Annotated in this window: 52 protein-coding genes and 3 tRNA genes (2 of these 55 cut by a window edge); 32 read left to right on the forward strand and 23 right to left on the reverse strand. The window is 45.1% G+C overall.

From position 1 onward, the window contains the following. The 3 genes from GVV58_RS06155 to GVV58_RS06165 all read right to left on the reverse strand — a co-directional run. Positions 1-602, reverse strand: partial view of an Hsp33 family molecular chaperone HslO gene (locus GVV58_RS06155; RefSeq protein ID WP_005095347.1) — the 5' portion only. The gene continues 274 nt to the left of window position 1, outside the view; the window shows 602 of its 876 coding nt (coding positions 1-602); the start codon lies at positions 600-602; the stop codon falls past the left edge of the window. 50 nt (positions 603-652) lie between these two features. Next, on the reverse strand, positions 653-2506 hold the full coding sequence (locus GVV58_RS06160) for a cation:proton antiporter (RefSeq protein WP_159516183.1): 1854 nt from the start codon (positions 2504-2506) through the stop codon (positions 653-655). 75 nt (positions 2507-2581) lie between these two features. Continuing rightward, the gene (locus GVV58_RS06165) at positions 2582-4804 is read right to left on the reverse strand and encodes a primosomal protein N' (protein ID WP_159516184.1); all 2223 of its coding nucleotides are present in this window, start codon (positions 4802-4804) and stop codon (positions 2582-2584) included. A gap of 150 nt (positions 4805-4954) precedes the next feature. On the opposite strand from GVV58_RS06165, the gene gspF reads away from it, so the two are divergent. The 3 genes from gspF to GVV58_RS06180 all read left to right on the forward strand — a co-directional run bounded on the left by gspF (position 4955) and on the right by GVV58_RS06180 (position 7294). Continuing rightward, positions 4955-6160 (forward strand): type II secretion system inner membrane protein GspF, encoded by a 1206-nt coding sequence (gene gspF / locus GVV58_RS06170; protein WP_074383949.1) that lies wholly within the window; start codon positions 4955-4957, stop codon positions 6158-6160. A gap of 79 nt (positions 6161-6239) precedes the next feature. Continuing rightward, positions 6240-6674: a type II secretion system major pseudopilin GspG gene (gene gspG / locus GVV58_RS06175; RefSeq protein WP_005095357.1), complete on the forward strand. Its 435-nt coding sequence runs from the start codon at positions 6240-6242 to the stop codon at positions 6672-6674. A 284-nt stretch (positions 6675-6958) separates the two neighbouring features. After that, positions 6959-7294 carry a hypothetical protein gene (locus GVV58_RS06180; RefSeq protein ID WP_100355491.1) on the forward strand — a complete coding sequence of 112 codons (336 nt, stop codon included), beginning with the start codon at positions 6959-6961 and terminating at the stop codon, positions 7292-7294. A gap of 153 nt (positions 7295-7447) precedes the next feature. Here GVV58_RS06180 and lnt read toward each other — a convergent pair whose 3' ends face one another. Both lnt and GVV58_RS06190 read right to left on the reverse strand, forming a co-directional pair. Then, positions 7448-9007: an apolipoprotein N-acyltransferase gene (gene lnt / locus GVV58_RS06185; RefSeq protein ID WP_159516185.1), complete on the reverse strand. Its 1560-nt coding sequence runs from the start codon at positions 9005-9007 to the stop codon at positions 7448-7450. Beyond that, the gene (locus tag GVV58_RS06190; protein WP_159516186.1) at positions 9004-9843 is read right to left on the reverse strand and encodes a CBS domain-containing protein; all 840 of its coding nucleotides are present in this window, start codon (positions 9841-9843) and stop codon (positions 9004-9006) included. Before GVV58_RS06190 ends, lnt begins: the two co-directional genes overlap by 4 nt. A 202-nt stretch (positions 9844-10045) precedes the next feature. Here GVV58_RS06190 and tusA point away from each other — a divergent pair, with 202 nt between their 5' ends. Further along, on the forward strand, positions 10046-10306 hold the full coding sequence (gene tusA, locus GVV58_RS06195; protein ID WP_005172942.1) for a sulfurtransferase TusA: 261 nt from the start codon (positions 10046-10048) through the stop codon (positions 10304-10306). A gap of 229 nt (positions 10307-10535) precedes the next feature. On the opposite strand, the gene GVV58_RS06200 is transcribed toward tusA, so the two are convergent. Next, positions 10536-12248 (reverse strand): electron transfer flavoprotein-ubiquinone oxidoreductase, encoded by a 1713-nt coding sequence (locus tag GVV58_RS06200; RefSeq protein WP_100355489.1) that lies wholly within the window; start codon positions 12246-12248, stop codon positions 10536-10538. A gap of 186 nt (positions 12249-12434) precedes the next feature. Between GVV58_RS06200 and GVV58_RS06205 the strand changes: the two genes are divergently transcribed. The 5 genes from GVV58_RS06205 to GVV58_RS06225 all read left to right on the forward strand — a co-directional run bounded on the left by GVV58_RS06205 (position 12435) and on the right by GVV58_RS06225 (position 16860). Next, a complete protein-coding gene (locus GVV58_RS06205; RefSeq protein ID WP_159516187.1) occupies positions 12435-13046 on the forward strand; it encodes a DUF1285 domain-containing protein in 612 nt (203 codons plus the stop codon). A gap of 48 nt (positions 13047-13094) precedes the next feature. Further along, on the forward strand, positions 13095-13967 hold the full coding sequence (gene murI, locus GVV58_RS06210) for a glutamate racemase (RefSeq protein WP_159516188.1): 873 nt from the start codon (positions 13095-13097) through the stop codon (positions 13965-13967). 118 nt (positions 13968-14085) lie between these two features. Next, positions 14086-15114, forward strand: coding sequence for a DUF4062 domain-containing protein (locus tag GVV58_RS06215; RefSeq protein WP_005095369.1), 1029 nt, complete (start codon positions 14086-14088; stop codon positions 15112-15114). Positions 15115-15179: 65 nt separating this feature from the next. Continuing rightward, positions 15180-16193 (forward strand): ferrochelatase, encoded by a 1014-nt coding sequence (gene hemH, locus GVV58_RS06220; RefSeq protein WP_159516189.1) that lies wholly within the window; start codon positions 15180-15182, stop codon positions 16191-16193. 22 nt (positions 16194-16215) lie between these two features. Further along, complete coding sequence (locus GVV58_RS06225; protein ID WP_159516190.1) at positions 16216-16860, forward strand: MBL fold metallo-hydrolase; 645 nt, start codon at positions 16216-16218, stop codon at positions 16858-16860. Positions 16861-16898: 38 nt separating this feature from the next. Here GVV58_RS06225 and GVV58_RS06230 read toward each other — a convergent pair whose 3' ends face one another. Both GVV58_RS06230 and GVV58_RS06235 read right to left on the reverse strand, forming a co-directional pair. After that, positions 16899-17081 carry a hypothetical protein gene (locus tag GVV58_RS06230; RefSeq protein ID WP_005095373.1) on the reverse strand — a complete coding sequence of 61 codons (183 nt, stop codon included), beginning with the start codon at positions 17079-17081 and terminating at the stop codon, positions 16899-16901. Positions 17082-17254: 173 nt separating this feature from the next. Next, positions 17255-17428 (reverse strand): DNA gyrase inhibitor YacG, encoded by a 174-nt coding sequence (locus tag GVV58_RS06235; protein WP_005095374.1) that lies wholly within the window; start codon positions 17426-17428, stop codon positions 17255-17257. Positions 17429-17513: 85 nt separating this feature from the next. Between GVV58_RS06235 and GVV58_RS06240 the strand changes: the two genes are divergently transcribed. Continuing rightward, on the forward strand, positions 17514-18158 hold the full coding sequence (locus tag GVV58_RS06240) for an SAM-dependent methyltransferase (protein WP_171063366.1): 645 nt from the start codon (positions 17514-17516) through the stop codon (positions 18156-18158). A gap of 4 nt (positions 18159-18162) precedes the next feature. After that, entirely contained in the window at positions 18163-19362 is a 1200-nt protein-coding gene (locus tag GVV58_RS06245) for a TIGR03862 family flavoprotein (RefSeq protein ID WP_159516191.1), read from the forward strand. A 157-nt stretch (positions 19363-19519) separates the two neighbouring features. Here GVV58_RS06245 and GVV58_RS06250 read toward each other — a convergent pair whose 3' ends face one another. Further along, on the reverse strand, positions 19520-20101 hold the full coding sequence (locus GVV58_RS06250) for a hypothetical protein (protein ID WP_005095379.1): 582 nt from the start codon (positions 20099-20101) through the stop codon (positions 19520-19522). A gap of 15 nt (positions 20102-20116) precedes the next feature. Continuing rightward, entirely contained in the window at positions 20117-20893 is a 777-nt protein-coding gene (locus GVV58_RS06255) for a class I SAM-dependent methyltransferase (RefSeq protein ID WP_159516192.1), read from the reverse strand. 113 nt (positions 20894-21006) lie between these two features. Between GVV58_RS06255 and GVV58_RS06260 the strand changes: the two genes are divergently transcribed. From GVV58_RS06260 to GVV58_RS06270, 3 genes are all read left to right on the forward strand, one after another. Next, positions 21007-22278: a hypothetical protein gene (locus GVV58_RS06260; protein ID WP_159516193.1), complete on the forward strand. Its 1272-nt coding sequence runs from the start codon at positions 21007-21009 to the stop codon at positions 22276-22278. A gap of 126 nt (positions 22279-22404) precedes the next feature. After that, complete coding sequence (locus GVV58_RS06265; RefSeq protein WP_005172920.1) at positions 22405-22602, forward strand: hypothetical protein; 198 nt, start codon at positions 22405-22407, stop codon at positions 22600-22602. Between the two features lie 89 nt (positions 22603-22691). After that, on the forward strand, positions 22692-23645 hold the full coding sequence (locus GVV58_RS06270; RefSeq protein WP_159516194.1) for a 2-hydroxyacid dehydrogenase: 954 nt from the start codon (positions 22692-22694) through the stop codon (positions 23643-23645). Between the two features lie 70 nt (positions 23646-23715). Here the strand turns inward: GVV58_RS06270 and GVV58_RS06275 are convergent, their stop codons facing one another. Both GVV58_RS06275 and GVV58_RS06280 read right to left on the reverse strand, forming a co-directional pair. Next, positions 23716-24210 carry a hypothetical protein gene (locus tag GVV58_RS06275; protein ID WP_159516195.1) on the reverse strand — a complete coding sequence of 165 codons (495 nt, stop codon included), beginning with the start codon at positions 24208-24210 and terminating at the stop codon, positions 23716-23718. A gap of 226 nt (positions 24211-24436) precedes the next feature. After that, positions 24437-24826 (reverse strand): hypothetical protein, encoded by a 390-nt coding sequence (locus tag GVV58_RS06280; RefSeq protein ID WP_005095392.1) that lies wholly within the window; start codon positions 24824-24826, stop codon positions 24437-24439. A gap of 11 nt (positions 24827-24837) precedes the next feature. On the opposite strand from GVV58_RS06280, the gene GVV58_RS06285 reads away from it, so the two are divergent. Continuing rightward, on the forward strand, positions 24838-25887 hold the full coding sequence (locus tag GVV58_RS06285) for a hypothetical protein (protein ID WP_159516196.1): 1050 nt from the start codon (positions 24838-24840) through the stop codon (positions 25885-25887). Between the two features lie 25 nt (positions 25888-25912). Here the strand turns inward: GVV58_RS06285 and glyS are convergent, their stop codons facing one another. Then, on the reverse strand, positions 25913-27982 hold the full coding sequence (glyS, locus tag GVV58_RS06290) for a glycine--tRNA ligase subunit beta (RefSeq protein WP_159516197.1): 2070 nt from the start codon (positions 27980-27982) through the stop codon (positions 25913-25915). Beyond that, the gene (glyQ, locus tag GVV58_RS06295) at positions 27982-28965 is read right to left on the reverse strand and encodes a glycine--tRNA ligase subunit alpha (RefSeq protein WP_005095400.1); all 984 of its coding nucleotides are present in this window, start codon (positions 28963-28965) and stop codon (positions 27982-27984) included. Before glyQ ends, glyS begins: the two co-directional genes overlap by 1 nt. A 313-nt stretch (positions 28966-29278) precedes the next feature. On the opposite strand from glyQ, the gene GVV58_RS06300 reads away from it, so the two are divergent. Continuing rightward, complete coding sequence (locus GVV58_RS06300) at positions 29279-30121, forward strand: transglutaminase family protein (RefSeq protein ID WP_005172908.1); 843 nt, start codon at positions 29279-29281, stop codon at positions 30119-30121. A gap of 233 nt (positions 30122-30354) precedes the next feature. After that, positions 30355-31473 carry an HPP family protein gene (locus GVV58_RS06305; RefSeq protein WP_005095404.1) on the forward strand — a complete coding sequence of 373 codons (1119 nt, stop codon included), beginning with the start codon at positions 30355-30357 and terminating at the stop codon, positions 31471-31473. A gap of 122 nt (positions 31474-31595) precedes the next feature. Here the strand turns inward: GVV58_RS06305 and GVV58_RS06310 are convergent, their stop codons facing one another. The 3 genes from GVV58_RS06310 to GVV58_RS06320 all read right to left on the reverse strand — a co-directional run bounded on the left by GVV58_RS06310 (position 31596) and on the right by GVV58_RS06320 (position 34369). Beyond that, positions 31596-33008: a DASS family sodium-coupled anion symporter gene (locus GVV58_RS06310; RefSeq protein WP_159516198.1), complete on the reverse strand. Its 1413-nt coding sequence runs from the start codon at positions 33006-33008 to the stop codon at positions 31596-31598. An 83-nt stretch (positions 33009-33091) separates the two neighbouring features. Continuing rightward, on the reverse strand, positions 33092-33877 hold the full coding sequence (locus GVV58_RS06315) for a sulfite exporter TauE/SafE family protein (RefSeq protein ID WP_005172902.1): 786 nt from the start codon (positions 33875-33877) through the stop codon (positions 33092-33094). A 216-nt stretch (positions 33878-34093) separates the two neighbouring features. Continuing rightward, positions 34094-34369 carry a PspC domain-containing protein gene (locus GVV58_RS06320; protein WP_005095409.1) on the reverse strand — a complete coding sequence of 92 codons (276 nt, stop codon included), beginning with the start codon at positions 34367-34369 and terminating at the stop codon, positions 34094-34096. Between the two features lie 243 nt (positions 34370-34612). Between GVV58_RS06320 and GVV58_RS06325 the strand changes: the two genes are divergently transcribed. Further along, positions 34613-35305 carry a hypothetical protein gene (locus GVV58_RS06325; RefSeq protein ID WP_005172899.1) on the forward strand — a complete coding sequence of 231 codons (693 nt, stop codon included), beginning with the start codon at positions 34613-34615 and terminating at the stop codon, positions 35303-35305. A gap of 191 nt (positions 35306-35496) precedes the next feature. Here the strand turns inward: GVV58_RS06325 and GVV58_RS06330 are convergent. The 5 genes from GVV58_RS06330 to GVV58_RS06350 form a co-directional block, all read right to left on the reverse strand. Continuing rightward, positions 35497-35572: transfer RNA gene (locus GVV58_RS06330), tRNA-Lys, on the reverse strand. 58 nt (positions 35573-35630) lie between these two features. Next, positions 35631-35706: transfer RNA gene (locus GVV58_RS06335), tRNA-Lys, on the reverse strand. Positions 35707-35726: 20 nt separating this feature from the next. Next, positions 35727-35802 (reverse strand) — tRNA-Lys (locus GVV58_RS06340). A 195-nt stretch (positions 35803-35997) separates the two neighbouring features. Beyond that, positions 35998-37839, reverse strand: a complete 1842-nt coding sequence (locus tag GVV58_RS06345) for a long-chain-acyl-CoA synthetase (protein ID WP_100355825.1) — start codon at positions 37837-37839, stop codon at positions 35998-36000. Between the two features lie 173 nt (positions 37840-38012). Beyond that, positions 38013-41495, reverse strand: coding sequence for an Rne/Rng family ribonuclease (locus GVV58_RS06350; protein ID WP_074383965.1), 3483 nt, complete (start codon positions 41493-41495; stop codon positions 38013-38015). A 765-nt stretch (positions 41496-42260) separates the two neighbouring features. Between GVV58_RS06350 and GVV58_RS06355 the strand changes: the two genes are divergently transcribed. The 7 genes from GVV58_RS06355 (at position 42261) to GVV58_RS06385 (ending at position 50040) form a co-directional block, all read left to right on the forward strand. After that, the gene (locus GVV58_RS06355; RefSeq protein WP_159516199.1) at positions 42261-43217 is read left to right on the forward strand and encodes an RluA family pseudouridine synthase; all 957 of its coding nucleotides are present in this window, start codon (positions 42261-42263) and stop codon (positions 43215-43217) included. Positions 43218-43384: 167 nt separating this feature from the next. Next, the gene (locus GVV58_RS06360) at positions 43385-44053 is read left to right on the forward strand and encodes an HAD-IA family hydrolase (protein WP_100534661.1); all 669 of its coding nucleotides are present in this window, start codon (positions 43385-43387) and stop codon (positions 44051-44053) included. A 406-nt stretch (positions 44054-44459) separates the two neighbouring features. Next, positions 44460-45257, forward strand: a complete 798-nt coding sequence (locus tag GVV58_RS06365; RefSeq protein ID WP_005095421.1) for a fumarylacetoacetate hydrolase family protein — start codon at positions 44460-44462, stop codon at positions 45255-45257. A 24-nt stretch (positions 45258-45281) separates the two neighbouring features. After that, positions 45282-46175 carry an acetaldehyde dehydrogenase (acetylating) gene (locus GVV58_RS06370; RefSeq protein ID WP_004278526.1) on the forward strand — a complete coding sequence of 298 codons (894 nt, stop codon included), beginning with the start codon at positions 45282-45284 and terminating at the stop codon, positions 46173-46175. A gap of 11 nt (positions 46176-46186) precedes the next feature. Continuing rightward, on the forward strand, positions 46187-47206 hold the full coding sequence (gene dmpG / locus GVV58_RS06375; protein WP_004278525.1) for a 4-hydroxy-2-oxovalerate aldolase: 1020 nt from the start codon (positions 46187-46189) through the stop codon (positions 47204-47206). Between the two features lie 429 nt (positions 47207-47635). Next, positions 47636-48895: an OprD family outer membrane porin gene (locus GVV58_RS06380; protein WP_159516267.1), complete on the forward strand. Its 1260-nt coding sequence runs from the start codon at positions 47636-47638 to the stop codon at positions 48893-48895. A gap of 284 nt (positions 48896-49179) precedes the next feature. Continuing rightward, positions 49180-50040 (forward strand): alpha/beta hydrolase, encoded by an 861-nt coding sequence (locus GVV58_RS06385; RefSeq protein WP_005095425.1) that lies wholly within the window; start codon positions 49180-49182, stop codon positions 50038-50040. Positions 50041-50419: 379 nt separating this feature from the next. Here GVV58_RS06385 and hcaR read toward each other — a convergent pair whose 3' ends face one another. Beyond that, on the reverse strand, positions 50420-51328 hold the full coding sequence (gene hcaR / locus GVV58_RS06390; RefSeq protein WP_074383970.1) for a DNA-binding transcriptional regulator HcaR: 909 nt from the start codon (positions 51326-51328) through the stop codon (positions 50420-50422). Positions 51329-51608: 280 nt separating this feature from the next. On the opposite strand from hcaR, the gene hcaE reads away from it, so the two are divergent. From hcaE to GVV58_RS06425, 7 genes are all read left to right on the forward strand, one after another. After that, a complete protein-coding gene (gene hcaE / locus GVV58_RS06395; protein ID WP_005095430.1) occupies positions 51609-52976 on the forward strand; it encodes a 3-phenylpropionate/cinnamic acid dioxygenase subunit alpha in 1368 nt (455 codons plus the stop codon). Then, positions 52973-53491 carry a 3-phenylpropionate/cinnamic acid dioxygenase subunit beta gene (hcaF, locus tag GVV58_RS06400; RefSeq protein WP_159516200.1) on the forward strand — a complete coding sequence of 173 codons (519 nt, stop codon included), beginning with the start codon at positions 52973-52975 and terminating at the stop codon, positions 53489-53491. The genes hcaE and hcaF overlap by 4 nt, the downstream gene beginning before the upstream one ends. Then, the gene (hcaC, locus tag GVV58_RS06405; RefSeq protein ID WP_005095433.1) at positions 53491-53817 is read left to right on the forward strand and encodes a 3-phenylpropionate/cinnamic acid dioxygenase ferredoxin subunit; all 327 of its coding nucleotides are present in this window, start codon (positions 53491-53493) and stop codon (positions 53815-53817) included. Before hcaF ends, hcaC begins: the two co-directional genes overlap by 1 nt. Before the next feature lie 2 nt (positions 53818-53819). Continuing rightward, a complete protein-coding gene (hcaB, locus tag GVV58_RS06410; RefSeq protein WP_005095434.1) occupies positions 53820-54635 on the forward strand; it encodes a 3-phenylpropionate-dihydrodiol/cinnamic acid-dihydrodiol dehydrogenase in 816 nt (271 codons plus the stop codon). 114 nt (positions 54636-54749) lie between these two features. After that, a complete protein-coding gene (locus tag GVV58_RS06415) occupies positions 54750-55715 on the forward strand; it encodes a 3-carboxyethylcatechol 2,3-dioxygenase (protein WP_074383973.1) in 966 nt (321 codons plus the stop codon). Between the two features lie 5 nt (positions 55716-55720). Then, positions 55721-56947, forward strand: a complete 1227-nt coding sequence (gene hcaD, locus GVV58_RS06420) for a 3-phenylpropionate/cinnamic acid dioxygenase ferredoxin--NAD(+) reductase subunit (RefSeq protein WP_159516201.1) — start codon at positions 55721-55723, stop codon at positions 56945-56947. A gap of 297 nt (positions 56948-57244) precedes the next feature. Next, positions 57245-57671: the 5' portion of an EamA family transporter gene (locus GVV58_RS06425; protein ID WP_074383974.1), read on the forward strand. The gene runs 482 nt beyond the window's last position; 427 of the gene's 909 nt are visible here — the first part of the coding sequence; it begins with the start codon at positions 57245-57247; its stop codon lies off the right edge, out of view.

The raw sequence follows: 57671 nt of genomic DNA on the forward strand, positions 1-57671 counted from the left end.
TTCAAGGTTTCAGTGAGCATGGTCAGACGCGGCCATAAATCTTCATCAACACGGCGCTGTTCTTCTTCACTATTCCGTGGCAATAGCTGAATCAGTAAACCACCGGCGCGCTGATGGTCGCTTGCCAGTACAATGCGCGTTGGAATCTGTGCAGACAGGTCATAATACTGCATGAGGCAGCCAGCCAGATTTTCTTTGTCCAGCGGCACAATACCTTGATAACGCTCACCAAATTCTGGTTCGATATTGATAAACAGCACTGGAGAAACCAGTGACTTTAAGATGGTGCTGCTGTCTTCCCCCACCAGAAAGTGCGGATCTTCTTCATAGTCCGCCAAAGCGCGAACTTCACCCAGGTGGTTGCATTCAGCCATTGCCCATTTAAATGTGCCCGATGCCTGAATTTGCAGGCTGATACGCCCTTTAATCTTCAAGGTGCTGGCAAGCAGTGCAGTCGCAGTGAGCATTTCACCCAACAGAATCTTGACCGCAGGTGCATAGTCACGTTGCGCTAAAATGGTTTGTAAAGCTTCTTCAAGATGCACCACTTCACCACGAACAGGGCTATCTTCAATAAAAAAGCGTTGGCGTAAATCAGACATAAAATTCTCCATAACCCTGCTTTAATGGTGTCATTATTGTAAAACACAAGTTATGACAGATCATCTCTTAACGCATCAATTCCTGCGCCGTTTGTATCCTGTTGCGGCTGTGTATCTGTTTTTTGAACTTTGTTGCGTTGATCCTGCGCAAACAGATGTTCGAGTTCTGCCAAGCTACTGCGGTGATGTTCATAACTTGCGTGTTGATCCGAATCTAGATGGTATTGACTGTTGAGTAATTTTTCATCATGTGCGCGGAAGTATTCAATCTGTTGCTGACTTTCTTCCGGAGCAGTATTCAACTGGCTTAACAAAGCCTCACTCATTTCCAGTGCTGAAAAGTAGTTTTCACGCCAGATTTTCTCTACACCTAAATCCTGTAACAGATGCACATGATGACGATCACGTGCGCGTACCCATAAACAAGTTTCAGGATAATTCAGCCGGATATGCCGCACGATCAGCATCGAATCTTCAATATCATCAATGGCAATAATCACTTGCTGGGCCATCGCAATTCCTGCATGTGCCAAAGTTTCTGGCTCTGTCGCATCGGCCTGATAGAAAGGAATCTGATACTGCGCAAGCAGTTCAGTGGCTGGCACATTGCTGTCCATGACACTAAATACATGCTGTTGTTGCAGTAAAATCCGGGCAATAATTTGTCCAAAGCGGCCAAATCCAATCAGCAAAATAGGGGGGCTGGCTTGAGGACTGGAATCGGTTTCGAAGGTGGCTGCCAGATGATTGTTTTGATCCAAACGCGGTAAAACCTGACTGTGTAATAACCAGTAAAATGCCGGGCTAAGTAACAATGAGAAACTCACCATCCAGAGCAAGGGAGACAACAGATTGGCTGCAATGATCTGGTCGGATACCGCAATCACCAGCGCCAGCAAGGCAAATTCGCCGCCTTGCGCCAGATTAGCTGCTAACAAAGTACTATTGCGCCAGCTATTTTGATGATAACGCGCCAATACCAAACTGATTGCAAACTTGACCAAGATCAAAGTGAAAGTGCCACCGAGAATGATCCAGAGGAAATTCAACAGATCAGATAGCTGTAATGACATGCCCAGACTGATAAAGGCTAGGCCCATCAATAAGCCCTGAAAAGGCCGAATGGTGCTTTCTACCGCGGGCCGGAAATCTGAATCTGCCAGTAAAATCCCGGCAAATAAAGCGCCAAGAAACAGATTCAGTCCAAGCGTACTCATCAAGAGCAGCAGTGCCAAAGTTACCGCAATCGCCACAATGGCATGCAGTTCGTGACTGCCACTTTTTGCAATCCAGCGATATAGTGGCTGCATCAGATAGCGATTACACAGGAACAAGCCGGTAAAAGTAGTGATCATCGCGGCAAAATAAGCCACTCCGTGTTCGGTCGAGGGAATTCCACTAAATAAAGGAATGGCGGCAATCACAGGAATGGCCAGCAGGGCATGCAGCAGCAGGATTGAATAGGTCTGTTGACCATAGCTGGTGGCAAACTGTTCCTGATTGTGGAGTTGTTGAATCACCAAGGTCATGGCTGACAGACTGCCAGCAAGTCCAATCACAATACTGGCTAGCAGGCTTTGTTGTAGAAAAATCCAGGCCAGCAGGCTAAAAATCAAGGTGCTCATTAGTACCTGCAAAGCAGCCGTCATCCACAGAGATTGACTGATCTGGGCGATGCGTTGTGGTCTGAGTTGCAGCCCGATCCAGAACAGCAGTGCCAACAGGCTGACGTTCATGAAACTGTTCATCAGGTCTGGAGTCTGAATCAGATGCAAAATACCGGGACTTAAGATCAGTCCTGTTAACAGATAGCCCAGTACGCTTGGTAGTCTGAGCCTTTTACTCAGTGGCACTATTAAAAGTGCGACCACCAAAACCAGTGTTATTTGTAACAGTATCGACATTTTCCTGTCCTAAATTTTATGCTTGATCAAGACGTTGATGCGTATGTCCCGGACATGGACTCAGATGCAATTCTCTTAGCTGAGTTCTTGCGGGTCAATGTCCAGCGTCAGCTTCATGCTGGAAGGTTTGTCCTGCAGCATATTCTGCCACCAGCTGCGCACATAGTAATGCAAACGTGGACGATCTGCTGACAAAAGCACCATATGCGACTGATAGCGCCCAGCCTTACGTTCCATCGGCGCAGGAATGGGCCCCCAGATGTCCAGCACCAGATCAGGATATTGCCTGAGGAATGCCGCATGTTTCTGTAAGAATTCGGTATTTTGTGCCTGATCCTTGGATTCGCAGCGAATCAGGATGGCATAACGATAGGGCGGCATCTGGGCAATTTGCCGTTCCTTTAAGGTCTGCTGGGCAAACACACGATAATTTTCATTGACCAAGGTATTCAGCAGGGCATGATCCGGTCTGAGCGTCTGCAAATAGACATCGCCTTTGTGTTCACCACGTCCGGCCCGGCCTGAGACCTGAACGATCAGTTGTGCGGTACGTTCGGTGGCACGGAAATCCACACTGAGCAGACCGGAATCAATATCCAGAATCGCCACCAGCGTCACATAAGGAAAATGATGCCCTTTGGCCAGCATCTGGGTGCCGAGCAGAATCGCGGGTTCACTTTTTTGAATCTTGTCATAGATTTTTTGCCAGCTACCCACCCGGCTGGTGGAATCGCGATCGACCCGAATCACTTCATGATCCGGAAAAAGTTCATTCAGATGTTCTTCGACCTTGCCAGTGCCCATACCCAGTGTGACCAGTTCCTGATGCTGACACTGCGGACAGTGCTCCGGCATTCGGTGAATGGTGCCACAGTGATGGCAATGCAGATGCTGATAAGGCTGGCGATGCACAGTAAAATTGGCATCGCAGTGCGGACATTGTGCCTGCCAGCCACAACTGCCACAAAGCAGGACGGGGGCATAGCCACGGCGGTTTAAAAAGATCAGTACCTGTTCTTTTTTCTCCAGACGCTTTTTGATGTCCTGAATCAGTTGCAGACTGATGCCATGCTTTTTCTGTGCCACCTTTAAATCCAGAATATGGATTTTCGGCATTAAGGCTGTGCCGGCACGTTGATTCAGCTCCAGCACCTGCATTTTGCCATGTTCAACCAGCGCATAACTGTCAATGCTTGGCGTCGCTGATCCCAGCAGCACTGGACATTGCTGTAAATGGCCGCGGTACAGGGCGACATCGCGGGCATGATAGCGGAAGCCTTCCTGCTGCTTAAAAGACAAATCATGTTCTTCATCCAGAATGATCAGACCTAAATTCGGTATGGGGGTATAGATGGCGGAACGTGTGCCGAGGATGATTGAAGCTTTGCCAGTTTCTGCTGCCTGCCAGGCTTGCAGACGTTTTGTATCATTTAGGCCTGAATGCAATAGCGCGATATGACACTGAAAACGCGACTGGAAACGGCTAATCGTTTGCGGGGTCAGACCAATTTCCGGTACCAGCACCAAAACCTGCTTGCCCTGTTTCAGCACCTGTTGCATGATTTGTAGATAGACTTCGGTTTTGCCGCTGCCGGTCAGACCATCCAGTAAAAAAGCCTGATATTGATTGCGATACTTTAATACCTGATCAATGGCATGTTTCTGTTCAGGATTAGCGGTTAGCGGCATTTGCGCCAATTGCATCGGCTGTGGACTGAAATCTTGTGGCTCCAGCACACAGGTACAAATCTCTTTTTTCTCCAGTGCTTTTAAGGTCGCAGTTTCAATTCCGGCCAAATTCAATACATTTTCAGTGGTGCCAACCGGATGCAGTTTTAAAATCCGGTAGGCTTCCTGCTGCTTTTCCGAACGGCGTATTTTAGCTTCAGCATCAGGGTTCAGAAGTTTCCAGGTGCGGGCCAGCAGGTTATAAGGCTTACCTTGGCGTAACAGCGTTGGCAGGGCACTGTGCACCACTTCACCCATCGGAAACTGATAATACTGTGCCGACCATGTCAACAAACTTAAAACTTTAGGGTCTATGATGGCACGTTCATCCAGCAATTCAGTGACGGGCTTGAGTTTAAAACGTGGGTCGACCGGAGTATCTGCGGAGAGCTTTTCGATAATCACCCCAACCAGATTCTGTCGTCCAAAAGATACCAATACGCGTGCGCCGACCTGGGCCTGCTCAAATTGTTCTGCATTCATACTGTAATCAAAACAATCGAATACATGCACAGGTACAGCAACGCGTACGCGACAAAGTGGACTAGAATCGGTATGAGAATTTTGCATGTCTGGTGCTGGATATCCTGAAGAAATTTCGTCGTGCTTAAAGTTCGATTATGGTAGAGTGAGCAGATAATTTATATCAAAGAATATGAATGATTTCGGTGGTCTGACGCAACAGCGTTAAGCAAAATTTTGGAAAATTAGAGCATTACAATGCCTGCATATCAGTTTATTGCGCTTGATGCTTCAGGAAAGCAGCAAAAAGGCGTGCTGGAGGGGGATTCTGCACGTCAGATCCGGCAACAGTTAAGGGATAAAGCACTTATTCCGGTCTCTGTTGATCCTGTCGAGAAAAAAGACAAACATGATCGGCGGAAATGGTTTGAAAAAAGCATTACCGCTTATGATCTGGCCTTAATGACCCGGCAATTATCTGTCCTGGTCGCCGCCGCGATTCCGCTGGAAGAAGCCATCCGCGCCGTCGGCAAGCAAAGCGAAAAAGTACATGTACAAAATCTGCTGATGTCGGTGCGTTCCAAGGTTCTGGAGGGGCATAGTCTGGCGCAGGGTCTGCAACAGTCCGGGCGGTTTCCAGAATTGTATATTGCCACCATTGCGGCCGGTGAACGTTCCGGGCATCTGGATCTGATTCTGGATCAATTGGCTGACTATACCGAAAACCGTTTTGCCATGCAGAAAAAAATTCAAGGCGCGATGGTCTATCCAATTATTCTGATGCTGATGTCTTTTGCCATCGTGATGGGGCTGATGACTTATGTGGTGCCAGATATCGTCAAGACTTTTGATCAAAGCAAAGATGCCTTACCGTGGATTACGGTCGCCTTGATGAAAGCCAGTGATTTTATTCGTATTGCGTGGCCATTTCTCTTGGTTGGCGGTTTCTTGGGCATCTCCCTGCTGATACGATTCTTAAGAACCACAGCCGGGCATTATGCCTTCGACCGTTTAACCCTGAAACTGCCTTTATTTGGAAAATTATCACGCGGGATTAATGCCGCACGTTTTGCCAGTACCTTATCCATTTTGACCCAGTCAGGCGTGCCTCTGGTCGATGCCCTACGGATTGGCGCTGCAGTCAGTAATAACTGGGTGATTCGTGATGCGGTCAATCTGGCAGCGGAAAAAGTCACCGAAGGCGGCAACCTGGCAACCCAGCTGGAGCGCAGTGGTTATTTTCCGCCGATGATGGTACAAATGATCAAAAGTGGCGAAGCCTCGGGCGAACTGGATCGCATGCTGGAGCGTGCATCACAGATGCAGGATCGGGAAGTCACCACGCTGATTTCGACTTTACTGGCCTTATTGGAACCTTTAATGCTGGTGCTAATGGCCAGTATTGTTTTGGTCATTGTGATTGCGGTGATGCTGCCAATCGTCAATATGAATAATATGATTTAAACAGAATCAAGTTAAAATTCCTGTGGTATTAAAATTAAATTGAATGTTGTGAATGATGCAAATGAATGAGAGAGATTGAATGAAAAGGAATCAATTAAATAAACAGACGGGCTTTACCTTAATCGAAGTGATGGTGGTGATTGTGATTCTCGGTGTGCTTGCTGCACTGATTGTACCGAACGTGATGGGACGCGGTGAAAAGGCCAAAGTGGATACCACTGTGATCAAGTTACAGAGTATTGCTGGTTCACTGGACCAATATAAGCTGGACAATGGCAAATATCCAAGCATGCAGGAAGGTGGTCTGGATGCACTGGTGAATCAGCCAGCGACTGCGAAAAACTGGTTGCCGGGCGGCTATGTCAAGGGCGGCTATCCTAAAGACAGTTGGGATAATGATCTGCAATATGTGATGCCGGGCACAAATGGTCGTACTTTTGATCTGTATTCATTCGGTGCAGATGGTCAGTCGGGTGGTGAAGGCACCGATGCTGATATTTATTATCAGCCTTGATTGAGAATCAATATAAACTCTCAATAGATGGAATATATCACTTCACTTAATAGATGTTTTCAATACTAAGTGAAGTGATAATAACTCTTAATTATAAATTATAATCTAAGTTTTTGATATTTATTGTAATTAATTAATAATTTGTATATGCGAGTTATAATAAGAATTATTCCCATATTTATCTATTACAATTATCGTAAAATATGAATAAATATAGACTTTCTATTTACTCAAAAAGGCTCATAATGATCTGAACGGCACTTGACGAGCCAACGGAGAAGAATATGAAAGCATTAATCTTAGGGGATGAAATAAACCAATTTCATTGGTCGATGCTGAAATCTATTCTTTTGGTTTTAAGCATGTTACCGATTAGTCAGGGCATTCTGCATTTATGGCAGACTACCGAGGGTAGCAGCCAGATTATGGTAGGTTTTTTTGCCATCAGTTTGATGAGTTCATTATTTGCATTGTGCTTCTGGTCGGCATTGAAAGCCTCGGTATTGCAATTAAAACAACGGCAGATGTCTGTATTCGAAAATATGATGGTGCAAACTTACCGCTATCTTCCAATGTTATCCCTCGCCAGTATGATTTCTTATCTAGCAGTTCAGTTCTAAAATTTGAAATATAAAAAACCGAGGCATTGACCTCGGTTTTTTATTGCCTTGAGTGTCCGTCCCTTTCGTAAAGGGAGCTTAGGAGAGATTGATAAGATGTTATATCTAGGAATTCACCTAAATCTCCCTTTGTAAAAGAGGGACTTGAAGAAATTATCTTCTCGACTTAAAACTGACATCCACTTTACGGGGACGGAAGCGCCATCCCACCAGCAAAAGTAAAACTGAAAAGATCATCACCGGCCAATCACTGAGTTTCATATACAACGTTTCACCTTGCATGGCTGGAAGTTCACCCCGCAGTACCGCTTCCTGATCCATCGGGGCTTTTTTCACAATATGGCCATTGTGGTCAATAAAGGCGGTCACGCCGGTATTGGTGGCACGGATAAACCAGCGGCCATTTTCCTTGGCGCGCATTTGCACCATTTGTAGATGCTGCAAAGGTCCTGCCGTGCCGGTAAACCAGGCATCGTTCGAGACCGTAACTAAAAAGTCACTTTGACTGGCATTGCGGCGTGTCAGGTTTGGATAAGCAACCTCATAACAAATTGCGGAACCTAAAGGATGGTTTTTCACATTCAAGGGCTTTTGATTGTCCGCCCCACGGGTAAAGCCGCTCATAGAGGGATCATTCTGTAGACCTGGCAATACCCAGCTTAACCAGCCTGACAGCGGAATATATTCACCAAAGGGCACCAGGCGCTGCTTTTTATACAAACCCTCCGACTCATCACCCGTGGCCATAATGCTGTTGTAATATTTCGGATAACCCGCAGCTTGTGATTCTGGTAAGTCCCAATACGGAATGCCGGTGACCCATGCAGTACCGGATTTTTCAGCCTGTACTTTCATCGCTTCGAGAAAAGCTTCAATATCGGTCTGGAACATCGGAATCGAGGACTCTGGCCAGACAATCAGGTCACGGCCCCATTCGGTCTTGCTCAGATTGGCATAAATCAATAAAGTTTTTACCTGATATTCAGTCAGCCATTTCAGATCTTGCGGAATATTGCCCTGAATCAGAGAAACCGTAAGCGGCTTTTCATTCTTTGGTTGCACAAAACTCAATTGAGCCGCGCCCCAGGCACCGAATAGTAAAATTGCAGCAGGAACCGCCCAGAACAGACGTCGGTTCAGAATTTCGACCAGTGCACAGGCCAGAATAATCACGACAAAAGATACTCCAAACACCCCAAACAGAGGTGCATAGGCATCTAGGTAGCGTTCGGTAAAAGCATAGCCGGCAAACAACCACGGGAAACCGGTAAAGACCCAGGTTTTAGACCATTCAAACAGAACCCAAAGCGGGGCAAAGGTCAAAGGGGTTTCCGGGAAAAAGCGGCGATAGACAAAGGTTTGAACGGCGCTAAACAGGCCCATCACCAGTGCCATGATCAAGATCATTACAACACTGAGAAATGCACTGGTATCGCCGTAGACATGAATTGAGGTATACAGCCAGAATGCGCCCACAAACCATAGGCCAATTCCATAGGCCCAGCCAATTCCAAAGGCCTGTTTGGCACTACGTCCACGCAGGCAGGCATAGAGCAGTGCCGGAGACAGGATGGCCAGCCACCAGTAATGATAGGGAGCCAATGCCAAACTGAAGATAGCACCTGCAAATAAGGCAATTAAAACAGGATAGATCAGCGGCAACGGTTTTTGCTGTTGATCAGAACTCAACAGCTTGTCGAAATACGCTCTCATTGGCGCACGGCTCGAATTAGGTGAATAGAGCGTGAATCTGCTTCAAGAATGGTAAATTGCCAGTTTTCCAGTTCAATGGTCTGGCCTTCAAGATCGTTCACCAGACCAATTTCCTGTAATAACAAGCCACCCATGGTTTCCACTTCATCGTCAGAAAAATTCGCATCCAGCATATTATTGAAATGCTCAATCGGGGTCAGAGCTTGTACTATCCAGGTATTGGCGGTGTTTGGATCGTTATCCGGAACAATGAACTGTGCTTCTTCATCGGCATTGTCATGTTCATCTTCAATTTCACCGACAATTTCTTCCAGAATATCTTCTAGCGTCACCACTCCGGATGTGGTGCCGTATTCATCAATCACCACGGCAATATGGGTCTGGGTGTTTTTCAGCATGCGTAGCACCTGATCCGAACGGGCACTTTCTGGTACAAATAAGGGTTGACGCATCAGTGCGCGAATATCGACTTTGGAGGTTGGTTCGGTCAGAAAAGGCAATAAATCCTTGGCCAATAGAATGCCGACCACATTATCGGTTTGATCGGAGGAAAAGACCGGAAAACGCGAATGCGCAGATTCGACCAACACATGCAGGATATCCAGCAGTTGGTCATCTTCCTGTAAGCTGATCATCGACGTGCGAGGCGTCATGACTTCGCGAATTTTGGTTGCCGGAAGGTCAAGTACACCTTCAAGCATGGCAACAGTATCGGGTTCTAAAAATCGACGTGAATCTTGTACTAATTTTAGCAGTTCGTCGCGAGTTTCGGGTGCAGTTCCCAGCCATTTACGTAAGCCGCGCATACCCCACGACGGGCCTGATTCCTCGTGCATGATTTTTCCTGAAGACTCTTAATATCTAAAAAAACGTGGTTTTATCATACCGCAGAAAATACGCTTGTCTATTGTAAATATGATGTGCAGGCATGATCGTATCAGTCAGGGCTGCGTTTAGTCGTGTGTACTTTGGCAAAGCCGCAATGCCCGAGCGGGATTATGCTAAAATATTTTCAGTCTTCCACTCTTGAGTCTATCGATGTCCCCAACTGAAATTATCCCAAGCCTGCAATTAAATACCCGAGGTTTACGTTGTCCTGAGCCAGTCATGATGTTGCATCAGGCCATTCGTAAATCTAAAGCCGGTGATGTGGTTGAGGTGTTTGCTACCGATAATTCAACCTCTTGGGATATTCCAAAATTTTGCATGCACTTGGGACATGAATTGCTGTTGCAGGAAGAGTGTCTGGATGAAAACGGCAATAAAGAATTTCATTATCTGGTGAAAAAGGGCGGCTAAATTGGCCGAATTTTTTTTGAAATTTATGATCTGATAAGAGTTCCTATTCGATCTTAAAAATAATATTATCGCCATTCTCCAGAAAATAAACCCGCTTTCGAGCGGGTTTATTTTGTTCTCATGAGAGCTTAAATATTCGGATATGAGAACTTGCGGAATATATTCCTCATTCGCAAGATTACCCTAACATTACATGTTAGGGTATGAGCTCGCGCAAGGACTATCCGAATTACATGTTAGGGTAATTAGGACCACCGCCACCTTCCGGTGTTACCCAGGTGATGTTCTGAGACGGATCTTTAATGTCACAGGTCTTGCAGTGTACACAGTTGGCTGCATTGATCTGGAAACGTTTTGAACCGTCATTATTTTCCATGATTTCATAGACACCCGCCGGGCAGTAACGCTGCGCCGGTTCATCCCATTTAGGCAGGTTTACTTCAACCGGAATAGAGGCATCAGTCAGCTTTAAATGCGCAGGCTGGTTTTCTTCATGCACGGTATTCGATACAAATACAGAAGATAAACGGTCAAAAGTCAGCTTGCCATCCGGTTTTGGATAGTTTGGCTTGAAGCTTTCAGCGGCTTGGGTTTTTAGTGCAGCATGGTCTTGCACCAGATCATGCAGGGTAAATGGTACTTTGAACACGTTCTGGTCGATAAAGTTAAATGCACCACCCATCCATTGACCGAACTTGTGCATCGCCGGGCCAAAGTTACGTGAATTGTATAACTCTTCTTTGAGCCAGCTGTTGTTGAACTTGTCGGTATAAGCGGTGAGTTCCTTAACAAAGAAATCGTCACCCTCAACCACACGTGCAACCGCCAGATCACCGCCTTTTTCCACACCAGCCGCAATCGCTTCAAATACCGCTTCACCGCAGAGCATGCCGGATTTCATTGCGGTATGTGAGCCTTTGATTTTGGCAAAGTTCAGGAAGCCGGCATCATCACCAATTAAAGAGCCACCTGGGAAAGTGAACTTCGGTAACGAGTTAAAGCCACCTTTGGTCACGGCACGGGCGCCATAAGAAATACGCTTGCCGCCTTCTAAATACTGCTTGATTAAAGGATGGGTTTTCCAGCGCTGCATTTCCATGAATGGATACATATGCGGGTTGGTGTAGGACAGATCCACGATCATGCCCAAAGTCACCTGATTGTTTTCAGCGTGATACAGCCACCAGCCGCCTGAAGAACCGGTTTCATTCAATGGCCAGCCGGCGCCGTGCATCACCAGACCTGGTTTGTGCTTGGCAGGATCAATCTCCCAGAGTTCTTTAATGCCGATCCCGTAATGCTGTGGATCTGCATCTTTGGCCAGATTGAACTGTTCAATCAGACGTTTACCGAGGTGACCACGACAGCCTTCAGCAAAAATCGTATATTTGGCATGCAGTTCATAACCCGGAGTAAAGTTATGCGTCGGTTCGCCATCTTTACCAATGCCCATGTCACCGGTCTGGATGCCTTTTACCGTACCATCTGCATGATACAGAATGTCTGAGGCGGCAAAGCCCGGGAAGATTGAAACTTCCAGTTCTTCTGCTTTTTGGCCTAACCAGCGCACCACATTGCCGAGCGAGATGACGTAGTTGCCATCATTGTGCATGGTTTTTGGCACCATCCAGTGTGGTGCTTCTTGTGATTTTTCATCTGAAAGCAGGAAGAAGGTTTTATCTTCAGTCACCGGCACATTGAGCGGCGCACCTTGTTCTTTCCAGTCCGGGAACAATTCATTGATGGCACGCGGTTCTAGCACAGCACCAGACAGAATATGTGCGCCAACTTCGGAGCCTTTTTCTACGACACAAACGGACAAATCATTTAAGTTGTTTTCAATTGCAAGTTGACGGATTTTGATCGCAGCAGATAGACCCGCAGGGCCTGCGCCGACGATGACGACGTCAAACTCCATCGATTCACGTTCGATGTGTTCCATGTAGGACTCCTCATATTACTATTCGGTGGCAACCATAATCGGATGATTGGGTGCTGCCATAAGTGTTCTTGGTTCCTAGACACAAAAATACTGGTGTCTTTGATAATCTGGGCTAGTATAGTTTTAAACCGAGTTTTAGCCAATTGGCTGAAACATATTATTTTTCCGTCATTAAGGTCTTCTTTTATGGATAAGCCAGTACCCAGCAAACATCTGACGAAAAAAGTAACTTCTCCTGATGATAAAAATTTAATGGATATCGCGCAATACTTAAAAGATGCACAGGGCGGTCACAAAAGGTCAATTCCCCCTTTGGAGCAATGGCAGCCAAAGCATTGTGGCACAATGGATCTGAAGGTTTTGGCCAATGGAGAATGGTGGCACGAAGGTCAATTGATCAAACGCCAAGCCATGATTAACCTGTTTGCAACCGTCCTTTGGAAAGAGCAGGGAAAATTCTACCTAAAAACACCGGTAGAAATGATTGAAATTGAAGTGGAAGATGAACCTTTATTGGTCAATCAGGTCGATCAGGTCGAGATTAATGGACTGAGTTATTTACAACTGGGCACCACAACCCAAGACCTGATTATTGTGGATGCTGAACATCCGATCTTTATGCGTGAATATAAAGATGAGTTGCGACCTTATGTGCATGTACGTTTTGGAATCAATGCCCTGATCCAGCGTGCCGCATTTTTGCATCTGGTCGAGATGGGAAAGCTTGATGAAAATCCGGCAGGTGAAGCCGTTTTAAGTTTGAAAAGTGGCGATTTAGACTTGCATTTGAGCACCTGAGGTTTAAGCTTGGTCGCTAGAGTTTTTGACACCGCAATTCAGACCGTTATGAGCGCCATTCAACCCATTTCTCCGCTATTAGACCCGATGCCCAACGCAACAGCAGATGCGCCGATTGGTATTTTTGACTCGGGCGTAGGCGGCTTGTCGGTGGCTCTGGAAATTGCCCGCCATCTGCCGAATGAACGCTTTGTCTATTATGCCGATACTGCACATGTGCCTTATGGCCCGAGAGATGATCAGGAAATCCGTAGCCTGACTGCTCAGGCGATTGAATGGCTGTATCGTCAGGGCTGTAAAGTGGCAGTCGTGGCTTGTAATACGGCCTCTGCCTTTAGTCTGGATTATTTGCGTGACTATTATGGCGAGAACTTTCCAATTATCGGTTTGGTGCCAGCACTTAAACCTGCAGTCTTGAATACCCAGTCGAAAACAGTTGCGGTCTTGGCAACACCGGCCACTTTTCGCGGGCAACTGATTAAAGATGTGATCTCCCGTTTTGCCGAACCGGCTCAGGTTAAAGTCCTGCCTGTGACCAGTCTGGAACTGGTACCTTTTGTTGAGGCTGGAGAGCAGATGAGTGAAGCCTGTCTGCAAACATTAATAGAGATTTTACAACCAGTTGTGGATCAAGGCGCTGATTATTTAGTACTGGGATGTACGCATTACCCCTTCCTAAAAGCGTCAATTCAGTATATTTTTGGTCAAAAGCTGACATTAATTGACTCAGGATTCGCAGTTGCGAGACAAACGGCCCGAATTTTAATTAAAAATGAGTTATTATTTGAGCATGAGCGTAAAGAAAGCGTGAAAATTGAATTGGTGGTGAGTGGGCAGAATGCTGAACAGCTCCGGCCGGTTTTGCAGCACCTGATTCCTGCCGGTTTAAAATGGCAGATCAGTAATATGAGTGCAGTTTAAAACTCATTTTTATAATTTTAAAAGAACGATATTTTTTCATTTTGGGGTGGTCATATTGTGTCAAAATGCATGAATTCATGCATTTTTTATGCAAATGTACAGGAGAAGAGGATAGCCCATGCTGGATAAACGATACCAAGTGTTCATCTCAACCTCTGGGGCAGAAATGCAGCCGGAACGTATCATTTTGTCTCAAACATTAGTGGGTATGGGGTTCTTCTCTTGGGGACTGGAACAGCGTACGCCGCTGAATACTGCTTTTTCACGCCGCCAGATTGATGATTGTGACTATGTAGTGATTTTGCTAGGCAGTCAGTATGGGGAACAGTCTGTCTCGGGTGTCGGTTATATGCACCTCGAATACATCTATGCAGTGACCAAGCAAAAACCGATTATTGTGTTTATGCATGACGATCCGGCATCACGTGAAAGCTCATTACATGATACCAAGCCGGAATTACGGGAAAAGTTTAAGGAATTTCGTCAATTACTGCAGCAGGAAGTAGACCAGGTCTTTACTTATCGCAGCTTGCGCGATCTGGAAATGGCAGTACGTTTTAATATGCCGCAAATGCTGGAGCGTTATCCGGTGACCGGATGGGTGCGTCCGCAAAATACCCAGGCGCTGCATGACGAGATTGATCAGCTTAAGGCTAAAGTGAGCCAACTGGAGCGTGATGGTGGAACGGCGGAAATAGATCCGTTCCTGAGCCTGCCTAAAGTATCCATGCATGAAGTTTTTTCTTTTGAATACCGGATGCAGGCTTATCAGGATGGAAACTTTAAGGAAATTAAAGTTCAGAAGAAGCTGACTTGGGCGCAATTATTGGCCCTGCTGGGCTCTACCTTTGTCAATCCGACACCGGAAGAGTTTTTCTCCAAGCGGATGAATGAATATTTAAATGAAAACGGTCTGGAAGATGCACGGGCAGAAATGCCACGTGCACATGCCGTGGCTCGTGCCCAGATGAATATTCGTGCCTTGCATAGCTTGAAAATTCAGATGCGCCAGAATGACTGGATTGTGCCATCAGGTCGGGATGACCGCCAGCGCATGCTCTGGCAGATTACGCCGAAAGCTCAAAAATTACTGGACAGCAGTTTGCTGGATTTAGATCGTACTTTTCAATCTAAGTCAGTGTATTAATCCATATAGAGAATCAATCAAAAACTGTTAAAGTACAGGGGTTGATACCATGACGGATAAACTGAATGTCTTCTCCTGCTAAAGCTAAAGTGACGATTATATTGGCCAACTTGGGTACGCCAGATGCGCCCACGATTCCAGCAGTACGCCGTTTCCTGAAGCAGTTTTTGTCTGATCAGCGGGTGATTGAAATTCCGAAACCCATTTGGCAAATTATCCTGCGTTTATTCATTTTGCCATTTCGGCCTAAGCGGGTTTCACAGGCCTATGCACAGGTCTGGGGAGAGGATTCACCGATGCGTGAAATCCTGTTGCAACAGGTCAATACAGTCAAAACTCATTTGACCCCGCTCTATCCGCAGTTTGAGTTGAATGTGGTGCCAGCAATGACTTATGGCAATCCGAATATTCAGCAGGTTTTGGCCAGAGTGTCTGAACAGCCGCAGGACCATGTGATCTTATTTCCACTATTTCCCCAATATTCTGCTACTTCGACTGCACCTCTCTATGATGCCCTGGCAAAATGGGTGGTGAAGCAACGCAATTTGCCTGGTTTGAGCATCATTCGGGATTATTATCAACATCCTTTATTTATTCAGGCTCTGGCGCAAAGCGTGCGTGACTATCAGGCAGTACATGGTCAGCCGGAAAAACTGTTAATGTCTTTTCATGGTATTCCGCAGCCTTATGCCGACAAAGGCGATCCTTATGCCGATCGTTGTCGTATTACCGGACAACTGGTTGCACAGGCGTTAGGGCTGAGTGCAGAGCAATATGCGATTAGCTTTCAGTCACGTTTTGGCAAACAGGAATGGATTAAGCCCTATACCGATGTTGTGCTGGAAGACTGGGCCAAACAGGGGGTGAAATCCGTGCAGGTGATGAGTCCGGCATTCTCGGCTGACTGTCTGGAAACGCTTGAGGAACTGGCCATAGAAAATGCCGAAACTTTTAAATCTCTGGGGGGAGGCAGTTATCGTTATATTCCTGCTTTAAATAGCCGTGAAGATCATTTGCGATTGCTGAACAGTTTGCTACAGGCTAATCTGGAGGCATTGACACAAACGCTTGCTCATTAATTTTTCCGAGGTTTTTTGCCCTATGTTACAAGTCAAAATTGTTCCGGTTACTGCTTTTCAGCAAAACTGTTCGATCATTTGGGATACGGACACGAAAGAAGCCATTTTGATTGATGCAGGGGGCGAAGCTGAAAAACTCAAAGCTGAGGTCGAAGCTCTGGGCTTAACCGTGAAAGCTTTATGGCTGACCCATGGACATCTGGATCATGCAGGTGCAGTAGGCGCCTTGAAAAAGGCCTGGAATGTACCAGTAATTGGGCCACATAAGGAAGATGCTTTCTGGCTGGACATGATTCAAGAGGTTTCAGCGCGTTATGGTTTTCCGATTCCAGAAAAAGTTGAAGTGACACAATGGCTGGAAGGGGGGGAAATACTGAAGCTCGGTGATGAAGAATTTGAGGTGCGTTTCGCGCCAGGGCATACCCCGGGCCATGTGATGTTTTATAATAGCAATCATGCCCTGTTATGGACGGGCGATGTGCTGTTTAAAGGCTCGATTGGCCGTACGGATTTCCCGCGTGGCGATCATCAGCAGCTCTTGGATTCAATTCAGCGTGAATGTTTTAGCCTGCCGGATGAAACCCAGTTTATTTCAGGACATGGACCGATCAGCACCATTGGTTTTGAAAAGCAGCATAATCCCTTTGTTGCAGGCAAAGCGGGTTAAATATCGACGTGAATAAAAGACCAAGTATCCTTGGTCTTTTATTTTGAAAATGGATCACTGCTAAATTGACGAGTTTGCATGTGAATTAGCCAGGCCATAAAAGCAAAAAGTACACCCAGTACAATAAATAAGCTATCTTGTTGGAAAATACCGACTCCCAGAGAGAGAAGTGCCAGTAGACCAACCCCAACTAATATGACTTTTAAAATAATATAGCTCATATTATTGCTCTAAAAATAATGTGAAGATTTAAAGTAGAACAATAATGCTAAGGCACGATGAATGGTGTTAATTCGTGTTGGCTTTTCAGGGTGATTTTATAAACTTTATGTGATTTTTAGCTAATTTTCTACATAGTCTTCAGTTTAGAAATATTTTTTACTGCAAAGAACTTCTAATCCTCAGAAGTGTCCGCCTGCGGTGCATCTTGAGTAGGCAAGCTATATTCTTCATTGGCCCATGCGCCCAAGTCAATCATCTTACAGCGTTCTGAACAGAAAGGACGGAAATCATTCTCTTCCCAAGTCGTCAGTTTGCCACAGCGCGGACAGTTTAAAGTAGTGGGCATGAGATCAACTCCAAAGAAAAATAAAGCTTCGATTAGGCAAATATAGCCGCACTTGGTAGACTTATGCGGTTTTTATTAGTTTGATCTGATTATGCCGATTCGTCAATTTCAAGCACAGCGTATGCATGCACCCCGTGATTTTCAAAGCATCAGTCCTGAAGCGGTCTGCATCGAAGTCGGGGCGGGTAAAGGCAAACATGCTTTGTTATTTACCAAGACCCACCCCGATACTCAACTGATTGCGATTGAACGTACCCGCGAAAAATTCCTGGCCATGCAAAAACAGCACGGGATTGAAGGTCAGGCCAATTTACAGACCGTTCATGCCGATGCTTTGCCGTGGATCGTGCATGCATTGTATCCAGAGCAGGTAGAACAATTCTTTATTTTGTATCCAAATCCGGAACCACATAATCCGGCGCAGCGCTGGGTCAATATGCCATTTTTTGAGTTTTTACTTTCCCGTTTAAAGACGGGTGGAACCATTACATTGGCCAGTAATATTCCTGCCTATATCGAAGAAGCAGAACAGCAGGCAGAACAACTGTGGAAATTACCTTTTATTAAAGAAGTCATTGCCCAGGATTCAGCACGCACCCATTTTGAAATTAAATATCTGGAACGTGGGGAATTGTGTCAGCAACTTATTATTACTAAACCTGAAGCTTATGTGACACGGTTTGATGATTTCCAGCCTTTGCAAGGGCAGAATGCTAGCATCGCGGAATAATCAGATGAGCAAACGTATTGCCATTGTTGGCGCTGGCCCTGCCGGGTTAATGGCCGCAGAAGTCCTTAGTCAGTTTGATTATGAGCTGCACGTCTATGAGCAAAAACCGTCTGCTGCACGTAAATTTTTGATGGCAGGCAAAACCGGCCTGAATATCTCTCATGCGGAACCGGTTGAGCAATTTGTGCAGCGTTATGATCAGGTGGACTGGTTGTCGCCATGGGTCAAACAGTGGGATGCTGTCTGGATTCAAAACTGGATGCAGGAACTAGGCATTGAGCCTTATATTGGTTCATCCGGTCGGGTATTTCCCACAGAGATGAAAGCTGCTCCCTTGCTGCGTGCCTGGCTCAAGCGCTTGGCCAGTCATGGCATCCAGTTTCATTACCGGCATAAAGTCAGCCGACTGCATCAGCAACAGCTTGAGCTGCACGATCTAAAAAATAATGAACTTCGCACTGAAAAATTTGATGCAATTATTTTGGCCTGTGGCGCAATATCCTGGTCAGAACTGGGCAGTGACGGCGCATGGCAAGCCTGGTTAAAACCCGATGAGATTGAGGCTTTTCAGGCCAGTAATGCCGGGGTGGAATATCCATGGTCCAAGTTCATGCAGCCAGTCTTTGGTCAGCCTTTAAAACGTGTAGAAGCCTGGGTCGGGCAAGGTGAAAAAACCACGGGTGACATTGTGATCAGTCATTATGGGCTTGAAAGTGGTTTGATTTATAAGCAGGGAAGAGGTTTACGCGAACAGCTAAAACAAGGTCAGCAAATACAACTGAGTCTGGATTTATTTCCTGACCAAAGTGTGGGGCAATTGGCGAAAAAATTACAGCCGACTAAGAAGCAGTCTTTAAGCAATGTTTGGCGTAAAGCCGGATTGGATGGTGCCAAAGCGGCTTTGGTGCGTGAACTGGTGGCCAAGACTTGGTGGCAAGATGCTGCTGAATTAGCCAAGCAGATAAAACATTTGACCATTCCACTTACAGGCTTTCGTCCGATTGAAGAAGCGATTAGCTGTGCAGGTGGGGTCAAGCGTGAAGTGCTGTCGGAACAGCTCCAACTTAAATCCAATCCGTATGTATTTCTTTGTGGGGAAATGCTGGACTGGGATGCACCGACTGGAGGTTATCTGCTGACAGCCTGTTTTGCTACAGGCCGGGCGGCAGGTCAAGGGGTGCATCAGTTCCTAAAGGCCAGCTAAGTCATTTTATGCTGAGGGAGAAAAAGCCCTTATTCTGAAATGCAGACCAAGCCTGGACAGTATCATGCTTATTCAAGGTGCCTGTATGCACCCGTCGAGCTTAGATGTTCGCTGTGTATTTTAGTCAAGCTGGGTGCAAGCAATGAGCTCCATGGAATTAACTGGCTGGGCGGGCAGGTGCTGTGTTGGCATTCAGATCCGGATATTGCGAACGCCAGCGTTCTAGTTGCTCTTGCGCATGCAGATATTTCCCTAAACCTTTGACACTTTCACTGGCCTCATTCACTGTTTTGGTTTGAGTCTCAGGACTATTTACCAATTTGTCCTGATGTTGCCAATATTGATACATCATGCCCTGAATATAACGGCCCTGTTCGGTTTTCAGTTCTAAATCCTTCAGCATATTCAGGGCTGACTGTACATGATCGCGCTGGCGTTGCTGAATAAACTCCGGACTCAAGCTATCTTCATCACGCATGCTGTTTAATTCTTTTTCCAGCTCCGCACTCATTTCCTGAAAACGTTGCTCATAATCGGTCAGTACTGCAATATCATGTGGATCCTCAGTGGTTTTGGGGAAGTCTTTCAGCGGCTCGGTTTTCAGTTCCTGCATCACCTGATCTGAAGCCGTACTGTCTGCAGCCGGTTCGGTACTTTCTGATGTTTTCTGGTCACATGCCATGAGCAGCATGACTGCTGCAAACAGGGCAGTGCGTGTCATTCCTGATATTTTATGCATGATTGACTCCTGTTTTTAATTAGTTTTTTTAAATACGTATATATGAGTAATATAAGGAAAATCAATCATTTCCTCTATACCTTTGGCTGTATAGTCCCAGATAATCTGTTCAAACTGTTGTTTGAGCTGTGCTTGCCGGGATGCTGGCATGGCTGCAATAAAGCTGGTCGAGAGTAGCCGTTTTGATACCACCTGCTCCACACTGCCCTGTTGTTGCCGAGTCATGCTGATTTCTGCATACGGCTGAAACAGGGTTTGTTGTTCAAATACCTTGCGCCACGCTCCGCTCTGATAACGCGGGGTATCACCTTCTAATGGGGCGATACACTCTGCCAGTGCCTGAACCCAGGCTACCCGGGTATCCCGCTGATTCCAGACCAGAACCAGATAAGCATCGGGTTTGAGGACTCGGTTGAGTTCCTGTAAGGTCTCTGCATTCGCAAACCAGTGAAATGACTGTGCACAAAATACCGCATTCAGGCTATGATCAGGCAAGGGGAGTTGATGGCTCAGGCCTTCAACAGCCTCAATGTCCGGATGGGCCAGTTTTAATTGTGCCAGCATTTCCGCAACCGGATCGACAGCGATGATGTTTTTACTGAGCGGGCGTAAATAAGGAATAAACTTGCCGGTTCCACTGCCCAAATCCAAAAGACGCGCATCGACAGGCAAAGTCAAAGTATCGGCCAGCCACTGACTGATCTCTGCCGGATAATCGGGACGCACTTGCTGATACAGCTCGGCAGATGCACTAAAACCCCGTTTTGCTGCCGGATGTAATGATTGTGTCATATTTTGCGCTTTTTAATCTTTTTGATCGATATAAAATAGCATATTCACTTTTTTGACAGCATTCATTGATTGAATTGTTGTGGAAGGGTTCGATTTACCAGCACGGGAAAGTTATGGACAAGCAGATTGTTTTTGAAGATGAGCATATACGCGCGATTTTTATGCCGGGGTCATCTTCAGAATTGATTTTTTCATTTGGCGATTTGATTACCCGTGCCAAGGGCCTCAACATCAATGCAGAAAAGTCGCTACAGAAATTCGAGTTCAATGTTCTGGGTATTATGCCCAAGCACAAGTCCTGGTTCCCGCAAGGTTCCATGTGGAACATGTTAAAGGCAGTGGCTGAACTGATTGCGCCGTTTCAGCAGCGGGTTGCCTATGGTGGCTCGATGGGTGGCTATGCCGCGATCAAGTATTCCCGCGCCTTAGGCGTGCAGCGCGTGGTGGCGATGGTGCCGCAATATTCGATCAATCCGGATGATGTACACGATGCCCGCTATAATATGTTCTATCAACCAGAGCTGAATGCAGGAATGCGGGTTGAAGCCGAAGATATCGATAGCACGTGCGAATATATTATTGTTTATGATCCGTATTGTGCCGAAGACCGTGCGCATTATCTGAAATTACAGGCCCTGATTCCGCAGCATCATGTGCTGCATTTGCCATTTACCGGACATGATGCCATTGCCGTTCTGGCCAGTTCCGAATTGCTGTATGACTTTTTGGTACATGATTACGAACCGAGTTATTTTTACCAGAAAATGCGTCGGGTCAAGAAAAACAGCAAGTTCTATTATCGCAAAGTCATTGAAAATGTTTTGCCACGCCATCGTATGGCCTTGGGGCGTATCCTGAAAAATAATGATCTGCAACTGGATAATCAGTTTTTTGATGCCAGCCAGAAACAGGTGATCTTAAGAGAATTATTGCAAAATAAACAGGTCGATCAGCATGACCTGCTCAAGCTCGGCATTCATGTCAATTTGCCGCAGGAAAATCGTCAGTTGCTTCTGGATCAATATGGACATGGTCTGGTATTTAATGTCATCAGTCATAAAATCGAAAGTTATGCAGAAGGCGCGATTGCCCTGAACCATAAATTCCTGATTCCGATTTATGCCAAAGGCAATGGCCTATTGAGCATCAGCTTGAATGATGAGCGTTATCTGGTGGTGATGAATGACCGGCATGTCATGAAACTGATCAAGGAGCAGGATGAACTCAGTCTGGGCATGCACCCGATTCTCATGAAACGTTATAGCGATTATTATATGTTCAGCTATAAGCACTTGAATTTAAGTACCAATGAGTATGGCGCTGCGGCCTTTATCGATGAAAGTGACAAAAATACGCAGTTTGTGACGCACAATGAGATAAACTAGCTTTATTTTTTAATAAAAAACAATTACTTGACATGTGATTGGCTAGGCATAATATAGAGATAGGCGGTACAAATAATATCCACCCGTACTGCTCCCGATAGTTGAAACGAACCAGAGGGTCTCTATATGATGCAATCTGCCCAGATGATACAAGTCTGTTTCATGGTCGGTTTAGCGCTGCCCAATCTGGCACATGCAGAAAGTGTACATCCAGCCGTGATTATGATGAGTGCATCGATTATTTTCATGATCATTCTGGCGGTGTATGTGATCTATAAAATCCGGCGTTCATTGCGCAATCATCTCGATAAACCGCTAGATTAAGATTGGCAGAGCGGAAACTGCTTGAAAAGCCTCAATGACTTGTTTTAAATGATAAAGATCAATGGTTCAACAGGATTGAGGGAACAGCCATGAAAGCCGTTTATTTAGACTATGCTTCTCTAGACCAACAGGATTTGGACTTTCAGGCACTGCATGCAGCCTTTGATCCGCTTGTGTTGTATCCAACGACTTCGGCTGCCGAGATTGCTTCCCGCGTGGCCGAGGTTGAGGTCATTATTAGCAATAAAGTACTGATTGATGCTGCGACCATTCAGCAATCTCCTGAACTGAAACTGATCCTGATTTCTGCGACCGGCAGCAATAATGTCGATCTGGCTGCGGCCAAAGCACGCGGCATTGTGGTCTGTAACTGTCAGGCCTATGGTACTTCTGCGGTTGCGCAACATACTTTAATGTTAATGCTCAATCTGGCCACTTCATTTCTGTCTTATCAACATGCGCTACAACAAGGCCAGTGGCAAAAATCTTCACAATTCTGTTTGCTGGATGCGCCAATTGTCGAGCTGGCCGGAAAAACACTGGGCATTGTCGGTTATGGTGAACTGGGCCATGCGGTGGCGAAACTGGCTGAAGCTTTTGGCATGAAAGTTCTCATTGCGGCGCTGCCAAACCGTCCAGCAGATGCATCCCGTGTACCATTTACCGAGTTGCTTGCTCAAGTTGATTTTCTCAGTCTGCATTGTCCACTTACTGAAGACACTCGACATTTGATCAGTCATGCTGAACTCGAAGCGATGAAGCCAAGCGCATTTTTAATTAACTGTGCGCGTGGTGGTATTGTCGATGAAGCAGCCTTGGCGCAGGCGCTGCGTGAGGGTCAGATTGCTGGTGCAGCGACCGATGTTTTAACGGTTGAGCCACCGAAAGAAGGCAATGTCCTGCTTGATGCTACAATTCCAAACCTGATTGTGACGCCGCATAATGCCTGGGGCAGTGTTGATGCACGGCAGCGCATTGTGAATCAGATGGTCGAAAATATTGAAGCTTTTAAAAATGGCCAGCCGATACGGCAGGTGAATTGATTTTTAACCCTTCTCTTGAAGTGAATATTTTTTGCTGAAAGATAAATAAAAAGCCCATGACGGGCTTTTCTTATAAATCAGTCACTGCATAACTGGTGGCAGTGCCGGAACCGGATTGAGGCTGCATCTGCGGTGTTGTGGTTTGCTGAGGCGCAGAGGATTCACTCAAAGGCTGTTGCACAATCGGTGCTGCTTGTTGAGGGTTGGCGCGCCACACTTCTTTGGTTTTCTGGATTTTCTGATTGGTTTGTTGGGCTGCTTGCGTAGCTCCCTGATCGACTTTTTGTGCGGTTTCTGAAGCCGCTGCCTTGGTATTTCCCCAAGCACGATCTACACCTGGTTTGACTTTGGCAATGCCTTTTTCAGTCACTTCACCGACTTTTTCTGCGGTATTGATGACGCCTTCCTGAGCTTTATAGGCAAAGACATGCAAAAGATTTGGATTGGTGCCATATGGCGCAATAGGTTTGCTGGTTTGTGCTTCTGATTCGGTTGCAGCTTGTGTCAATACCGGAATGCAGATTAAAAATGCAGTGCCGAGAATAATAGATTTTTTCATCATCATAATGTGATCGACCTCGAAGTAGTCAAATAGCGATCTTTTGTTTGATTTTGAGTGTAGCGGATAATTTCACGAAAACAATGAAGATCTGATGGATTCGCGAGCACTTCCAAGAAGTACAATTTAGCTTTTTTGTAATGAAAGACGGCGCGGTGAGATATGAAACCGGTTTTTATTTATTTTAGATAAAGAATTGCCCCATTTTCTGAATAAAAACAGGGCAGGATGCTTAGTCACATTGAGTTAATGCATCTTTGGCAAAGTGATGGCGGAGTGAAATAAAGTTTTTTTGTACATTTTTGGCATGTAGATCAAACTTTTGTGCAGTGCTGGTGCCGTCGCGCTGGAAAGTTGCTGAACCTGCATCCATCAGGGTAAGGCCTTTAAATGACCATTGTTCAACGACACGGTTATTGCCAAGATCGCCGGTAAATTCAATCACGCATTTGTCGAGGAACTTGGTCAGTTTTGCCTTGTTGTTGGTGGTTTCTGGAGATACTTCGAGGTTTTGTACTTCCTGTAAGACGCCAACTTCAAGCTGCGGGATTTTTGGTGCAGATGTACAAGCTGTAACTGCGATACTCGCAAGACCCGTCAAAATAAGAGCTTTAAATTTCATATGATTCTTTCTTGTTGAGTGTTGTTAGGTTGAGTATAGGCAATTCAGATGAAATTGCCTATGATTTGAAAACTAATTTTAAAGAATACTCTACCCGTATAGATATAAGTATGGATCATCTACTAGACTCTTTAGATCAAATAGAAAATTTAGAAAATCAGCTGCGTAATTATATTAATTGTGGAGTTCTTCATTACCAATTATTAAATGATAAGCACAGATGGTGGATGCTATGCAGTGCTTTAGATGTGTTAGGAGACACATCCTTAGCCTTTAAGGATTATCTGCAAACGGAGTTTCCTAAAGAAACAGGGCTTAAATACATTCATTGCTATGGAATTTTACAATGTTTCATTCTTCAACAAGATAGCTTGAAGCATCTATATGAAGTATTCAAAGTTCAATGGGAAGCAAATAGTGAGTTGAAAAAGATCCGTAAGGTTCGGAATGCTTCGATTGGGCACACAATCCTAAATAATGAAGGAGGAAGAAGCGAAAAAGATAAGGATGAATTTAATAATTTTATTTCTCGTATCACAATTAATAAATCTGGTTTTGACTTGTTGAGATATTCTAAAAAGAAAGAAGATACAGTTTATGAAGAAATTTCTATTTATGAGTTACTCAAGAAGCAATTAGATGAAGCAATTGTTCTCTTGAGAAGACTGAATAAAGAAATAATTATTATGGAAAATGAAGTTAAAAAGAAATTTGAAAATGAAAAATTAGTTGGCTTGTTGCCAATTTCTTATTGGTTTGAAAAAATTCATAGTATTTATGATGAGCAGAATAAACTATTTGCTTATACAGCTTTAGATAATATCCAGAGAGAATATTTAGCGTTAAAACAATCTTTAGAAAATCGATTATTACATGGTGAATATTGGTTTAATGAAATTGAAGATTATCTAGTTGCAATCGAGTTAATGAGAAAAGCAATGCGGAGCAATGATGAACGAGCTGGACGAATATATAATTTTTATCTTAATGAAAAAAATGACTATTTCAAAAGCTTAATGGTTGAAATTGATGAAAAGTATGAAATAAAAAACCCGCTTTAAAGCGGGTTTTTTATTAAATCGGAACTTAGTGCTGTAACACCGAAATATCAGCGACTTTCGTAAACAAATCACGCAGCTGAGCAAGCATACGTAAACGGTTTGCTTTCAAGTCAGCATCATCAGCCATCACCATTACACCATCAAAGAACGCATCGACTGGCGCACGAAGTGCAGCTAAAGCTGAAAGTGCAGCAGTGTAGTCTTTGGCAGCAAATAACGGCTCAACCACAGGTGTGATTTTCGCAAGTTCAGCGAACAATGCTTTCTCAGCATCTTCAACCAGGCTTGCTTCAACAATTTCACCTTCAGGTGCAGCTTCTTTTGCAAGAATATTGGCAACACGCTTGTTGGCAGCAGCAAGGGCAGCAGCTTCAGGCAAGGCACGGAAGTGATTGACCGCATTGACACGCTTGTCAAAATCAAGCGGTGATTTAGGCGATAACGCTTGAACTGCTTGAATCACATCAACTGCAACGCCTTGATCTTCGTATTTGGCACGGTAACGACCTTCTAAGAATGCAACAGCATCATTTAAAGTCTTGTCGTGATCTTTCAATACATCGCCATAAGCAGCTAAAGCAAGTTTGATCAAATCTTCAATTGATACATCAAGTTCATTTTCAGTGACTAGACGTAAAATACCAATCGCAGAACGACGAAGTGCAAACGGGTCTTTAGAGCCTGTAGGCGCTTGACCAATACCAAAAATACCCGTCAAAGTATCTAAACGATCCGCAAGGGCAATGGTTGTACCTGTTTTGGTTTTCGGTAAAACGTCACCCGCGAATTTAGGTAAATACTGCTCGCCTAAAGACTCAGCAACTTCATCATTTTCGCCTTCAAGACGTGCGTAGTAAGTCCCCGCGATCCCTTGAAGTTCAGGGAACTCACCCACAAGTTCAGAGGTTAAGTCACATTTTGCAAGAAGCGCTGCTTTTTCAGCGTCTTGAGCATTTGCACCCGTAATAGGCGCTAAAGCAACAGCCAATTTTGCAATACGTTCAGACTTGTTCCAAAGCGTGCCCAATTCTGCTTGGAACACCATGTTCGCCAATTTCTCTTTACGAGAAGCAAGCGGTTGTTTTTGGTCTTGCAGGAAGAAGAATTCAGCATCCGACAAACGTGGACGAACCACTTTCTCGTTACCTTCAATAATTTGTGTCGGGTCTTTCGACTCAATGTTCGACACCGTAATGAAGTACGGTTGCAGTTTATTGTCAGCATTCACTAAACAGAAGTACTTTTGGTTGTCCTGCATGGTGGTAATTAATGCTTCTTGCGGAACAGCAAGGAAGCGTTCTTCAAAGCTGGCACGAAGCGCAACAGGCCATTCAACCAATGCTGTTACTTCGTCACGAAGGTCACTTGGTACAATTGCAATGGCATTGACTTCATCAGCCAATGCTTTCACTTGCTGATCGATGATGGCTTGACGTTCTTCAAAAGAAGCCACAACATGCGCTGCTTTTAATTTTGCTAAGTATTCGTCAGCATGCGTTAAAGTGATTGCTTCAGGTGCATGGAAACGATGACCGAAAGTCACGTTAGCTGCTTTGTGATCCTGAATGGTTGCATCAACAATATCGTTGTCTTTAAGCAATACCACCCATTTTACCGGACGTACAAATTCAGTACGGCTCGCCGCAGAACGCATGCGTTTTGCAATTGGCAGGTTGTCCAAGGCATTTTGTAAAATTTGCGGGAGTAAAGCGTCTAGGCTTTGACCTTTCACGTCTTTCAAGTAGCACACTTTTTCAACTTTACCGGCTTGGAAAGTCGATACTTGATCAACCGTGATGCCTTGACCACGCATAAAGCCTTCTAAAGCTTTGGTTGGGTTGCCTTCCGCATCAAAGGCTGCTTGCTTTGCAGGGCCGTCGAAACGTTTTTGCGTGTCAGCTTGCGCGCCGTCAACATTTTTAATTTTTAATGCCAAACGACGTGGTGCTGCATAGGCTTCGATAGAATCAAAAGCAAGACCAGCATCTTTTAAGCCTTTTACGGTTTCTGCTTGCAATGCATCACGTAATTTTTTAAGGCTTTTCGGTGGAAGTTCTTCACAGCCTAATTCGAACAAAACGGTATGTTTAGACATTATTTGCTCTCCTTAGATTCAACTTTTGCTTCCGCTTCAACTTGTGCTTTTAACTGCGCTAACACTTCATCACGAAGCTCAGGTTCAGCCATCGGGAAGCCCAATTTCGCACGCGCTGCCACATAGCTGTTTGCAATGGCACGTGCCAAAGTACGCACACGTAAAATATAACGTTGACGTTCAGTCACCGAAATCGCACCACGTGCATCTAATAAGTTAAAGCAGTGTGAGGCTTTAATCACTTGCTCATAAGCAGGCAATGGTAGTTCAGCTTCGATTAAACGTGTTGCTTCAGCTTCGTAGAAATCGAACAACTCAAACATTTTTTCAACGTTTGCATATTCAAAGTTATAAGTTGACTGCTCAACTTCATTTTGATGGAACACATCGCCATAAGTAACCGTACCGAACTGACCTTTGGTCCAAACTAAATCGTAAACCGAGTCTACACCTTGCAAGTACATGGCAAGACGCTCAAGACCATAGGTGATTTCACCTGTTACCGGGTAGCATTCAACACCGCCCACTTGCTGGAAATAAGTAAACTGCGTCACTTCCATGCCGTTGAGCCAAACTTCCCAGCCTAGACCCCAAGCGCCGAGGGTTGGCGATTCCCAGTTGTCTTCGACAAAACGAATGTCGTGTACCAGTGGATCGATTCCAATCGCTTTAAGCGAGTCAAGGTAGAGCTGTTGGATGTTGTCCGGGTTTGGCTTCAGTACCACCTGGAATTGGTAATAATGTTGCAGACGGTTTGGGTTTTCGCCATAACGGCCATCTTTCGGACGACGTGACGGCTGAACGTAGGCTGCGTTCCAGGTTTCAGGCCCTAAAGCACGAAGGAAAGTCGCTGTATGGAATGTTCCTGCGCCCATTTCCATGTCGTAAGGCTGCAAAATTACACAGCCTTGCTCCGCCCAGTAAGTTTGTAAGGCAAGAATTAAGCCTTGGAAGGTATCAATATGCGATATGGCGCGACTCATGGTCATCCACTTAAAATTAGAGAAAAATTGTGCTCAATTATAAGGACTTTGCAGGGGAGTGGCAAAGGGTTAATGTGTGGAACCTTTTTTGAAAAAATCCAGAATACCTTTAAACAAGAAGAGTCATCTATGCATCTGTCGTGATTTCAGCTTTACTGGCCAATTGAGGCTAACTTAAAAATCAAGAATAAATCAGATATATGGCATCCGATTAACCGGAGCGTTATAAAGCTCAACTGATCTTATACGATTAGCATCCTAAAATTAGTTTAATATTCACACAATATAATAATGCTTAAAAATAAGGAAATTCATGACCACTTATCAAATTCAATGTCATTTAAAATATAAGGTTGTCCAGACCACAGAATTTGTTTTTCTGATTCAGGCGGCACATCATTCCGATCAAACTATTCTTGAACAACAACTGACATTTAATATGCCTGTCGTATGGCGTGAATTCCAGGATTTAAATCATCAAAATCGTTATATACGTCTGCATGTCCAACCTTGTGATGTCTTTGAAGTGCATTATAACGCGACAGTTGAACGTCATCCGGTGATCAATGCAGATGCGCAGCATAATCTGAATGAAGTGCTGATTCCGGATTTGCCTGATGCGGTGCTGCCTTATTTGCTGGCCAGCCGTTACTGTAATTCGGATTTATTTGCAGAAATGGCCAATCGGTCCTTTGGCTGGATGACGCCGGGTTATGCGCGGGTCAAAGCGATTGAACAATGGATTTATAACAATATATTTTATGTATCTGGCAGCACGGATCAGTTTAGTACTGCAACAGATGTGCTCATCCATCGGGCGGGCGTCTGTCGTGACTTTGCTCATTTAGGTATTGCGCTGTGTCGTGCTTTAGGCATTCCAGCACGCATGGTGGTCGGTTATGTCGAAATCGAAAAGTTTTTACCCGATTTTCACGCCATTTTTGAAGCTTATTTAGAGGGTGGGTGGGTACTGTTTGATCCGACCCGTTTGGCGCCTGTAGAAAATTTAATTCGGATTGGCACTGGCATCGATGCCGGAGATGTGGCATTTTCGACCTTCTATGGTGAGGTCGAGCTGATTAAAATCGAGCCGATTATTCGATCTGAATCAGATGAAAATCCGTTATCAAAGCCCACTGAAATTACTGCAAAATAACATGATTTTAAACAGTTTTATCAGCTTCATTGTAAGTCACGATGTTGTTGGAATATGCATGAAGTATAAAGCCTCAGCCCTTCAAAACCATTTTGATGATGAGCAATCATGCCGACATTTTTTTTCTAAAAAGTAGGCATACCTGCAGCATTAAAAGATATAAAACAAATATACCTTTAAGGCTGCTTGGTTCTATAATGCGGAAAATCGATAAAAAGTAAATCAGGTAGACTGTGTTTCACTCAAATCTAGACTGGCTCAATACCTTAAAACCAAACTTCAAAGTCCTTCCGCTCAAAGACCGTCTGTTATGCGGCATCGGTGCCCTGATCGGCTTGGCCGTATCTTCATTGCTGAGTTTGTGGATTCTGGGTGATTTTAAGGCCTGGTATATTGCACCGATGGGGGCGTCTTCGGTGTTGCTGTTTGCAGTGCCGGCCAGTCCTCTGGCACAGCCCTGGAATATTATGGTGGGGAATACCATTGCGGCTGTGGTCGGCGTAACCTGCGCATTATTCATGGCCAATCCGACTGAAGCTTTTAGTGTCGCCGTCGCTCTGTCGATTATGCTGATGATGACCACAGATTCCTTGCATCCCCCGAGTGGTGCGGTCGCGATTACTGCGGTCTTGGGCGGAAATGCGGTACATGATCTGGGCTATGCCTTTGTGTTTTATCCGGTGCTCTTAAATTCACTGCTGCTGATGATCATCGCCATTGTATTTAACCGCATGATTGGCAAGAGCTATCCGCAGCAGGCGCAACTGAATACCCGTTCTAAAGATCCAACCCCGACCCAGAAAGTTACCATTCAGCCGCAGGATATTCAGGACGTGCTAGACCAGCAAACAGAATTGCTGGATATCAGTGAATATGACCTGCAAAAGATTATTCTGGAAGCACAGGATATTGCCAATGCGCGGGCGGTGCATGAATTTACTTGTCAGGATATTATGACCAAAGATGTGGTCACGCTGCATGAAAATGACAATATTCATCATGCGCTGGACAAGTTTAAACAGATGAACCTGATGAGCCTGCCCGTGGTCAATGCAGAAGAAAAACTGGTCGGCACTTTGGCCATGTATGACGTGGTGGAATGGTTTAAGCGTGCTTCGGATATTCGTAGCAGTTGGGAAGATCAGGTCAGGCATATTATGAGCTTAAAAGTCGTCACGGTGCAGCCGACCCAGCCGATTCAGGATCTGGTGCCTTATTTTGTTGAACGTTCTTTTAATTATATTCCGGTGGTCAGTCAACAACAGCTGGTGGGAATTATCAGTCGTGCCGATATCATTGCTGCACTGAATCAGGAACTCAATCAACTTAAGATCAAAAGCAGAACTGAATAAGATGATTTTAGAGAAATTATCTGAGTTTAATGCATCTGCTTTGAGCAAGGATTTTGCTTAAAAAGCAGCGATACTTGCCAATAAAAAAGCACGCCAAAACGTGCTTTTTTATTGGACTTGGTTTAGAGGAAGAACCAGTAAATAAACAGTGAAATAATAAAGATACACATAATATTCAGTACAAAACCGACTTTCATCATTTCGCTTTGCTGGATATGACCGGTTCCAAAAACAATCGCATTCGGTGGCGTGGCCACCGGCAACATAAAGGCACATGAGGCGCCAATACCAATGACAATCACCAGAATTTCTTTGGGCATGCCCATCTGATCCGCAATTGCGGCAAATACTGGTACCAGCAGGGCAGCCGAAGCGGTATTACTGGTAAATTCAGTCAGGAAGATAATAAAAGTGGCGACTACAAAAATAATCATCAGCGGGGAGGCATCACCAAAGGCATTGGCCAGAGTTTGCCCCAGTACCAGCGAACTGCCTGAATCCTTCAGAATGGCACTCAAGGTCAGACCACCACCAAATAGGTACAAGACCCCCCAGTCGGTATTTTCTGCAATCTGTTTCCAGCTTGCGGTACCTAGAATTACCACCATACAGGCAGCCGAAATTGCAATCCAGGTATCCGGCTGAGAAATACCAAAAATTTCGGTGAATTTTTTACTGAAAATCCAGGCAATTGCAGTACAGAGAAAGAGGATCATGGTGGCTATACGGGTGCCGGTCCAGGGAATATCTTCGGTCACAAATTGTACTTTGTGATTTAGTTTTGGACGTAGTACCAGATATAAACTGACTAGCATGGCGGGGAGAATAATGAACATCATCGGCAAGCCGATTTTCATCCAGTCGGCAAAATCATAGCCGAGTGCCTTGGCGGCAATGGCATTCGGAGGGGAACCGACCATGGTGCCCAGCCCGCCAATACTGGCCGAATAGGCAATGCCGAGCAGGATAAAGACAAAAGTTTTACGATCCTTGCTGACATCCAGATGTGAAAGCAAGCCTAAGGCCAAAGGCAGCATCATGGCAGCAGTGGCCGTATTGGAAATCCACATGGACAAGCCTGCCGTCACCACAAAAATCGCCAGTACAGAAATACCCAAATGCCCACCAGACATGGAGATAATCCACATGGCAATTTTCCGGTCCAGCTTCTGGATATGCAATGCCGTTGCCAGCGCAAAACCACCAAAAAACAGGAAAATGACAGGATCGGCAAAAGTGGCCAAAGCGGCTTGTGTGGTGATGGGAACCAGTCCCCCGTCAGAGGCCATTGGCATGGCGAGTAACACCGCCATCACTGGAACTAAAAGTGCGGTAATGGTGATATGAATCGCTTCAGTCAGCCAGAGAATACCGATAAAAGCCAGCAGAGCCAGACCCTTATTGGCATTCTGGTCATAGGGCAGATAAAGATAGAGGCTATAGGCCACAATAGCTGCAACAACAATAAGGATCCAGCCTTTGAGCAGCCCTTTAGGCATCGCATTGGTTGGGGTGGCTAGATTGGTCTGAGTCATATGCTCTCCTTGCAAGGTTTTTATTTACGTCATTTTTTTATATCAGCTTTGAATTTGTAATTTTGCTTTGTTTAAAAAATACCCTATTTAAAGATACTATAACCAGATTGTTGCAATAATCCAGCACTTTGCCAGAGGGCATACAGGCCCAAGCCAAAAAGTAAAGCCAGGACAATCCATTTGAAGTGCTGCTGAGATAAACGATGGCGTATTTTGCCTCCGATCCAGACACCAGCAAGGGCGAATAAGCTGATCCCGATCAGAATATGCTGTTGGGGGACTTCAAATGCAATCAGAAGGGGAAAGAGCCAAACCAGCTGAATCAGTTTACTGGCAATAAAATTGAGATTGCTGATAATGACGATGTCGGTTTTAGACAGCTGGCAGCTCATCAGATACATCATCAGAAAAGGTGCCATGGCATTGGTGGCGCCTCCAATGATGCCGGCCAGCAAACCAAAATACAGCATACTGGAAACATGAGAACTGACTTGCAGCGGCCGTGTTCTTAGCTGGTCGAGTACATAGAACACCATCACCAGACCCAGCAATAATTTTAGAATCCCTTCATTCAACCAGAATAATAACTGAACTCCGAGCATGCTTCCCAGCAGGCTACTCAGGATTAAGGGCCAATAACGTTTGAGATAATAGCCCATACTGCTGAACAGGCCATGCTGTGGATCGGCATTGAGCATAATCAGGTTAAGCAGCAGGCAGGGCAGAATCACAAGCGTCACTGCCATACTCAGCGGATATTCACTGGACAGAACGGCTGTACTCATCATGGGAAAGCCGAATCCGCTTAAACCATGCAGCAGTGCAGCTAAGGCACAGAGCCACAGCATCATCCATTCTGCCTGAGTCATCTGACATCCATTTCAAACATTGGAATATTGAATTTATCGCTAATTGAGCTAAAAGATAAAGTAAAAAGCTGTCATACAGCATAGAAATAACAAAAATATAGGCAAAAAAAAGCCACGATAATCTAGGGGAATTATCGTGGCATCAAAATCTCACCCCATTAGACTGGGTGAAGGAGGAAGCACTTCAATACATCTTGCTATAAATTAGGATGCAGATTAATAGCGTTTATCCTGATTGACGGTGCGCACAGGATTTTGATAGCCCTGAACTTGCTGAACCTTGTCCTGTTCAATGCTGTACTGCTTTTTTGGCATGATTAACCACAGAACCAGATAGACCAGAATACCCGGAAATGCAGCACTCATGACCGAAATCACCACAAAGATAAGGCGTAATAAATTTGCGTTCCAACCAAAACGTTCAGCAATACCACCCATCACACCTGCAATCATGTTTGAGCGGTTAGAGCGATATAAACCAACATTGGCCATTAAAATCTCCTGATTAAAAATAGGGTTGAATCCTAAAACAGATCCATACTTCAAAAATGGAGTTGGATCAAATTTTTTAAAGTGCTGATTGCAAATAAATTCGTTAAGTAATGTTAATAAAGATTAAATCCAGCTCTAAGAGCCACTAACATAGTGAAAATTCTATTGAACTCTTGTGTAAAGTTCATTGGCTTGCAATGTGCTCTGTACGTGCTGTGTTTCCTAATTTAGGTATGCTTTAAAATGAAATTGGATGTATCAAGTTGTACATTAAGCAGTTTTTTTAAATTCGGCCTAATGTTGGGGGGGATGGGCATACTACAGGCTTGTGATCGCCATCAAGTCAAGCCTGAGCAGGAGCTTCAGGCAGAATCAGGACAGGAGGGGGTGAAAATTTCCGCTGCGAATGCACAGCCTGATGTCGTGCCGGTGAGTGCAAAATCTTTAACTCAGGTAGCAGGGCAAGCTACCCTTCGGGCAGAAACCGAGTCAAATCTGGCCGTCGTACCAGATTATGCCAAAGATTTTATCGGCCGCTATTATACCGAGATCGACTGTGATGGTAACTTTGCGCCCTGCAATGAGGGTAAGGCAGAATTTATTTTGACCTTAATGCCGGATGGTACGGTGCATCGCAGCATTTTGCAGTATGGCAAAGTGTTTATTGATAATGCCAAAAGTAGCACTGCCAGCAATATCACCTATCGCAAAGACCGTTGGTTTATCAATCCGGAGCGTACCGAGGTGGTGGTGAGTCGTAAAGAAGGGGCGAGCTTTTATTATACGATTAAGGATTCGAACCATCTGGTGATGAATCTGGACAAAATCTATAGTGAAAAGGAAAGAATCAATCGTGAATTATTTGATCGCGGCTATCCTGCACCCTCTAAAGCTTATGAGCTGGTAAAAGACACCACATTTGATATTAGAAAATAATGCGATAAGAAACGGCGCTGCTCTTTTTTTTAGAATTGGATTAAAGAAAACTATTTATAACTGTTTAAAAATCAAAACAAGTTTTGAAGACAAATCAGCCTAAAATCCAAGCGTGAAAATATAATAGCAGCTGATAGAAAGCAAATCAAAATAGTGTAAGGGATGTTTCAGAAGACATTCTAAGTAAAGAATGGTGGGCCGTCCGCGACTCGAACGCGGGACCAATGGATTAAAAGTCCACTGCTCTACCAACTGAGCTAACGGCCCATTCTGGGTAATCAAAATGAATTTGATTGAGATTTCTAAAACTGATGTTTTAGAATGATGGTGGGCCGTCCGCGACTCGAACGCGGGACCAATGGATTAAAAGTCCACTGCTCTACCAACTGAGCTAACGGCCCATCAAGGGATATCAAAGAAATGGTGGGCCGTCCGCGACTCGAACGCGGGACCAATGGATTAAAAGTCCACTGCTCTACCAACTGAGCTAACGGCCCTGAACCGGCATTCAAACTAGGTTTGAATGTATAGTGCAAGTCAAGCTAAATAGCTTAAAGCACCACTTTGTTTGATGGAGCGTATTGTAGCAAGATCTCATTTCAGCGCAAGCAAAAAATAACAAAGTTGCCCATGTTTGATTATAAATAGAACAATTGTGCTTTATCTAAACAAAAAATAGGCAACTTCAGTACTTAGAAGCGATATTGGTAGGCCTGAATGTTGGCAAAAATCTCTGCTGTGAGCTCAGAATAGGCCGTTGCACCTGGTAAGAGAACCAACAGGCGTTCATCGGTTTTATTCGGATCGAATGCTTGCTCTTTCAACCTGTTTTTCTGGTATTTAAAGGTGCCTGTCGTTTCGACTTGCTGCTGGATACGTAAAAACACCGGAACGGCATAAGCAGGCAAGCACTGTTTAAAGGTGCTGACCATCTGTTGCAGGTCTTCTTGATCCAGTTGCATGTCTGGTTTTAAGGTCAGCGCTGCCATCCCGGCACGACCATTGGTATTTGGAATTTCAACGCCATAGACCACGGCTTCAACAATTTTGTCATACTCGGTGAGCATATTTTCGACTTCGGTGGTCGAGACATTTTCACCTTTCCAGCGGAAAGTATCACCTAAGCGGTCGACAAACTGGGCATGACGAAAGCCGATATTACGTACCAGATCGCCCGTATTGAAATAAGCATCACCTTTGCCAAATACATCCTGCATGATCACGGACTTGTTTTTTTCCGGGTCGGTATAACCATCAAAGGGTGAGCGACGGGTAATTTTACCAATCAGTAAACCTGTTTCACCTTTTTTCACCCGTTTGCAGTGACCCTTGTTATCCCGAACCGGTTCATTTTTATCTTTATCAAAGGCAATAATGGCATAGGGTGTCGGGGAGAAACCGACGGTATTATCAAAATTGAAAATATTGCTAAAACCGACATTGCCTTCACTGGACGCATACAATTCCAGCACTTCCTGAATCCCAAAACGGGATTTGAACTTGTCCCAGATATTCGGGCGCATGCCATTTCCAATCATTCGGGTGACCCGATGGTCTTTTTCCAGTTCAGAGGGAGGGGCATCCATCAGATAGCGGCACAACTCACCGACATAGCCAATTGCAGATGCATCAAATTTCTTTACATCTTTCCAGAAGGAGGAGGTCGAGAATTTACGTCGAATCGCAAGCGTTCCTGCACCTGCAATCACACCACACCAGCACACCACCATGCCTGTGGCATGATAAAGCGGCAGGGTGCAGTACATCACATCATTTTTCTTGAGGTTTAGCACATGGCCATAGGTGCCATAAGCCAGCGTCCAGCGCCCGTTGGTAAAGATGACTGCCTTAGGCAGGCCGGTAGTGCCCGACGTATAAATGTAGAACAGCCCATCTTTGCCTTGCACCGAATGGGTGGTCGGTGGATTGAATTTCGGGGAGAGATCGATTTTTTCAGCCAGATTGATAAAGCCCGCAGGCGCCTGACCCGGATCGGCTTGAGTATTTTGATCGGCAAACCAATGCAGGCGATCACTGCTAATATTGAGGTCATCACGAATCTCGTTGACCGCGTTCCGGCACTCTTCACCGACAATCACCGCAATTGGTTTGACCAGGTTGATACTGTGGGTCAGCACCTTACCCACTTGCGAGGTATTGACCAGTGCCGTGGTGACACCGAGTTTGGCCAGACCGAGCACGCTGGCAATCAGTTCAGGGCGGTTCTCGACCATCAGCGCCACGACATCACCTTTTTTGGCACCCAAGGAAAGATAAAAATGTGCAATCTGGTTGGCCCAGGCATTAAGAGCGGTATAACTATAGCTTTGATCTTCGAAACGCAAAGCGATACCTTCCGGATTACGCTGTGAAGCTTTTTCAAAAGCCAGACCCAGACCGGCCGGTGTATTCGGAGTACGTAAATAAGCCTGTCTTAGCCCAGTCAGCAAATTAGGCACTTTGATTAAGAAGGCCGGGATTTTGGCAGCGACATCTGCAATACCAATAAGATCGTGCGGTTTCATTTGGGTCATGAGAATCCTATTTGTTTTTCGTATCCGATAGGTTTAATTTATATACAGTAGACAAGCTATCCATCTTTTAACGTTAAAAAGCTAGTGCAATCTACCTATTTTGACCAAATCTAGCAAAAAAAACCTAGTCATCGAAATGACTAGGTTTTTTTATGTGACTGCAATTGGGCAAATTATGACTCAGTTGCAGTATTGGCTTTTTTCGGTGGACGGCCACGTGGACGACGCGGGCGAGCAGCTTGCTTCTCGGCTTTTTCCGCTTCGCTGGCTTCAGCTTCCTCTACGGTCGCTTCTGCCACATCTTTGCTTTTTGCCACAGGCGCTTCTGTTTCAGCACTTGCTTCAGCTGGAGCAGCTTCTTCGACCTGAACTTCAGCTGGTGCAACTTCAGTGGTCACTTCTACTGGTGCTGCGGTTTCAGTTGCTGGTTCCGTCGGTTGAGTATTTTCCGTCGTTTCAACCACTGCTTCCGATGCTACAGGTGCTTCAGTTACAGCTGCTTCAACAGGTTCAGCTGGTGCTTCTACTGCTACAGGTTCTGGCGCAGCTTCAACTGACGGCGCGGCTTCCACCTTTGCCTGCTGTTTGGCTTGTTGCAAAGCCTGCTCCGCAGCCTGTTTGGCCAAACGGCGACGCTCACGTGGATCGTTGGCAACACGCTTGTCTGAGACCGGTTTTGGTGGGTTCAGGTCCAGGACTGGAGCAGGCTCTGCTTCAACCTTGGCTACCGTTACTTCAACATCACGGGTGACCGGTTTTTTCTCTGCAGCAGCAGGCGCTGCGGCAGCCACCAGACTCGCGTTGTACTCTTTCGTGAACTTTTCTAAAGCACGGTTGAAGGTTGGTAATAAACCAAACTGTTCGATCAGCACTGAGCAGTCTTCACCATAGACATGACGAATCAGGCTACCAATGGTGAACTGGCCCAAAGTTGGCACTTGTGACGGTGTTAACTGCTGAGCTGCAGGTTGTTGCGACTGTGCTGCACGCTGCTGGCGACGACGCTGACGCGGATCGTTGCTGGCCCGTGTTTTTTCAGACGTTGCTTCAGTCGCTACAATTTCTTCCACAGGAGCTGTCAAGGTGGCTTCAACCACATTTTCAGCTGCAGCCGCTTCAACTGGCGCATCTGCCGGTGCAGTGACTTCAACTGCTGGCGTTGCAACTGTAGCATTGTCATTCAATGCCACGATTTCGCTTTTTGCCTGGTCAATATTTACGACCATTGCTGTTGGCATCACATCCGGACGGGGTGCATCGACCAATTCAACACGAAGCTGCTTGTCATTGACGGCCGGCGCTTCAACAACTGCAGGAGCTGCCTGAGGCGCTTGTTCGTTCAGAACACTTGGATCGCGGTGGCGATTTGGGCGTTCCGGACGTTGCTGGTTGCGGCGGTCACGGCGCGGCATTGCCTGTTGTGGCTGTTGTTCATTGTTCTGAACATCATTTTGCTGCGCTGGCTCGTTGTGATGCTGACGGCGAGAATGACGCTTGTTTTCACGTGCTTCATGGCGTTGTTCTTGACGAGACACCTGAACCACTTCTTCATGCACTTGATGTTGCTGAGGTGCAGGAGCTTCAGACTGAACCTGCTCGCGCGGTTCTTTGTGCTTCGGGTTCGGATTGCGCGGTTTCTTGTTGTGACGTGGTGCCCTTTCTTCACGCTCTGCCGGTTTTTCTGCCGCATCACGTTCCTGTTTTTGTGCAACAGTCGATGGTGCCAGGTAAGCATTATTGTTGCTTGATACAGCAGCAGGTTGTGCTACGTGCTGTGGTGCTGGCTGTGCAACCGGTGCAGCCACCTGACCGAACTGGCCACGACTTACCGCACCGCCATTGATCATTTGTTCAATCGCTGCTGCAGCATTATTGGCAGTACGTGATGGATCAACAGTCGCTGCCTGTTTTTGTACAAACAGGTTTTCTAACCATGCACATGGGCTGCTTGAAGCTACTGGAGCTACTGCCTGTACAGGTGTTTGCTGTGCCACTTGCGGTTGAGCCGGCTGGTTTTGTGGATTGCGGCGTTTATTGTTATTACGGCCGTTGTTTTGTTGCGGCTGTGAAGGCGCTGGTGCTGCGTGTTGCGCATGCTGCTCTTCTTCTAGATGCCATTCAGAAGACTCATAGCCCAATTCTTTTTCACTTGAACGGGTCGCTTCGGTACGTTCATAGCTGGTTGGGGCAAAGCCTTCGGCATTATAGGTAATTTCATAATGCGGTGTTTCTAGATGCGGATGCGGCAATACTGTCACACGTACATTCGAGGTCTGTTCCAGATATACCAAGGTATGACGCTTTTCATTCAACATGAATGCAGCAATTTCGACCGGAACTTCGACCTGAACTTCACCTTGACGTTCACGCAGCGCAATCTCTTCCACTTTACGCATGATTGAAAGTGAAAGTGAACGCAAGTCACGTACCATGCCGGTACCATGACAGCGTGGGCAGACATAGCCAGTCGCTTCTTCAAGAGAAGGACGTAGACGCTGACGGCTCATTTCCATCAGGCCAAAACGTGACAATTGACCGAATTGAATACGGGCACGGTCACTCTGGGTCGCTTCACGAAGTTTCGCTTCCACCATACGCTGGTTGCGATCTTTGGTCATGTCGATAAAGTCGATCACCACCAGGCCGCCGATATCGCGTAAACGCAATTGACGCGCAATTTCTTCTGCAGCTTCAATATTGGTGTTCAGCGCAGTATCTTCAACATCGCTACCGCGGGTCGATTTTGCTGAGTTGATGTCAATCGACACCAAAGCTTCAGTTTGATCGATGACGATCGAACCACCAGAAGGCAGTTTTACTTCACGTTCATAGGCAGTCTGAATCTGGCTTTCAATCGCGAAATGAGCAAATAAAGGCTCATTTAAGGTATAGGTTTTCAGTTTGTCGAGTTGACGTGGCATGACTGCTTTTACGAAGTTATAAGCTTCGTTATAGGCTTGCTCAGAGTCAATCAGAATTTCCGCAACATCATCACGCAGGTAGTCACGAATGGCACGTGTCACCACACCCGCTTCCTGATGCACCAACATTGGAGATGGGCCAGAACTTGCTGTTTTCTGGATTTGTGCCCAAAGGTCAAGCAGATGTTGCAGATCAAGTTGCAGCTCTTCTTGTGAACGGCCGATGCCGGCAGTACGCACAATCACGCTCATGCCACGTGGTACGTTAAGCGTCGCCAGCATTTCTTTCAGTTCTTCACGCACAGCACCAGAAATTTGACGGCTGATACCACCACCTTTCGGGTTGTTTGGCATTAAAACCAGGTAACGGCCAGCAAGTGAAATAAACGTAGACAGGGCAGCGCCTTTATTGCCACGCTCTTCTTTTTCCACCTGAACCAAAAGCTCGGTGCCTTCCGTGATCAGTTCACGGATATTTGAGGTCTGGCGCGGATCGGCTTTGTAATATGAGTTTGCAATTTCACGCATCGACAGGAAGCCTTGACGACCTGCACCATATTCGACAAATACAGCTTCTAAAGAAGGCTCAACGCGAGTCACGTGACCTTTATAGATATTGGATTTTTTTTGTTCACGGGTACGATTCTCTAAATCAAAATCGTAAAGACGCTGACCAGTGACAAGTGCAACGCGAATTTCTTCGGCATGTGTTGCATTAATCAACATACGTTTCATGGGTGTAACACCTTATAGTGATACACAGCAAAAAATCGCTATACACGTAGCGAACATCACACATCACGGATCAATGGCTCAAATCTGCAATGAATTTCATTGTGGTCTGAGTCTTTTCTTACCGGCTTCTACTTGTATAGATAGGCTTCGGTTTTGATTCACGTATTGATGATGGCAATACGGCTTCAATCTTTAAACGGATTAAAGTCACCTGAACGCTTCACTGGCGGACGAGCGGTGCATTGGATGTATGTAACTTTCACTGTCACATTGCTCGAAGATCATCCCTTCTTTATAGAAAGTGTCTTGATACGGAATTGTCGTCGTATCTTTACAAACTGTGCAGATCCAATGCATCGACGCTGTAGCCTGAAGTCGTCTTCAGGGTGCGACTAATCTGATGTGTATCAGTTTACGTTTAAAAACCAACGAAAGTTGGCGACATATTTTTTAAGACAAACTGATTTATGTACCTGAGGTACAATTAAACGCAACAGTTTGCTTTGTTTGCCGATATAATAAGCCTTCGGCGTGGCATAATTCTTTGGGGACCTTCCCGTATCATGTGAGTCTTTAATTGAACAATCAAGTTCAGAAAAATCTGAAATGATTCAACTTTTACCCACAAACGATGGTTTCCGTGCGCTGACTATATCAAACCTTGCATCATCTGCCTATGGGCTAAGCTTATGTTTCTTGTGTAAAGCATAACCTAAGTGATCAGTTTTTAATCAATTTTAGTATTTTTTGGGTCATAGTAACTGTATGAATTCTACGCAACAATGGCAAAACGTCACTTGGTTTGAAGTGGATGAACATCAAGATGGACAACGCATCGATAATTTCCTGTTTAGTCGTTTGAAAGGTGTGCCAAAAAGCCGTATCTATCGCCTGATTCGTGAAGGCCAGGTGCGCGTTAATAAAAAACGCATTAAAGCAGAAACCAAACTCGCAATCGGTGACCAGATTCGTGTTGCACCGATCCGTTATGAGCAAAAAGATGAATCTGCTGCGCCCATTTCTGACAAGGTTGCCAATGGTTTGTTGGCCCGCGTGATCTATGAAGATGAAGGTCTGATGGTGGTGAATAAACCTTCGGGCATCGCGGTACATGGCGGTAGTGGTGTCGCATATGGTCTGATCGAAGGCTTACGTGCAGCGACTGGGAAAAAATATCTGGAACTGATTCATCGTATTGACCGTGACACGTCTGGTCTGGTGATGATCTCGAAAAAACGTAGCGTACTGAAAAGCTTACAGGACATGCTGCGTGAACATAAAATTAAAAAAACCTATGCTGCTGTGGTCAAAGGTAACGTAGCACTTGACCGTCAGTTGATTGATGCGCCTTTACATCGCTATGAGCTGGCCAATGGCGAGCGTCGTGTCTGTGTATCGCCGAAAGAAGGTAAAGAGTCGAAGACGCAGTGGAATGTGCAGGAACGCTTTATGCATGCCACACTGGTCTATGCCTCTCCACTTTCGGGTCGTACCCATCAGATTCGTGTACATGGTCTCAGTATTGGTCATCCGCTGGTGGGCGATGAAAAATATGGTCATGAAACTGGTTATAACGGGCCGAAACCGCGCCGCTTGTGTCTGCATGCCATGCGTCTGGAAATTCCGGGATATCCAGCGATTGAAGCACCATTGCCGGAAGATATGCAGAGTCTGGTGGCACAGTTAAGAGCACAGAAAGCGGATAAGCCGACGGCTCAGTAAAGACTTATTTTTTTCTTTTAATAAATTCAATCCACCCTAACCCTCTTTCTTAAAGAGGGGCTAGGGGAGATTTTAGGCATTAAACCTCTCTCTACCCTCTTCTACAAGGAGAGGGCTAGAGAGAGGTGGTAAAGCTACCTAACCTTGAATCAAATTTAGGAAACCTTATGAACACACCTGTAAAACTGGTCATTTTTGATTGGGATGGCACGTTATTTGATTCGGTCAGTCAAATCGTGGCGAGTTTGCAGTTTGCAGCACAACAGTTTCAGCAGCCTTTAAGCGATGAAGACGCGAAAAGCATTATTGGCTTAGGTTTGCCTGAAGTGGCACAGCGTTTATTTCCGAATGTGCCTGAATTGCATGCCAATATTTTACAAAGCTATTCAGAACACTATGTGGCAAACTCTTCCGGAGATTCCTGGTTTGAAGGGGTGGCACATATGCTTGCGGATTTGCAGCAACACGGTGTGAAGCTGGCAGTGGCGACGGGTAAAAGCCGTAAAGGTCTGGATCGTGTCTTGAAGCAGACCAACAGTGAGCAGCTGTTTGTGACCACGCGTGCTGCCAGTGAAACCCGTTCCAAACCAGATCCACTCATGTTAGAAGAAATACTGGCAGAAACGGGTGTACAGGCCGAACATGCGCTTATGGTCGGTGACACTTCTTATGATCTGGAAATGGCACAAAATATGGCCATGCCAAGTATCGGTGTCAGCTATGGCGTGCATGAACCTGAGCTTTTGGCGCAATTTAATCCGATCTGTATCGTAGATGATGTGACCGCTTTACATGCGGCATTGTTGGCTAAAGTCCAATGGAAACAAGCGATTTAATCTATTATCTTGGTTACAGTAAAAAATGGTATTTCCCCGGTTTAAAACTGCCGGGGAGCGCCACAGATTTAAGCGTTTGCTCTTATCTTTTAGTCTAAAGTCGCAATTATGTTGATTTTATTCGGTCAGATTAGCGGAGTTTTTCTGCTAAATGATGATGCATTTTAAATACTAAGATTTTGTTTTGTCTTGGTTTTTATGGATTTTCTTTATAGATAATAGCTATAGCAAAAAATAAAATAACTATTGGCATAAAAGCCGTATTTTTCCCATTCTAAAACTGTTTATTCCTATGCTCGCTCTGAGAAAGGTAATCCTGACGGATTATCGGCCTGATCATGTCCATATTTTCTGTCCATCTTAGATCTCAGCATAAGCCTAATTTTTGCAGTTTAAGGAAACATTGATGTCGAATTCTGCTGTTGTTGAATCAGTTGCACAAGCCCTTCGTAGCGCTGAATTATCACAAACTGCGATCGCGCCGATTCGCCCAGAACTGGGTGGTGAAAGTGCTGACGTAGATATTGCCTATGCCGTTCAAGAAGTGAATACCGAGCGCGCTTTGTCTGAAGGTCGCCGTCTGGTAGGCCGTAAAATTGGTTTAACCTCTAAAGTGGTTCAAGCGCAACTCGGCGTAGATCAGCCTGACTTCGGCATGTTGTTTGCTGACATGGCCTATGGCGATGGTGAAGTAATTCCTGCAGGTCTGCTGATTCAACCTAAGGTTGAAGCGGAAATCGCATTGGTAATTAACCAGGATTTGACCAAAGAAAAACATACCTATGCAGACATTATCAGCGCGACTGAGTATGCCCTGCCTGCAGTTGAAGTGGTCGATAGCCGGATCGAAAACTGGAAAATCAGTTTAATTGATACAGTTGCAGATAACGCATCTTCCGCAGCATTCGTTTTAGGTTCTCAACCTGTAAAACTTGAAAACCTTGATCTGGTGAACTGCAAAATGGTCATGACGCGTGGTGACGAAGTTGTGTCTCAAGGTGTGGGTAAAGCATGTCTGGCCAATCCACTCAATGCTGCAGTTTGGCTGGCAGATGAAATGGTACGCCGTGGTCGTCCATTACTTGCAGGCGACATTATCTTAACAGGTGCCTTAGGGCCTATGGTTGTGGCTCAACCAGGCGATGAATTCAAAGTTGAAATTGAAGGCTTCGGTTCTGTTACAGCTGCATTTGCTGCTGAATAATCGAGATTCCAAGAGAGTACATTCATGAAAAAGATTAAATGTGCAATGATCGGTCCAGGTAATATCGGTACTGATTTGCTTTACAAGTTACAACGCAGCGAATGGTTAGAGCCAGTGTGGATGGTGGGGATTGACCCGACCTCTGAAGGTCTGGCACGTGCTGCAAAAATGGGTTTAAAAACCACCGCTGAAGGTGTGGATGGTCTTCTGCCTCACGTGATTGCAGATGATATTAAAATTGCATTCGATGCAACGTCTGCTTATGTACATGCTGAAAACAGCCGCAAGCTCAATGAACTTGGTGTACTGATGATTGACTTGACGCCTGCTGCGATCGGTCCATTCTGCGTACCACCGGTCAACCTGGAAGCATTGCTTGCGGGTGGCGAAGTGCCAAACGTAAACATGGTCACCTGTGGTGGTCAGGCAACGATTCCGATGGTAGCTGCAGTTTCTCGCGTTCAGCCGGTTGAATATGGTGAGATCATCGCAACGGTATCGACTAAATCAGTAGGTCCAGGTACACGTAAAAACATTGATGAATTTACCCGTACCACTGCCGGTGCCATTGAGAAAGTGGGCGGCGCGAAACAGGGTAAAGCGATTATCATCATCAACCCGGCTGAGCCACCACTGATGATGCGTGACACGGTTCACTGTCTGGTAGAAGGTGAACCGGATCAAGCAGCGATCACTGAATCTGTACACGCAATGATTAAAGAAGTTCAAAAATATGTACCGGGTTACAAGCTTGTCAATGGTCCAGTTTTTGATGGCAACCGCGTGTCAATTTACTTAGAAGTTGAAGGGCTTGGTGATTTCCTGCCGAAATATGCGGGTAACCTTGACATCATGACTGCTGCTGCAGCACGTACTGCAGAGATGTTTGCAGAACACGTATTCAATAAAGACGCTTAAGGAGCAACCACATGTCTAAGATTATTGTTCATGATATGACTTTGCGTGATGGTATGCACCCACAGCGCCATCAAACCACTGTTGAGCAAATGATTGCGATTTCAACAGCACTTGATGATGCAGGCGTACCTTTAATTGAAGTCACGCACGGTGACGGCCTTGGCGGTTCATCCGTCAACTACGGTTTTGCTGCTGCGACTGACGAAGAATATTTAACAGCTGTTGTACCACGTATGAAGAATGCAAAAATTTCTGCATTACTTCTACCTGGTATCGGTACGGTTGACCATTTAAAAATGGCGCATGAAATTGGTGTTTCTACTATTCGTGTTGCAACGCACTGTACAGAAGCGGATTGCTCAGAACAGCACATCACTGCTGCGCGTAAGTTAGACATGGACACAGTGGGCTTCCTAATGCTTGCTCACATGGCGACTCCTGAAAAACTGCTTGAAGAAGCAAACAAGATGGTGTCTTACGGTGCAAACTGTATCTATGTCACTGACTCAGCAGGCTATATGCTTCCTCAAGATGTCATCGATCGTGTTGGTCATTTACGTCAACACTTGGACCCAAGCATTGAGCTCGGTTTCCACGGTCACCATAACTTGGGTATGGGTGTATCGAATACGGTTGCTGCGGTACAAGCCGGTGCAGTACGTGTTGACTTGGCATCTGCAGGTTTGGGTGCGGGTGCGGGTAATACACCACTTGAGTTGTTCATTGCGGTTGCAAACCGTATGGGCATGGACACTGGCGTTGACTTGTTCAAAGTACAAGACGTTGCTGAAGATCTGGTCATTCCAATGATGCACAACCCGATCCGTGCCGATCGTGATGCAGCAACTTTGGGTTATGCGGGTGTGTATTCTTCATTCCTGCTGTTTGCTAAACGCGCTGAAGCAAAATATGGCGTTTCTGCACGTGAAATCCTGATGGAGCTTGGTCGTCGTGGTACGGTCGGTGGTCAGGAAGACATGATTGAAGATTTAGCATTAACCATGTCTAAAGCGCGTGAGTTACAAGCTTAACTTTTAATCGCTCAGTATTAAAATAAGTTTGATAAAAAAGCATCCAAATTGGGTGCTTTTTTATTTTAAATGAGACTGATTAATATATTAAAACTCTGGGGTGAGATGTTTTAGTGATAATATTGTAGGGCGATTATTTTGGCTTTATATTTTCCTTAAACATAAAAACGATAAATAAAAAATGGCTGCTGAAAGATTTTAAAAAATTTACTCTTATTAATAGAAGAAACAAAAGTTTGAATTAAATATCTGGTCAATTTTTTATTTTAATTAATCGTTTTAAAATCTAAGCGATTGGTTGCTTGAGGAGAGGTCTGAAATATCGGCCGATGAAAGCAGAAAATCTTAATACTGTGGTCGGATTTTTTATTTAAATCGACTTGCGCATGATGGCGACATAGATTTTATCTGTTAAATGGGGAACTCATGATGCGTCGTCAAAACTTATGGATAGCAATGTTTGCTGCGATAGCAACTTTAGGAACAACTGCAGCGAATGCAGATTTTATTGACGACAGTAATGTGCAATTAAAATTTAAAAATTTCTATTTAGATCGCCAGTATCAAGATGATGCTTCATCACGTAACTGGGGTTCTTGGTCACAAGGGGTGACTCTGGATGCCAAGTCGGGTTATCACGATATTGGCGGTGGGATAAAGGTCGGTGCTGATGTGCTAGTTCAACATGCAGTTAAACTCAAAGGTCGTGATAAGAATCCGGACTGGGTTTTACCGCATGATGGCAAGCAATCAAAAGACCATTTCGGTAAAGTCGGTGCAACCTTAAAAGCCAAGGTTTCAGAAACCGAATTAAAAGTTGGTGAATTACGCCCAGTGTCGCCAGTTTTAGTGTTTGATCCATCGCGTCAGTTGTTAACAACTTATAGCGGTGCATGGTTAGAGTCGAAAGAGCTTAAAGATACTAAGCTTACACTGGCTTATATTGACGGGATTAACAACCGTTATGACAACCAGTTCCGTGATTTAACCAAATTTAATCCACCACAATTTGATAATGGTGCAGAAGCGGATGGGATGTGGATTGCCGGTATAGATCACCAGCTGACAAAAGAGTTGGGTGCAAGTTATTGGTATGCCGATGTTCAAGACATTTACCAGCAGCATTATCTGGGTGTGAATTACAAAATCGGGTTAGGTGAAAAAACCAAATTAGATAGTCATGTGCGTTATTTCAATAACTCCGAATCTGGCGATAAATTATATGGTGAGATCGACAACCAGGCATTATCGGTAGCTGCAAAAATCAATCATGGTACGCATACGGTCGGTGTGGGTTATCAGCAAATGTTTGGTGACAGTGCATTCCCGACATTGGGAGGCTGGGTGCCACAGCCTTATTTGGCAAACTGGGGAGTCGCAACTTTCACAGCGCCGGAAGAAAAGTCATGGCATGTGTCTTATGGTTATGACTTTTCTGAAGTCGGCTTGAAGGGACTAAATGCAACAGCGATTTATTTCAAAGGCTATGATCAGCAAGGTACCGGAGCATATCAAGGTCAGAACTTCAATACGGATGAAGTGAATGCAATCGTCAATTACACTGTGCCAGAAGGTAAATTAAAAGGTTTAGGCGTACAGGGCATGTATATTGATGTGAATTTTGCAAATCCAGCAAAACCAGACCTTCAGGAATACCGTGTAGCAACCACTTATACCTATAAGTTCTAATTCTGCTGCCTTGATCAAGAGCGCTATCCGGTGTAGCGCTGTTTTTCTATCTGCACATAAACTAAATCCTGAAAATAAATAAGGATTTTGATATTAAAATAACCATATGAAACATAAACTTAAATTATATTTATTTTGTAGTGTGCAATCGTAATTTTGTATCAGTTGACCCGTCTTGAGCGGTTAAGATAAGGATGTAAAAAAGTCATTTTAATGAGTCAACTTGACGTCGAATTCTTGAAAAGAGAGGGACACGCAAGCGAAAGACTGTAAGAGGAAGTAATATGAGCACTGTTCAAATCCCTGACTATCAAACAGATCCGTTCTTTGGCTTGGAAGACAAATGGATTGAAACTGCTGAAGGTGAGTTGACCCATTACCACGAAATTGGTGAAGGTACGCCTATTCTATTTTTACACGGTTCAGGCACAGGTGTATCTGCTGCGGCAAACTGGTGGTTAAACCTGCCACAAATTGGTGAGCAAGCACGTTGTATCGCGATTGATACCATTGGTTATGGCCAAACTGTGGTTGCGCCAAACACTGAATATGGTATTCGTGCCTGGGTAGACCATGCGATCCGTACGCTAGATGCTTTGGGTATCGAAAAAACCTGGTTAGTGGGTAACTCTTTAGGTGGCTGGTTGGCATTCCAGTTGGCACTGGATTATCCAGAGCGCGTTTTGGGTATCGTGTCTATGGGGACAGGCGGTGCGAAACAAACTGCTGCACTCAAAGCGCATGCAAACCCGGTGTTGACTGAAGAAGGCATCAAGAAAACCTTGTCAATGTTTGTGGTAAATAAAGACTTGATCACGGATGAACTGGTTAAAGTTCGCTTTGCTTCTGCTGCAAATGACTATGCATCAAATCGTTTGATGGATGTAGTTGGCGCACGTGACCGTGACCGTTTCGAATTCCCGCTTGATTTCGAAAAAATGAAAGATATTACTGTGCCAGTGTTACTGATTCATGGTACGCAAGATGTGGTCATTCCAGTATCACGTACTTGGGACATCCTGAATGTGGTTCCAAATGCTGATGCGCATATCTTCAGCCAATGTGGGCACTGGTCTCAAGTTGAGAAAGCAGACGAATTCAATACTGTGATCAAAAACTATCTTGCTGTTCACGGCGTAAAATAATTTTACCGTGTTTTAAAAAGGGATGACTTCGGTCATCCTTTTTTTGTGGGCAAAATATTGAACAGAATGTACTTAAGTGCATATGATTCTCATTTGTACAGGTTGATGTAAAAATCTAATTATTTTTAGCAAGTTATTAAATTTAAGCCGAGAAAAAACTGACTTAACTTTTATTAGACTTAAGTTGTAAATGAAGGGGGGTTAGGGTGAAAAACAGGCAATATTAGCCCAGATCAGGCGACCAATTAAGGAGCTACAGATTGATCCTTTATCAAAAAATAGAATTTAAAATAAATTTTTTAGCAAAAAATGATAAAACAAAAAAGCACATGCCACTCAAAAGTTGAATGGCATATGCTTGATCGGAGATGGAGCGGGATTAGTCCTGTTCTTCGCGGTTAATATCTAGATAAAACACCCGGGTTAATAGCTCAAGAAATTTGGTTACCGCATAGGATTTGTTGTTTTTGTGGTAACTGACATACAGATCCAGATATGGCAGTTCCACGTCCAGAGGGCGAATTACGGTATTGTCCATGGTCAGCGGTACAATATAGCCCGGTAATATGGTGCAGCCCAAGCCGATACCAATCGAGTTGATATTGAACAGGATATTATCCGCTTTCTGTACGATGTTGAGCTCAACGTTATTGGCTTTGGCAAAGTCCAGAATGGCATGATGCAAAGTATGTGACTGCTCTGCTGATGGAATAATAAAATCAATACCATTCAATGCTTTAACTGGAATTCTCTCGTATTTTGCCAGAGGGTGATCTTTAGGTAATATAAAAATCAAAGGCTCACGAATTACAAACTGGCTTTCAATTTCATCACTATTGAAGTTATGACGGGTAAAAGTCAGATCCAGATCACCTTTTTTCAACAGACGCATTTGTTCATTATTGTTCAGGCTGAGCAATTCAATTTTTAAATCCGGATTTTGCACACGCAGATTTGGCAAGATATACGGGAAGATTTTCATCTCGGCCACCGGAACAAAACCAATCCGTAGCATTTGCTGCTTGGCTTGTGACACCTGACGTGCCATGGCAACGGCCTTGTCTGCTTGTGCCAGGGTCAGGCGCGCCTGTTCCAGAAATACGGCACCTTCTTCGGTCAGCTCCACTTTACGTTTGGTTCGGTTGAGTAGCTTGACGCCGACATCTTCTTCCAGGTCTTTGATTTGCTGGCTAAGTGAGGGTTGAGCCGTATAAAGTTTAAGTGCTGCCTTACTAAAGTTCAGTTCTTCAGCAACGGTGATAAAGTAGCGAAGGTGTCGTAATTCCATGTCATCAGCCCGAAGAGTAATCCAAAAAATGTCTTACTATAATTTCATAGAAGTATAATCTATAAACAACTATGTCGTGAAGGTTATTTTGATATTTAGAAAGTAAATACTCTTGAGATATTTATTAATGTTTTAATATCAGAACAAGCACGTGGAATAATTGCTTAAAGCTATTAATTGAAACAAAAAAAATATTTCCCCAAAATCAATCCAAAATCCATTATCCATTCGAATTGAGTCTATTTACTTTGTGCCTTGATGGGTCACAGGAGAGCTTTTCATGAGTGGAAAAATTGATGTGCGTGAAATCGACGCTTTAGTCGATGCACAAAATGGGCGTATCACTCCATCTATCTATACAGATCCAGATATTTACGAATTAGAACTTGAACGCGTTTTTGGCCGTACTTGGTTGTTCCTTTGTCATGAAAGCCAGATTCCAAAGGCGGGTGACTTCTTCAATACCTATATGGGTGAAGATCCGATCATCGTGGCACGTCAAAAAGATGGCTCAATCAAAGCATTCTTAAACCAGTGCCGTCACCGCTCTATGCGTGTGAGTTTCGCAGACTGTGGTAATACCCGTGCATTCACTTGCCCATACCACGGCTGGTCTTATGGCATTGACGGTTCTTTAAAAGACATTCCGCTTGAAGAACGTGCTTACCCACAAGGTGCATGTAAAGAGCAATGGGGCTTGGTCGAAGTGAATCGTGTCAAGTCTTACAAAGGTCTGGTATTCGCTTGTTGGGATGAAACCACACCTGATCTTGAAGAATACATGGGCGATATCGCCTGGTATCTAGATGGTGTACTTGACCGTCGTCCAGGTGGTACAGAAATTATCGGTGGTGTACACAAATGGGAAATCGAGTGTAACTGGAAATTTGCAGCGGAACAGTTTGCATCTGACCAATATCATGCCTTGTTCTCTCATGCATCTGCGATCCAAGTCCTTGGCGCAAAACCAGATGATGAAGCATCGAAAAAACTTGGTGCTGCACAAACGGCTCGTCCAGTCTGGGAAACGGCTAAAGATGCACTTCAGTACGGTTCACGTGGTCACGGTTCAGGCTTCTTCTTTACAGAAAAACCAGATGCAAACGTATGGGTCGACGGTGAAGTAGCCAACTACTTCCGCGAAACTTATGAAGAAGTAAAAGAGCGTTTAGGTGAAGTCCGTGCCCTGCGTCTTGCAGGTCATAACACCATGTTCCCGACCTTGTCTTGGTTGAACGGTACGGCAACGCTTCGTGTATGGCACCCACGTGGTCCAAACAAAACTGAAGTATGGGCATTCTGTATTGCGGATGCTGAAGCATCGCAAGAAGTCAAAGAAGCATTTGAACGTTCTGCAACGCGTGCTTTCGGTCCTGCTGGTTTCCTAGAGCAAGATGACTCTGAAAACTGGATCGAAATCCAAAAAGTTTTACGTGGTTATAAAGCCCGTCAAAACAAACTCATTATGGAAATGGGTAAAGGCAACGAGAAAATCCGTGAAGACGGTATTCCGGGGATCACCAACTATATTTTCTCTGAAACTGCAGCACGTGGCATGTACCGCCGCTGGGCAGATTTATTGATCCATGAAAAATGGGAAGACGTTGAAGCAGCAGCTGACGCATACGAGAAGGAGCTTATGAAATGAGTCAAGTGAGTTTAGAACTTCATCATCAAATCAGTCAGTTCCTGTATCGCGAAGCAAAATTGCTGGACGACTGGAAATTCCGCGATTGGTTGGATACCTTGGCTGAAGATATTTCTTATACGCTACGTACCACACCAAACGCGCAAACCCGTGACCGTCGCCGTTCAGTTGAGCCACCGACGACTTGGGTATTCAACGATACCAAAGACCTTTTAGAGCGTCGTGTCGCACGTCTTGAAACCGGTATGGCTTGGGCTGAAGAGCCGCCATCACGTACCACTCACATGGTGAGCAACGTGATCGTAGAGCCAGCTGAAGTTGAAGGCGAATACGACGTATATGTAACCTATTTGCTATATCGTACGCAAAAAGAGAAAGACATTGTCATTTACTGCGGTAAACGCCATGACAAGATCCGTAAAGTTGAAGACGGCCTCGGCTTCCAGATCTTCAACCGTAAGATCATGCTGGATCAAGCGACCTATAGCTCACATAACCTGAGTGTATTCTTCTAATGAATAAGATTTTTGTTTGCCAAGTTGACGAATTAGACGAAGGCGAAGCGCTAAAAGTAGATTGCGGCGTGAATGGTATTGATGCATTGGCAGTATTCAATAACGGTGGTGAGTTCTTCGCAATGAACGACCGCTGTTCACACGGCAATGCGTCTATGTCTGAAGGTTATCTGGAAGACGACGGTACAGTGGAATGTCCACTTCATGCTGCACGTTTCTGTTTGAAAACAGGTGAGGCACTTTGCTTGCCAGCAACTGATCCAATTCAAACATTCCCGGTAGTGGTTGAAGACGGCGCATTATATGTAGAGATGGCAGGAGAGTAATCATGGGTTGGCTACAAGGCGAAGTTGCACTTATTACCGGTGGTGGTTCAGGCTTAGGCTGGGCGCTAGTGGAACGTTTCCTGGAAGAAGGTGCACAAGTTGCCGTTCTTCAACGTTCAAAAGCAAAAGTGGAGGCATTAAACGAACACTTTGGCGGTAAAGTTCTTGCGATTGAAGGCGATGTAGCCAGCTATGCAGACAACGTTCGTGCAGTGAATGCCACTGTAGAGCGTTTCGGCAAACTCGACTGTTTCGTCGGCAATGCCGGGATCTGGGATCATTATGCCGATATCGTCAATACCTCTGGTGAGCAGCTGGAAAAAGCCTTTGACGAGATTATGGGGATTAATACCAAGTCGCTCATTCTCGGCGCGAAGGCTGCACTGGATGCATTGATCGCTTCTGAAGGTTCTATCATATTTACTTTGTCTAATTCGGCACTGTACTCCGCTGGCGGAGGCCCTGTATATACTGCATCTAAGCATGCAGGGGTGGGTATTATGAAAGAATTGGCCTATGAGCTTGCGCCTAAAGTACGAGTGAATGCGGTTGCACCGTCAGGTATGAATGTGAATATCAAAGGCGCAGCGTCGCTCGGTCAGGAAAATGTTGGCCTGCTCGATGCACGTGATCCTGAGAAAATTGCACGTGGTATGCCATTGAATTTCTTGCCTGAACCGGAAGATATGACAGGTTCATACGTACTCTTGGCATCTCGTCAAAATAACCGTCCTTTGACTGGCGTTCTGATCAATGCAGAATGCGGTCTGGGAATTCGTGGCTTACGTCAGCCCCGTGCCGGTTTCTTTGACGAATAAAAATCTGCTTTTAAAAATCTCCCCTTACCCCTCTTTATAAAAGAGGGGGAAAGAATCTCCCTCCTTTTAAAGGAAGGATGGGGAGGATTTAAGTCTTCCTTTTTGGAGTCTCTCATGGCCGTTAAACTTATTTGTGCATCGCACAGTCCTTTAATGGAATTTGCTTCACCACAGGAAAAGCGTAAAGAACAAGCCGTTCGTGATGCTTTTGAAAAACTCTCTGCTGAAGTAAAAGCTTACGACCCAACCCTGATTATCACCTTTGGTCCTGACCATTTTAATGGTTTCTTCTATGACCTGATGCCAAGTTTCTGTGTCGGTATTCGTGCCAAAGCTGCGGGTGACTGGGATTATGGTAAAGACAATGATCACATTGATGTACCTGAAGACAAAGCATTAGGTTTGGTTCGACGTGTACTCGATGAAGGTGTCGACGTTGCATATTCTTACCGTATGCAGGCGGATCATGGGGTGACTCAGCCATTGCACTTCCTGTGTGACGGCAAACTCGATCGTTATCCAACGATTCCAATTTTTATTAATGGCGCTGCAGCACCGATGCCAACCCCCAAGCGTACCATTGCTTTGGGCCGTGCTGTAGGTCAGTTTATTAAATCTTTAAACCTTGAAAATGAGCGTGTCCTTGTTTTAGGTACAGGTGGTCTGTCGCATGATCCACCCACACCGCAAATGGGTTCGGTTCCACCACAAGTAGAAGAATTCCTGATTGCAGGTCGTAATCCAACGCCTGAAGCACGTGAAGCACGTCAGGGCAAAGTCATTGCAGTCGGTCAGAAACTGGCAGCAGGCGATACTTCGGTTGCAGTTCCTTTAAATGCTGAATGGGATCGTGCACTGCTTGAAACCTTCAAGAACGCTGATTTTGCGACCTTAGAAGCCATGACAGAAGATGAAATTCGTCGTGACGGCGGTCGTGGTGGTCAGGAAGTCCGTTCCTGGATGGCCGCATTTGCAGCCTTAAGCGAAATGGGCGAATACGACATGACAACACACTGCTATGAAGATATCAGTGAATGGATTGCGGGCTTCGGCATCGTATCTGCAGAGTTAAAAGGTTAATTGACATGAGCAACATCGAAACCATCGTAATTGTAGGGGCTGGCCAGGCAGGTGCAAGCGCGATTTTAGAACTTCGTGGCAACAAGTACGCAGGTAAAATCATTCTGATTGGTGATGAAACGCATCTTCCTTATGAGCGTCCGCCACTGTCGAAAGATGTGATTCTAAAACCTGAGGACACCAAGATTGAAATTCTGTCAGCAGAAAAACTGGCTGATCTTGGCGTGACCACCATTCGTGGCAATGGCGTGACTCAAATCAACGCGACCGCGAAAACGGTTGAACTTCAAAATGGTGATGTTGTTGCTTATGACAAATTGCTTCTCGCAACAGGCGGTGCCGCGCGCCGTCTGCCAAACTTCGATGCGTTAGGCAAACATGTTTATACCTTGCGTAACCTTGAAGACTCACAGGCATTGGTTCCTGTATTGCAAGCAGGTCAACGTATCCTGCTGATCGGTGGCGGTGTGATCGGTCTTGAACTGGCATCCTCTGCGCGTTACAAAGACTGTCAGGTGACTGTGCTTGAGCAGGGACCAATGGTAATGGGGCGTTGTTCACCGCATATTTTAAGTGAATTTCTGCTTGAACAACACCGTCTGGCAGGCGTAGATGTTCGCTTAAATACTCAAGTTGCAGCTTGCCGTTTAGATGGTGAAGAAATTGTGGTGACTTTAGCTGATGGCGAAGAGTTACGTGCTGATGCTGTGGTTTATGGAATCGGAATTGTGCCAAACGCACAGCTTGCCATTGCAGCCGGTTTAGATGCTGATCTTGCGATCAAGGTCAATGAAAACTGCCAGACTTCAAATGCCGATATTTATGCAGCAGGCGATGTCGCGACACAACTTCGTGAAGACGGCGAATTCCGCCGTGTCGAGACTTGGGAAAATGCCAATCTTCAGGCAGGCATTTTTGCGCGTCATGTCATGGGTGTCGAACATCCAAAAGCCAATCCGGCCTGGTTCTGGACCGATCAGCTCAATATCAACTTCCAGTTTGTCGGTGATATGGCAGCGACCCAATGGCTGGTTCGTGGTGACATGGATGCAGCCAAAGGCGCAGACAATTCATTTGTGATGTATGGTGTGACCGATGGTCAAATCGTTGCCGGTATTACCGTCAATGCGGCCAAAGAAATGCGTCATCTGAAAAAAATGATCAGCAAGAATACGGCTTTTGAAGCTGAAAAACATTTGGATCTGGCACAAGACTTACGCAAAATTGCTTAAGTTGTATTGAGATATCTTGGAACAGACCTATGTTTTGCATAGGTCTGTTTTTTTATGTTTATCGAATACTCTCTATATGATCACTACCTCAAGTTTCAGTTTTGGTTTGTATTACTTTGCGTAGGTAATGCCTCACTTTTGAGAGATCAAAAGTGACAAAAATCTTTTTCTAAACTGAGGATATGTCCATATATCCCAGTTTAGCGGCGGCATCCATGCCGCAATCAGTATTGTCGATTGTGGATTTGAACGAGAAGTTAGTTCAACTCTTTCTGATTAACTTTAATTGAGTCTTTTATGAATTCAAATTCATCTCCCATGCTGGTGACGGCAAGTATTTATGCTTTACTGGTGCTGATTTGGGCCGCAACGCCTTTGGCGATTGTCTGGAGCGTGGCCGAGATTCACCCGATGTGGGTACTGATCATTCGCTATTTTGGCGCATCGATTATTGCGCTATTCCTGCTAAAAATCATGCGTGATCCCTTGCCTTTTGACAGCACCTCAATGAAAAGCTATCTGGCCGGCAGTCTGAATTTAATCGGTGCACAGCTGTTTATTTATCTGGCAGCCAATTATCTGACCTCAGGTCTGATGGCCCTGATTTTTGGTTTTTCGCCGCTGATTGCCGGTCTGATCGGGCATGTGATCTTAAAAACTCATCAGTTAGTGTGGCTGCAATGGTCGGGTATGGCTGTTGCCATTGCAGGACTGAGTTTTGTAT

Origin of the sequence: Acinetobacter sp. 18QD2AZ41W (assembly GCF_009829025.1) — a bacterium.
Classification (GTDB): Bacteria; Pseudomonadota; Gammaproteobacteria; order Pseudomonadales; family Moraxellaceae; genus Acinetobacter; species Acinetobacter pseudolwoffii.

Bases quoted from the DNA above. Each gene is read 5' to 3' on its own strand.
- GVV58_RS06270 (WP_159516194.1), top strand. From the start codon at position 22,692: ATGAAAGCCGTTTATTTAGACTATGCTTCTCTAGACCAACAGGATTTG.
- lnt (WP_159516185.1), bottom strand. From the start codon at position 9,007: ATGAGAGCGTATTTCGACAAGCTGTTGAGTTCTGATCAACAGCAAAAA.
- GVV58_RS06325 (WP_005172899.1), top strand. From the start codon at position 34,613: ATGAAATTGGATGTATCAAGTTGTACATTAAGCAGTTTTTTTAAATTC.
- GVV58_RS06355 (WP_159516199.1), top strand. From the start codon at position 42,261: ATGAATTCTACGCAACAATGGCAAAACGTCACTTGGTTTGAAGTGGAT.
- hcaE (WP_005095430.1), top strand. From the start codon at position 51,609: ATGAGTGGAAAAATTGATGTGCGTGAAATCGACGCTTTAGTCGATGCA.
- GVV58_RS06360 (WP_100534661.1), top strand. From the start codon at position 43,385: ATGAACACACCTGTAAAACTGGTCATTTTTGATTGGGATGGCACGTTA.
- GVV58_RS06275 (WP_159516195.1), bottom strand. From the start codon at position 24,210: ATGATGATGAAAAAATCTATTATTCTCGGCACTGCATTTTTAATCTGC.
- GVV58_RS06385 (WP_005095425.1), top strand. From the start codon at position 49,180: ATGAGCACTGTTCAAATCCCTGACTATCAAACAGATCCGTTCTTTGGC.
- GVV58_RS06365 (WP_005095421.1), top strand. From the start codon at position 44,460: ATGTCGAATTCTGCTGTTGTTGAATCAGTTGCACAAGCCCTTCGTAGC.
- GVV58_RS06205 (WP_159516187.1), top strand. From the start codon at position 12,435: ATGGATAAGCCAGTACCCAGCAAACATCTGACGAAAAAAGTAACTTCT.
- hcaF (WP_159516200.1), top strand. From the start codon at position 52,973: ATGAGTCAAGTGAGTTTAGAACTTCATCATCAAATCAGTCAGTTCCTG.
- GVV58_RS06380 (WP_159516267.1), top strand. From the start codon at position 47,636: ATGCGTCGTCAAAACTTATGGATAGCAATGTTTGCTGCGATAGCAACT.
- GVV58_RS06225 (WP_159516190.1), top strand. From the start codon at position 16,216: ATGTTACAAGTCAAAATTGTTCCGGTTACTGCTTTTCAGCAAAACTGT.
- GVV58_RS06180 (WP_100355491.1), top strand. From the start codon at position 6,959: ATGAAAGCATTAATCTTAGGGGATGAAATAAACCAATTTCATTGGTCG.
- GVV58_RS06250 (WP_005095379.1), bottom strand. From the start codon at position 20,101: ATGCATAAAATATCAGGAATGACACGCACTGCCCTGTTTGCAGCAGTC.
- GVV58_RS06235 (WP_005095374.1), bottom strand. From the start codon at position 17,428: ATGCCCACTACTTTAAACTGTCCGCGCTGTGGCAAACTGACGACTTGG.
- GVV58_RS06415 (WP_074383973.1), top strand. From the start codon at position 54,750: ATGGCCGTTAAACTTATTTGTGCATCGCACAGTCCTTTAATGGAATTT.
- GVV58_RS06315 (WP_005172902.1), bottom strand. From the start codon at position 33,877: ATGACTCAGGCAGAATGGATGATGCTGTGGCTCTGTGCCTTAGCTGCA.
- hcaR (WP_074383970.1), bottom strand. From the start codon at position 51,328: ATGGAATTACGACACCTTCGCTACTTTATCACCGTTGCTGAAGAACTG.
- GVV58_RS06320 (WP_005095409.1), bottom strand. From the start codon at position 34,369: ATGGCCAATGTTGGTTTATATCGCTCTAACCGCTCAAACATGATTGCA.
- GVV58_RS06215 (WP_005095369.1), top strand. From the start codon at position 14,086: ATGCTGGATAAACGATACCAAGTGTTCATCTCAACCTCTGGGGCAGAA.
- GVV58_RS06300 (WP_005172908.1), top strand. From the start codon at position 29,279: ATGACCACTTATCAAATTCAATGTCATTTAAAATATAAGGTTGTCCAG.
- GVV58_RS06265 (WP_005172920.1), top strand. From the start codon at position 22,405: ATGATGCAATCTGCCCAGATGATACAAGTCTGTTTCATGGTCGGTTTA.
- GVV58_RS06370 (WP_004278526.1), top strand. From the start codon at position 45,282: ATGAAAAAGATTAAATGTGCAATGATCGGTCCAGGTAATATCGGTACT.
- gspF (WP_074383949.1), top strand. From the start codon at position 4,955: ATGCCTGCATATCAGTTTATTGCGCTTGATGCTTCAGGAAAGCAGCAA.
- GVV58_RS06255 (WP_159516192.1), bottom strand. From the start codon at position 20,893: ATGACACAATCATTACATCCGGCAGCAAAACGGGGTTTTAGTGCATCT.
- hcaC (WP_005095433.1), top strand. From the start codon at position 53,491: ATGAATAAGATTTTTGTTTGCCAAGTTGACGAATTAGACGAAGGCGAA.
- glyQ (WP_005095400.1), bottom strand. From the start codon at position 28,965: ATGAGTCGCGCCATATCGCATATTGATACCTTCCAAGGCTTAATTCTT.
- tusA (WP_005172942.1), top strand. From the start codon at position 10,046: ATGTCCCCAACTGAAATTATCCCAAGCCTGCAATTAAATACCCGAGGT.
- hemH (WP_159516189.1), top strand. From the start codon at position 15,180: ATGTCTTCTCCTGCTAAAGCTAAAGTGACGATTATATTGGCCAACTTG.
- GVV58_RS06310 (WP_159516198.1), bottom strand. From the start codon at position 33,008: ATGACTCAGACCAATCTAGCCACCCCAACCAATGCGATGCCTAAAGGG.
- GVV58_RS06345 (WP_100355825.1), bottom strand. From the start codon at position 37,839: ATGACCCAAATGAAACCGCACGATCTTATTGGTATTGCAGATGTCGCT.
- GVV58_RS06200 (WP_100355489.1), bottom strand. From the start codon at position 12,248: ATGGAACACATCGAACGTGAATCGATGGAGTTTGACGTCGTCATCGTC.
- hcaD (WP_159516201.1), top strand. From the start codon at position 55,721: ATGAGCAACATCGAAACCATCGTAATTGTAGGGGCTGGCCAGGCAGGT.
- murI (WP_159516188.1), top strand. From the start codon at position 13,095: ATGAGCGCCATTCAACCCATTTCTCCGCTATTAGACCCGATGCCCAAC.
- gspG (WP_005095357.1), top strand. From the start codon at position 6,240: ATGAAAAGGAATCAATTAAATAAACAGACGGGCTTTACCTTAATCGAA.
- GVV58_RS06280 (WP_005095392.1), bottom strand. From the start codon at position 24,826: ATGAAATTTAAAGCTCTTATTTTGACGGGTCTTGCGAGTATCGCAGTT.
- hcaB (WP_005095434.1), top strand. From the start codon at position 53,820: ATGGGTTGGCTACAAGGCGAAGTTGCACTTATTACCGGTGGTGGTTCA.
- dmpG (WP_004278525.1), top strand. From the start codon at position 46,187: ATGTCTAAGATTATTGTTCATGATATGACTTTGCGTGATGGTATGCAC.
- glyS (WP_159516197.1), bottom strand. From the start codon at position 27,982: ATGTCTAAACATACCGTTTTGTTCGAATTAGGCTGTGAAGAACTTCCA.
- GVV58_RS06350 (WP_074383965.1), bottom strand. From the start codon at position 41,495: ATGAAACGTATGTTGATTAATGCAACACATGCCGAAGAAATTCGCGTT.
- GVV58_RS06260 (WP_159516193.1), top strand. From the start codon at position 21,007: ATGGACAAGCAGATTGTTTTTGAAGATGAGCATATACGCGCGATTTTT.
- GVV58_RS06160 (WP_159516183.1), bottom strand. From the start codon at position 2,506: ATGTCGATACTGTTACAAATAACACTGGTTTTGGTGGTCGCACTTTTA.
- GVV58_RS06230 (WP_005095373.1), bottom strand. From the start codon at position 17,081: ATGAGCTATATTATTTTAAAAGTCATATTAGTTGGGGTTGGTCTACTG.
- GVV58_RS06165 (WP_159516184.1), bottom strand. From the start codon at position 4,804: ATGCAAAATTCTCATACCGATTCTAGTCCACTTTGTCGCGTACGCGTT.
- GVV58_RS06190 (WP_159516186.1), bottom strand. From the start codon at position 9,843: ATGCACGAGGAATCAGGCCCGTCGTGGGGTATGCGCGGCTTACGTAAA.
- GVV58_RS06245 (WP_159516191.1), top strand. From the start codon at position 18,163: ATGAGCAAACGTATTGCCATTGTTGGCGCTGGCCCTGCCGGGTTAATG.